The organism is Caballeronia sp. LZ003 (genome assembly GCF_031451465.1).
Classification (GTDB): domain Bacteria; phylum Pseudomonadota; class Gammaproteobacteria; order Burkholderiales; family Burkholderiaceae; genus Caballeronia.
In genome coordinates this window covers 525,260-581,320 of the sequence record NZ_JARUXJ010000004.1, presented here as the reverse complement: position 1 = coordinate 581,320, position 56,061 = coordinate 525,260, and the positions used below count along the sequence as shown (strand labels likewise).

At 61.6% G+C, this 56,061-nt stretch carries 55 protein-coding genes and 3 riboswitches (2 of these 58 only partly in view); of the genes, 24 read left to right on the top strand and 31 right to left on the bottom strand.

Features of this window, described 5'->3' with window-relative positions; genetic code table 11:
• On the bottom strand, positions 1-76 hold the 5' portion of the coding sequence (locus QCE79_RS26770) for an OsmC family protein (protein WP_244829538.1). Its footprint begins 356 nt before the window's first position; only the first 76 of its 432 coding nucleotides appear in the window; its start codon is at positions 74-76; its stop codon lies off the left edge, out of view.
• A 346-nt stretch (positions 77-422) separates the two neighbouring features.
• Here QCE79_RS26770 and QCE79_RS26765 point away from each other — a divergent pair, with 346 nt between their 5' ends.
• Positions 423-1,763 (top strand): FAD-binding oxidoreductase, encoded by a 1,341-nt coding sequence (locus QCE79_RS26765; RefSeq protein WP_309849007.1) that lies wholly within the window; start codon positions 423-425, stop codon positions 1,761-1,763.
• 126 nt (positions 1,764-1,889) lie between these two features.
• A complete protein-coding gene (locus tag QCE79_RS26760; RefSeq protein WP_250467183.1) occupies positions 1,890-2,540 on the top strand; it encodes a DsbA family protein in 651 nt (216 codons plus the stop codon).
• Positions 2,541-2,650: 110 nt separating this feature from the next.
• On the opposite strand, the gene QCE79_RS26755 is transcribed toward QCE79_RS26760, so the two are convergent.
• The 3 genes from QCE79_RS26755 to QCE79_RS26745 all read right to left on the bottom strand — a co-directional run bounded on the left by QCE79_RS26755 (position 2,651) and on the right by QCE79_RS26745 (position 5,738).
• Positions 2,651-3,550, bottom strand: coding sequence for a flagellar brake protein (locus QCE79_RS26755; RefSeq protein WP_309849003.1), 900 nt, complete (start codon positions 3,548-3,550; stop codon positions 2,651-2,653).
• A 156-nt stretch (positions 3,551-3,706) separates the two neighbouring features.
• Positions 3,707-4,717, bottom strand: coding sequence for a lipopolysaccharide heptosyltransferase I (gene waaC / locus QCE79_RS26750; RefSeq protein ID WP_309849001.1), 1,011 nt, complete (start codon positions 4,715-4,717; stop codon positions 3,707-3,709).
• A gap of 136 nt (positions 4,718-4,853) precedes the next feature.
• Entirely contained in the window at positions 4,854-5,738 is an 885-nt protein-coding gene (locus tag QCE79_RS26745; RefSeq protein WP_244829530.1) for a neutral zinc metallopeptidase, read from the bottom strand.
• Positions 5,739-6,141: 403 nt separating this feature from the next.
• On the opposite strand from QCE79_RS26745, the gene QCE79_RS26740 reads away from it, so the two are divergent.
• From QCE79_RS26740 to QCE79_RS26730, 3 genes are read left to right on the top strand one after another with little or no spacing between them, the layout of a single operon-like run.
• On the top strand, positions 6,142-7,548 hold the full coding sequence (locus QCE79_RS26740; RefSeq protein ID WP_309848999.1) for a cytochrome ubiquinol oxidase subunit I: 1,407 nt from the start codon (positions 6,142-6,144) through the stop codon (positions 7,546-7,548).
• A gap of 4 nt (positions 7,549-7,552) precedes the next feature.
• Positions 7,553-8,554, top strand: a complete 1,002-nt coding sequence (gene cydB, locus QCE79_RS26735; protein WP_250510106.1) for a cytochrome d ubiquinol oxidase subunit II — start codon at positions 7,553-7,555, stop codon at positions 8,552-8,554.
• The gene (locus QCE79_RS26730; RefSeq protein ID WP_250467195.1) at positions 8,532-8,693 is read left to right on the top strand and encodes a hypothetical protein; all 162 of its coding nucleotides are present in this window, start codon (positions 8,532-8,534) and stop codon (positions 8,691-8,693) included. Before cydB ends, QCE79_RS26730 begins: the two co-directional genes overlap by 23 nt.
• A 58-nt stretch (positions 8,694-8,751) precedes the next feature.
• Here the strand turns inward: QCE79_RS26730 and QCE79_RS26725 are convergent, their stop codons facing one another.
• Both QCE79_RS26725 and mnmH read right to left on the bottom strand, forming a co-directional pair.
• On the bottom strand, positions 8,752-9,807 hold the full coding sequence (locus QCE79_RS26725) for a permease (protein ID WP_244829520.1): 1,056 nt from the start codon (positions 9,805-9,807) through the stop codon (positions 8,752-8,754).
• Positions 9,808-9,834: 27 nt separating this feature from the next.
• Complete coding sequence (mnmH, locus tag QCE79_RS26720) at positions 9,835-10,902, bottom strand: tRNA 2-selenouridine(34) synthase MnmH (protein WP_250493472.1); 1,068 nt, start codon at positions 10,900-10,902, stop codon at positions 9,835-9,837.
• Positions 10,903-11,082: 180 nt separating this feature from the next.
• On the opposite strand from mnmH, the gene QCE79_RS26715 reads away from it, so the two are divergent.
• Together QCE79_RS26715 and eutC are read left to right on the top strand one after the other, a co-directional pair.
• A complete protein-coding gene (locus tag QCE79_RS26715; RefSeq protein WP_309848994.1) occupies positions 11,083-12,471 on the top strand; it encodes an ethanolamine ammonia-lyase subunit EutB in 1,389 nt (462 codons plus the stop codon).
• Positions 12,471-13,430 carry an ethanolamine ammonia-lyase subunit EutC gene (gene eutC, locus QCE79_RS26710; protein ID WP_309848991.1) on the top strand — a complete coding sequence of 320 codons (960 nt, stop codon included), beginning with the start codon at positions 12,471-12,473 and terminating at the stop codon, positions 13,428-13,430. Before QCE79_RS26715 ends, eutC begins: the two co-directional genes overlap by 1 nt.
• Positions 13,431-13,611: 181 nt before the next feature.
• Here eutC and QCE79_RS26705 read toward each other — a convergent pair whose 3' ends face one another.
• The 3 genes from QCE79_RS26705 to QCE79_RS26695 all read right to left on the bottom strand — a co-directional run bounded on the left by QCE79_RS26705 (position 13,612) and on the right by QCE79_RS26695 (position 17,041).
• Complete coding sequence (locus QCE79_RS26705) at positions 13,612-15,477, bottom strand: sigma-54-dependent Fis family transcriptional regulator (protein WP_309848988.1); 1,866 nt, start codon at positions 15,475-15,477, stop codon at positions 13,612-13,614.
• A gap of 123 nt (positions 15,478-15,600) precedes the next feature.
• A complete protein-coding gene (locus tag QCE79_RS26700) occupies positions 15,601-15,774 on the bottom strand; it encodes a DUF1328 domain-containing protein (RefSeq protein WP_087628737.1) in 174 nt (57 codons plus the stop codon).
• Between the two features lie 133 nt (positions 15,775-15,907).
• Positions 15,908-17,041, bottom strand: a complete 1,134-nt coding sequence (locus tag QCE79_RS26695; RefSeq protein WP_309850607.1) for an OpgC domain-containing protein — start codon at positions 17,039-17,041, stop codon at positions 15,908-15,910.
• Positions 17,042-17,350: 309 nt separating this feature from the next.
• On the opposite strand from QCE79_RS26695, the gene QCE79_RS26690 reads away from it, so the two are divergent.
• Positions 17,351-18,100, top strand: a complete 750-nt coding sequence (locus QCE79_RS26690) for a TerC family protein (protein ID WP_244829510.1) — start codon at positions 17,351-17,353, stop codon at positions 18,098-18,100.
• Between the two features lie 19 nt (positions 18,101-18,119).
• Here the strand turns inward: QCE79_RS26690 and QCE79_RS26685 are convergent, their stop codons facing one another.
• The 6 genes from QCE79_RS26685 to cbiE all read right to left on the bottom strand — a co-directional run bounded on the left by QCE79_RS26685 (position 18,120) and on the right by cbiE (position 22,609).
• Positions 18,120-18,347, bottom strand: a complete 228-nt coding sequence (locus tag QCE79_RS26685) for a hypothetical protein (protein ID WP_244829508.1) — start codon at positions 18,345-18,347, stop codon at positions 18,120-18,122.
• A gap of 91 nt (positions 18,348-18,438) precedes the next feature.
• Positions 18,439-18,837: a DUF4186 domain-containing protein gene (locus tag QCE79_RS26680; RefSeq protein ID WP_309848985.1), complete on the bottom strand. Its 399-nt coding sequence runs from the start codon at positions 18,835-18,837 to the stop codon at positions 18,439-18,441.
• Between the two features lie 6 nt (positions 18,838-18,843).
• Positions 18,844-19,569 (bottom strand): precorrin-4 C(11)-methyltransferase, encoded by a 726-nt coding sequence (gene cobM / locus QCE79_RS26675; protein ID WP_250467207.1) that lies wholly within the window; start codon positions 19,567-19,569, stop codon positions 18,844-18,846.
• Complete coding sequence (locus QCE79_RS26670) at positions 19,566-20,297, bottom strand: cobalt-precorrin-6A reductase (RefSeq protein WP_309848981.1); 732 nt, start codon at positions 20,295-20,297, stop codon at positions 19,566-19,568. The genes cobM and QCE79_RS26670 overlap by 4 nt, the downstream gene beginning before the upstream one ends.
• Positions 20,294-21,382: a cobalt-precorrin-5B (C(1))-methyltransferase gene (locus QCE79_RS26665; protein ID WP_309850604.1), complete on the bottom strand. Its 1,089-nt coding sequence runs from the start codon at positions 21,380-21,382 to the stop codon at positions 20,294-20,296. Before QCE79_RS26665 ends, QCE79_RS26670 begins: the two co-directional genes overlap by 4 nt.
• Before the next feature lie 24 nt (positions 21,383-21,406).
• Positions 21,407-22,609, bottom strand: coding sequence for a precorrin-6y C5,15-methyltransferase (decarboxylating) subunit CbiE (gene cbiE, locus QCE79_RS26660; RefSeq protein WP_309848979.1), 1,203 nt, complete (start codon positions 22,607-22,609; stop codon positions 21,407-21,409).
• Between the two features lie 80 nt (positions 22,610-22,689).
• Positions 22,690-22,890: riboswitch (cobalamin riboswitch) on the top strand.
• A 102-nt stretch (positions 22,891-22,992) separates the two neighbouring features.
• Between cbiE and cobG the strand changes: the two genes are divergently transcribed.
• From cobG to cobJ, 4 genes are read left to right on the top strand one after another with little or no spacing between them, the layout of a single operon-like run.
• Entirely contained in the window at positions 22,993-24,228 is a 1,236-nt protein-coding gene (gene cobG / locus QCE79_RS26655; RefSeq protein ID WP_309848976.1) for a precorrin-3B synthase, read from the top strand.
• Positions 24,221-24,847, top strand: a complete 627-nt coding sequence (locus QCE79_RS26650; protein ID WP_309848974.1) for a precorrin-8X methylmutase — start codon at positions 24,221-24,223, stop codon at positions 24,845-24,847. Before cobG ends, QCE79_RS26650 begins: the two co-directional genes overlap by 8 nt.
• On the top strand, positions 24,847-25,572 hold the full coding sequence (locus QCE79_RS26645; RefSeq protein WP_244829500.1) for a precorrin-2 C(20)-methyltransferase: 726 nt from the start codon (positions 24,847-24,849) through the stop codon (positions 25,570-25,572). Before QCE79_RS26650 ends, QCE79_RS26645 begins: the two co-directional genes overlap by 1 nt.
• Positions 25,560-27,212, top strand: coding sequence for a precorrin-3B C(17)-methyltransferase (gene cobJ, locus QCE79_RS26640; protein ID WP_309848972.1), 1,653 nt, complete (start codon positions 25,560-25,562; stop codon positions 27,210-27,212). Before QCE79_RS26645 ends, cobJ begins: the two co-directional genes overlap by 13 nt.
• Positions 27,213-27,222: 10 nt before the next feature.
• Here cobJ and QCE79_RS26635 read toward each other — a convergent pair whose 3' ends face one another.
• The 4 genes from QCE79_RS26635 to cobW all read right to left on the bottom strand — a co-directional run bounded on the left by QCE79_RS26635 (position 27,223) and on the right by cobW (position 33,766).
• Complete coding sequence (locus tag QCE79_RS26635) at positions 27,223-27,831, bottom strand: VWA domain-containing protein (RefSeq protein WP_309848970.1); 609 nt, start codon at positions 27,829-27,831, stop codon at positions 27,223-27,225.
• A gap of 71 nt (positions 27,832-27,902) precedes the next feature.
• A complete protein-coding gene (locus tag QCE79_RS26630; RefSeq protein WP_309848967.1) occupies positions 27,903-28,913 on the bottom strand; it encodes an ATP-binding protein in 1,011 nt (336 codons plus the stop codon).
• A complete protein-coding gene (cobN, locus tag QCE79_RS26625) occupies positions 28,910-32,683 on the bottom strand; it encodes a cobaltochelatase subunit CobN (RefSeq protein ID WP_309848964.1) in 3,774 nt (1,257 codons plus the stop codon). The genes QCE79_RS26630 and cobN overlap by 4 nt, the downstream gene beginning before the upstream one ends.
• A 3-nt stretch (positions 32,684-32,686) precedes the next feature.
• Positions 32,687-33,766, bottom strand: coding sequence for a cobalamin biosynthesis protein CobW (gene cobW, locus QCE79_RS26620; protein WP_309848958.1), 1,080 nt, complete (start codon positions 33,764-33,766; stop codon positions 32,687-32,689).
• A gap of 144 nt (positions 33,767-33,910) precedes the next feature.
• A riboswitch (cobalamin riboswitch) is annotated at positions 33,911-34,162 on the bottom strand.
• A 116-nt stretch (positions 34,163-34,278) separates the two neighbouring features.
• On the opposite strand from cobW, the gene QCE79_RS26615 reads away from it, so the two are divergent.
• The 4 genes from QCE79_RS26615 to QCE79_RS26600 are packed head-to-tail and all read left to right on the top strand — an operon-like array spanning position 34,279 to position 36,797.
• Complete coding sequence (locus QCE79_RS26615; RefSeq protein WP_250493487.1) at positions 34,279-34,659, top strand: cobalamin biosynthesis protein; 381 nt, start codon at positions 34,279-34,281, stop codon at positions 34,657-34,659.
• On the top strand, positions 34,656-35,258 hold the full coding sequence (cobO, locus tag QCE79_RS26610) for a cob(I)yrinic acid a,c-diamide adenosyltransferase (protein ID WP_244829493.1): 603 nt from the start codon (positions 34,656-34,658) through the stop codon (positions 35,256-35,258). Before QCE79_RS26615 ends, cobO begins: the two co-directional genes overlap by 4 nt.
• A gap of 4 nt (positions 35,259-35,262) precedes the next feature.
• Entirely contained in the window at positions 35,263-36,564 is a 1,302-nt protein-coding gene (locus tag QCE79_RS26605) for a cobyrinate a,c-diamide synthase (protein ID WP_309848952.1), read from the top strand.
• Positions 36,561-36,797 (top strand): DUF1289 domain-containing protein, encoded by a 237-nt coding sequence (locus QCE79_RS26600; RefSeq protein ID WP_309848949.1) that lies wholly within the window; start codon positions 36,561-36,563, stop codon positions 36,795-36,797. The genes QCE79_RS26605 and QCE79_RS26600 overlap by 4 nt, the downstream gene beginning before the upstream one ends.
• Before the next feature lie 61 nt (positions 36,798-36,858).
• On the opposite strand, the gene QCE79_RS26595 is transcribed toward QCE79_RS26600, so the two are convergent.
• Complete coding sequence (locus QCE79_RS26595; protein ID WP_250493490.1) at positions 36,859-37,641, bottom strand: CbtA family protein; 783 nt, start codon at positions 37,639-37,641, stop codon at positions 36,859-36,861.
• A gap of 9 nt (positions 37,642-37,650) precedes the next feature.
• The gene (locus QCE79_RS26590) at positions 37,651-37,881 is read right to left on the bottom strand and encodes a CbtB-domain containing protein (protein WP_250467459.1); all 231 of its coding nucleotides are present in this window, start codon (positions 37,879-37,881) and stop codon (positions 37,651-37,653) included.
• A 35-nt stretch (positions 37,882-37,916) separates the two neighbouring features.
• Positions 37,917-38,041: riboswitch (cobalamin riboswitch) on the bottom strand.
• A gap of 41 nt (positions 38,042-38,082) precedes the next feature.
• Between QCE79_RS26590 and QCE79_RS26585 the strand changes: the two genes are divergently transcribed.
• From QCE79_RS26585 to QCE79_RS26575, 3 genes are all read left to right on the top strand, one after another.
• Positions 38,083-38,631 (top strand): histidine phosphatase family protein, encoded by a 549-nt coding sequence (locus tag QCE79_RS26585; protein ID WP_250467236.1) that lies wholly within the window; start codon positions 38,083-38,085, stop codon positions 38,629-38,631.
• Between the two features lie 61 nt (positions 38,632-38,692).
• Positions 38,693-39,064, top strand: coding sequence for a DUF1428 domain-containing protein (locus QCE79_RS26580; RefSeq protein ID WP_250467237.1), 372 nt, complete (start codon positions 38,693-38,695; stop codon positions 39,062-39,064).
• 39 nt (positions 39,065-39,103) lie between these two features.
• A complete protein-coding gene (locus tag QCE79_RS26575; protein WP_250467245.1) occupies positions 39,104-39,418 on the top strand; it encodes an antibiotic biosynthesis monooxygenase in 315 nt (104 codons plus the stop codon).
• 54 nt (positions 39,419-39,472) lie between these two features.
• Here the strand turns inward: QCE79_RS26575 and QCE79_RS26570 are convergent, their stop codons facing one another.
• Positions 39,473-39,838 (bottom strand): hypothetical protein, encoded by a 366-nt coding sequence (locus QCE79_RS26570; RefSeq protein ID WP_309848943.1) that lies wholly within the window; start codon positions 39,836-39,838, stop codon positions 39,473-39,475.
• Positions 39,839-39,863: 25 nt separating this feature from the next.
• On the bottom strand, positions 39,864-40,808 hold the full coding sequence (gene lhpI, locus QCE79_RS26565) for a bifunctional Delta(1)-pyrroline-2-carboxylate/Delta(1)-piperideine-2-carboxylate reductase (protein WP_309848941.1): 945 nt from the start codon (positions 40,806-40,808) through the stop codon (positions 39,864-39,866).
• Between the two features lie 212 nt (positions 40,809-41,020).
• Between lhpI and ppk2 the strand changes: the two genes are divergently transcribed.
• A complete protein-coding gene (ppk2, locus tag QCE79_RS26560; RefSeq protein ID WP_244829486.1) occupies positions 41,021-41,917 on the top strand; it encodes a polyphosphate kinase 2 in 897 nt (298 codons plus the stop codon).
• Between the two features lie 6 nt (positions 41,918-41,923).
• On the opposite strand, the gene QCE79_RS26555 is transcribed toward ppk2, so the two are convergent.
• From QCE79_RS26555 to QCE79_RS26535, 5 genes are all read right to left on the bottom strand, one after another.
• The gene (locus QCE79_RS26555; RefSeq protein WP_244829485.1) at positions 41,924-42,130 is read right to left on the bottom strand and encodes a hypothetical protein; all 207 of its coding nucleotides are present in this window, start codon (positions 42,128-42,130) and stop codon (positions 41,924-41,926) included.
• A 129-nt stretch (positions 42,131-42,259) separates the two neighbouring features.
• On the bottom strand, positions 42,260-43,786 hold the full coding sequence (locus QCE79_RS26550; protein ID WP_309848939.1) for an efflux transporter outer membrane subunit: 1,527 nt from the start codon (positions 43,784-43,786) through the stop codon (positions 42,260-42,262).
• Between the two features lie 8 nt (positions 43,787-43,794).
• Positions 43,795-46,995 carry an efflux RND transporter permease subunit gene (locus QCE79_RS26545; RefSeq protein WP_250467249.1) on the bottom strand — a complete coding sequence of 1,067 codons (3,201 nt, stop codon included), beginning with the start codon at positions 46,993-46,995 and terminating at the stop codon, positions 43,795-43,797.
• 25 nt (positions 46,996-47,020) lie between these two features.
• Positions 47,021-48,214 carry an efflux RND transporter periplasmic adaptor subunit gene (locus QCE79_RS26540; protein WP_244829482.1) on the bottom strand — a complete coding sequence of 398 codons (1,194 nt, stop codon included), beginning with the start codon at positions 48,212-48,214 and terminating at the stop codon, positions 47,021-47,023.
• Between the two features lie 50 nt (positions 48,215-48,264).
• Positions 48,265-49,083: an alpha/beta hydrolase gene (locus QCE79_RS26535; RefSeq protein ID WP_250510130.1), complete on the bottom strand. Its 819-nt coding sequence runs from the start codon at positions 49,081-49,083 to the stop codon at positions 48,265-48,267.
• Positions 49,084-49,304: 221 nt separating this feature from the next.
• Between QCE79_RS26535 and QCE79_RS26530 the strand changes: the two genes are divergently transcribed.
• From QCE79_RS26530 to QCE79_RS26520, 3 genes are all read left to right on the top strand, one after another.
• Positions 49,305-50,315 (top strand): LysR family transcriptional regulator, encoded by a 1,011-nt coding sequence (locus QCE79_RS26530; protein WP_244829480.1) that lies wholly within the window; start codon positions 49,305-49,307, stop codon positions 50,313-50,315.
• A gap of 309 nt (positions 50,316-50,624) precedes the next feature.
• Positions 50,625-50,969, top strand: a complete 345-nt coding sequence (locus QCE79_RS26525) for a DUF4148 domain-containing protein (protein ID WP_250467255.1) — start codon at positions 50,625-50,627, stop codon at positions 50,967-50,969.
• An 18-nt stretch (positions 50,970-50,987) separates the two neighbouring features.
• Positions 50,988-51,119, top strand: a complete 132-nt coding sequence (locus QCE79_RS26520; RefSeq protein ID WP_309848935.1) for a hypothetical protein — start codon at positions 50,988-50,990, stop codon at positions 51,117-51,119.
• A 46-nt stretch (positions 51,120-51,165) separates the two neighbouring features.
• On the opposite strand, the gene QCE79_RS26515 is transcribed toward QCE79_RS26520, so the two are convergent.
• Entirely contained in the window at positions 51,166-53,712 is a 2,547-nt protein-coding gene (locus QCE79_RS26515; RefSeq protein ID WP_309848933.1) for an adenosylcobalamin-dependent ribonucleoside-diphosphate reductase, read from the bottom strand.
• Positions 53,713-53,882: 170 nt separating this feature from the next.
• On the opposite strand from QCE79_RS26515, the gene mobB reads away from it, so the two are divergent.
• Complete coding sequence (gene mobB, locus QCE79_RS26510; protein ID WP_250467259.1) at positions 53,883-54,392, top strand: molybdopterin-guanine dinucleotide biosynthesis protein B; 510 nt, start codon at positions 53,883-53,885, stop codon at positions 54,390-54,392.
• Here the strand turns inward: mobB and QCE79_RS26505 are convergent.
• The gene (locus QCE79_RS26505; protein WP_404989419.1) at positions 54,389-54,604 is read right to left on the bottom strand and encodes a DUF2783 domain-containing protein; all 216 of its coding nucleotides are present in this window, start codon (positions 54,602-54,604) and stop codon (positions 54,389-54,391) included. The genes mobB and QCE79_RS26505 overlap by 4 nt on opposite strands.
• Positions 54,597-56,061: the 3' portion of an FAD-dependent oxidoreductase gene (locus tag QCE79_RS26500; RefSeq protein WP_309848931.1), read on the bottom strand. 176 nt of this gene lie beyond the right edge of the window; 1,465 of the gene's 1,641 nt are visible here — the last part of the coding sequence; its start codon lies beyond the right edge, outside the window — the gene reads right to left on this strand; the stop codon is at positions 54,597-54,599. Before QCE79_RS26500 ends, QCE79_RS26505 begins: the two co-directional genes overlap by 8 nt.

Genomic DNA, 56,061 nt, shown 5'->3' with positions numbered 1-56,061 from the left:
CGCCGGTTTGCGTCGAGATGAAACCCTTGCCGTCCTTGATGCCGCCGCTCCACTTCGCCGATGCTGTCTTTTGCATGAAAGTTCTCCAGAGATGGGGTGAAATTGCGTTGACTGGCGCCAATGGCGCGTGACGCATGCGGCGCTGAGTTCGCACGCGCCGTGCCTGACGCTCGATGACGGGTGCTGTCGGACGCGGCGCATCCGCTTGTGTTTGTTCCTGAACGCCGCGCCTGACCTATCGTAGCGGATCGCCGGCGCATGCGCAGATGGCGTGCAACATGCGCTGCATGCCCCGATGCAACATCGCGGCAATTTCATTCATATGGTCAAAAAGAGGCGCATCCCTTAGCATGACTGCCTCCCGGCTCAACCTGACCGACACATGAACGTAACGGCACGACTTGACGAGCGCGCGTCCTGACATGGGACCGCTGACAGAACGTATCGACGAAGACAGAACGCTGCCCGAACGTGTCGACGTGGTCGTCGTGGGCGGCGGCGTGATCGGCATCAGCACCGCGCGCTCGCTGGCGGCCAAGGGCTTGTCGGTGGCGGTGTGCGAGAAAGGGCACATCGCGGGCGAGCAGTCGAGCCGCAACTGGGGCTGGTGCCGCGCGACACATCGCGACCTGCGCGAGCTCGAACTTAGTCTCGAGAGTCTGAAGCTGTGGCGTCGTATCGATGAAGAACTCGGCATCGACACCGGCTTTCGCGAATGCGGCATCCTCTATGCCGCCGACGACGCCAAAGCACTCGCCGATCACGAAGCGTGGCTCGCGCGCGCGGTCGCAAAAGTCGGCCGCGACGCGCTCGACTCGCGCATCATCTCCGCCGATGAAACCGCCGCGCTGATGACCGGCGCGTCACGCCGCTTCGCGGGCGGCATCTACACGCCCGGCGATGGCCGCGCCGAACCGCAACGCGCCGTCCCGGCGATGGCCGCCGCGCTGCGCAAGCGAGGCGTCAAGATCCTCACGCCCTGCGCCGTGCGCGGCGTGGAAACGAGCGGCGGCAAGGTCAGCGGCGTGGTGACGGAATACGGACGGATCGCGTGCACGAGCGTGGTGGTCGCGGGCGGCGCGTGGACGCGGCTCTTCGCGGGCAACCTCGATGTCGATGTGCCACAGCTCATGGTGCGTTCGTCGGTCATGCGCACAGCGCCGCTCGAAGGCGGTCCCGACGTGAGCGCGTGCAATCACGCGATGGGTTATCGCAAGCGGCTCGACGGCGGCTATACCATCGCCAACGCATTCCGCAACTACAGCGACATCACGCCCGACAGTTTCCGGCTGTTCTTCAAGTTTTTGCCCGCGCTCAAAAGCCAGCTCGGCGCGCTCAAGCTCGGCTTCAACGCGCGCTTCTTCGAGGAACTGCGCCGTCCGCGCCACTGGCCGCTGAATCGGCCGACGGTATTCGAGTCCGTGCGCACGCTCGACCCCGCGCCTGTCGAGGCCTTCAACCAGCGCGCGCTCGACGAATTTCGCGCGGTTTTTTCGGCGCTTGGCGCGGTGAAGGTCGAGCAGTCGTGGGCCGGCTATATCGATGTAACGCCCGATGCGGTGCCGGTCATCTCGGGCATCGACGGAACGCCCGGGGTGTTCATCGCCACGGGATTTTCGGGGCACGGCTTCGGCATCGGTCCGGGTGCGGGTCGGTTGATGGCGGATATCGTCGCGAACGACACCCCGCTCGTCGACCCGCGCGCCTTCCGTCTGTCGCGCTTCTTCGACGGCAGCAAGATCGAGCTCGACGGCGGGTTCTAAGCCGGCGAATTTTGAACGCGCCGCGCCATGCCTACATCGACTCGCAGCACGCGCTAACATACCGGTTTTGCGGTTTTGTCCTTTCCGGGCGCGCGCATGCATCGCCCTGCATTCGAGGTTTTTTTTATGGCAACCACGCCTGTTTTGTATGTCGATGTCTGGTCGGACTTCACATGTCCTTTCTGCTATCTGGAAACACCGGTGCTCGATCAGTTCGCCAAGGCGTATGGCAACGCAGTCGAGCTTCGCTGGCACGCGTTCGAACTGCGTCCCGAACCCACGCCGCTGCCTGATCCGAATAGCGAACAAGCCCAGGACGCCTGGGAAAACTCGGTGGTTCCGCTTGCCGAGGAGCGCAACGTGTTGATGCGTCCGCCGCCCGTCGCGCCACGCAGCCGCAAGGCGTTCGAGACCGCGCTTTTTGCGCAGGAATCGGGGCGCTTCGATATCGTGCATCGCGCGATCTTCAAGGCTTACTTCGAGGAAGGTATCGATATCGGCGATCCGGACGCGCTCATCGATATTGCCGCGACATGCGGCATCGATCCCGAGTTGCTCGAAGAAGCGCTCGACGAAGGCACCTACACGGACCTCGTGATCGAAGACGAAGAGTTTGCCAAGCAACTGGGCGTGAGCGGCGTGCCGTTTGCCGTGCTGTCGCGCGAAGCCGCGCCGGGCAAGGAACCGCCGCCGCCCATCGCGTTGCGTGGCGCCGCGCCGATTCAGCACTTCGAGAATGCGGTCGAGCGGTTGTTTCCGGATGGCTTTCCGAGTTGATCTTCGAGGTAAGCGGGCGATGCGGGGCTGGCATGCGCTCGGCCACGACGCCGACGACGCGCAGCCTCGCGAATAGTCAGCTCGGCAAAGTGCACCGGCCGACGCCCCGTCTAACCGTGCTCCGCCATGAACGACTTCAGCGCAATACGCTGCGCCGGTTCGAGCGATTCGAATTCAAGCCCATAAGCGGCGCTTTGCGTCGATGCATCGAAGTCGCCGACGTGACGCACGATGGCGATGGTATCGACCTGAACATCGACGCCGTCGGTCGCGAATCGAAACGAGAGTGCGAGACGATCGCCCACGCGCGCGTTCGGCGCCGCGACAGTCAAAGACATGCCGTAGGGACTGATGTCGCTCACGCGACCCGGCTGTTTGAGCGCGCCCTCTTCGCCTTCGATGGCAAAGCATGCCGCCATGCGCGTCGGCATGCGGACGAACTTGCGCGTGCGCAGGCGGCGGATCGTACCTGGCGCCGATAACACCACATAACTGAACGGCTCGCGGCAGAGCGCATCCACCGTACACGCGAAGCGGAACACGCCCTTTCCCGTCAGCGCGACGAGATCGACCAGTTCGCCACGCGTGAGGTCCAGCGGATCGAAGCCCGTCATGAGCGGCTGAGTGACAAAAAGCGAACGCTCGCCATTGCGACGTGCATTCGAAAAACCGATAACGCGACTCGCATACATCGCCGAACCCGAACCGCCTGTGACACGCACGCCAATACGGCCGCCGATCGACAAACCCAAGTCGTCGAGAACGAGCGTTTCCTCACTCGGCTCTTCCGGTTTTCGTCGAGGCGCCGCGTCGCCGGCAGTCCGGTGCGGATCGAACTGCCTGAAAATGAAATCGCGCGTCGCTTTGTCGGGAATGAGGGTGCCTGCCGCGAAAAGCGGCGTCCCATCGGCGGAAACGATCGCCCATTCGAGCGGCGCGCCCGGCACGACGTCGGCAGATTGAAGACGCACGATGGCCTGTCGTGCGTCAACGGCGGAGTCTTCGATCATTTATCGGACGATTCTTAAGTGTTTTCGCAATCGTCTCCGGTCGCCGAATTGCCGTCAAGTGCTACGAAGCAAAATTTACGTTCGCGCACTAATAAATGACTTCCGCGCGCCCTCTTTTGCGAACATTCTGCAAAAAGTTTATGCGCATAAAACTTTTTAACGCGCTATTACGCCAGCATGCGCGTGGCGATTCGCTTCAGTGGGAGCCAAAACGCTTTGGATTGCCCCGAGCACTTGCGGTACGTCAGGCGGCGCTCCGCCATCACCGACAGAGACCGAACGGCCAGGTTCGTGGATACCGAAATGCTCGCGCGATGTCGCCGCGAACAGCATGACGGTGCGCCGCTGCAAAGCATGTGCGAGATGGACGAGCCCAGTATCGGTTCCGACGACCAGTTCCGACGCCTGAATCCAGTGTGCGCATTCCTCGACGCTCAGCTTCGGCAGCACGAGCGCCTGCGGCACGAGTGCGGCAATGGCCTGCGCTTCGCCGCGCTCGCGCTCCGTGCCCCACGGCAACGCAATCTGATAGCCGCGCTCGACGAGCCAGCGCCCGACTTCGGTCCAGTGATCCTTCGGCCACTTCTTCACATCGGCGGAGGTCGCGTGGAACAACATGGCGATGGGCGCGCCGCCGCGTGGAATGCCGAGGTCATGCTTAGGCTCGGGGAGTCGAAGATCGTAGTCGGGCGTTTCCTGAATCTCGTAGCCCAGCGCATCGGCGACGCTCACGCGCATGCCGCGCCAGGCGTCGGTGTGCGGACGCGGACCGAAGCGCGCGTTGTACGCGAACGCCGCGCCACGCTCGCCAAGGTCCTGATTCAGATAGCCGTAGCGCCGCCGCCCACGCGCTATGAACGCGATGATCGCGCTCTTGTACACGCCATGAATATCGACGATGACGTCGTATTTCTCGGCGCGCAACTCGCTGATGGATCCCGTGATTTCCTTGAGATCGTTCCAGTTGCGCGCCTTCTTGAACTTGCGCAAAGGCGCGCTCAGCACGCGGTCGACACCCTGACTCCAACGGATGATGTCAGCGAACGCGGCGTCGGCGGCCCAGTCGACCTTCGCGGATGGAAACGCCCGCCGCAAGTCGGAGACAACCGGCAGCGTTTCGACGATATCGCCGAGAGACGTGACTTTGACGATCAGAATTCGCTTCATCGACAGACCTGGATGCACCGGTGTATGCGGCTCGATGCCGCGCCGGAAAAACAGCGATTCTAAAGAATTTGTCGCGCCACGGCTGTCAGCGTTTGTAAGTCCGCCGTCGCGTCACGTCTTCGGCGCCTAGACGGCGTTACAGGGTCTTGGCCGAAAACGTATCGCATTGACGGATATCGCCGGACGACAAGCCCTTGCGCAACCATCGCTGCCGTTGCTCGCTCGATCCGTGCGTGAACGCTTCCGGCACCACGCGTCCTTGCGATTGCTGCTGCAACCGGTCGTCGCCAATTGCGCCCGCCGCATTCAAGCCCTGCTCGAAATCGCCCGGCTGAATGAGCTTTGCATTGTCCTGCTGCGCCACCGCCGCCCACACGCCCGCAAAACAATCCGCCTGCAACTCGACGCGCACCGAAAGCGCATTCGCCTGCGCGGGCGACATGCGCGCGCGTGCGCTATCGACCTTGTCCATGATGCCGAGCACGTTTTGCACGTGATGCCCGACTTCGTGCGCGATCACGTAGGCCTGTGCGAAGTCGCCGCCCGCGCCGAAGCGATCCTTCAACTCGCGATAGAACGACAAGTCGATATAAACGCGCCGGTCGTTCGGACAATAGAACGGCCCCATCGCCGCTTGTCCCGTGCCGCAGCCTGTTTGCGTGCCGCCCGAGAACAGCACGAGCTTGGGCGCCGGATAGTCCTGATTGAACTGCGTCTTGAAGATGTGTTGCCAGGTTCGCTCGGTATTGCCGAGCACGCGACGCACGAACACGGCGCCGGCGTCTTGCGCGGGCGGTGCATTCGACGGCGCGGCTTGCTGCTGCACGGGCGCGTTGCCATGAAGCATTTGCGCGCCGTTGATGATGGTCATCGGATTGATGCCGAAGAAGTACGATGCCGCGAGCGCGACGACGATCGTCCCTATGCCGATGGATCCGCCGCCGACTCTGAATCCGCCGCCTCCGCCGCTGCCTCGCCGGTCTTCGACATTGCTGCTTTCTGCTTCGTCATCGAGGCGCATTTGGGTCTCCTTGCATAGCCGCGCGTGGCGCGTGCTCAAAAGCCATTATGGTACTCGCGCGTCTCGCAAATGAAGTCTCGCGAGGACGTGAAAGTTCGTCGAACAAGCCTGCGTCAATGTGAATCGGACGAGTCTTGATGCAGTGCGGTCGATTGTCGCGTAAAGCAGCCCGCATTCCTGCTCTCGACGAGTCATCCTCCATACCAAAAACAGCGCGCTTTCAAGCCACTAGCTTCGCTAAACCCTTGAAACCGCGGCATTTGCGCGCAACGCGCATTTCCTGACGCAGCGCAACAGATACGCTTAAATGGCGCTACAGTCCGCTCCAGCATTACCGACGTTTCAACCCGCGCATGCCGCACGTTGCAATCCGGCACGCGTGAATTTCAAAGCAAAAGTCATCATGCATGCGACTCCCGAAGCAATCGACCTGGCGCGTATCCAGTTCGCGTTCACTGTCTCGTTTCATATCATCTTTCCCGCACTTTCCATCGGACTTGCAAGCTTCATCGCCGTGCTAGAAGGCGCGTGGCTCAAGACCGGCAAACCCGTCTACAAGGAACTGTGCCTTTTCTGGTCGAAGGTATTTGCCGTCGCGTTCGGCATGGGCGTGGTGTCGGGCGTCGTGATGGCTTACGAATTCGGCACCAACTGGGGTGGCTTTTCGAGCTTCGCCGGTCCGATCACGGGTCCCTTGCTCACCTACGAGGTGATGACCGCGTTCTTCCTCGAAGCTGGCTTCCTCGGCATCATGCTGTTCGGCTGGAACAAGGTCGGCCCGAAAGCGCACTTCGGCGCCACCTTGATGGTGGCCATCGGCACGCTCATCTCGACTTTCTGGATTCTTGCGTCCAATAGCTGGATGCAGACCCCGCAAGGTTTTCGCATCGAAGGCGATCACGTTGTGCCGGTGGACTGGTTCGCGATCATCTTCAACCCGTCGTTTCCGTACCGGCTCGCGCATATGGCGATTGCGGCGTTCATCGTCGCGGCGCTGGTCGTGGCCGCGACGGGCGCGTGGCATCTGCTGAAGGGCCGACGCGATCCGGCCATCAGGAAGACTTTTTCGATGGCGCTCTGGCTGCTGCTGGTCCTGACGCCGATCCAGGCTTTCGTCGGCGACGCGCACGGTCTCAACACGCGCAAGTATCAGCCGGCGAAGATCGCGGCTATCGAAGGTATCTGGGAAACGGAGAAAGGCGGCACCGCGCTCAATCTCTTCGGCATTCCGGACATGGAAGCGGAAACGACGAAGTACGCCGTGCAGCTTCCGCATCTCGGCAGCGTGATCCTCACGCATAGCTGGGACGGCGAGATTCGCGGCCTCAAGACGTTCCCGAAAGACGAGCGGCCGAATTCGACCATCGTGTTCTGGAGTTTTCGCGTGATGGCGGGACTCGGCGTCTTGATGATCCTCATGTCCATCGCCGGTTGGCTGCTGCATCGCAAGCGCAAATTATTCGATGCGCGCTGGTTCCATCGCTTCGTGCTGATCATGGGTCCGAGCGGTTTCATCACCTTGCTCGCGGGCTGGGTCACGACCGAAGCGGGCCGTCAACCGTGGGTGGTCTACGGCGTGATGCGCACGGCCGACGCCGTCTCGCCCGTCACCGCGCAGCAGGTCGGCGTTTCGCTGCTCGCGTTCGTGATCGTCTACACGATCGTCTTCGGCACCGGCATCTACTACTTGCTGAAGTTGTTGCGTCATGGGCCGGCGTTGCCGGGCGCGCCGTCTCATACGCCCGATTCGTCCGATGGCACCGCGCGCCGTCCGATGAGTCTTCCGCATCAGTCCATCGAAGGAGCTTGAACATATGGACCTCACTGTCGCATGGGCCGCGATCATCGCACTAGGCCTCTTCCTCTACGTCGTGCTCGATGGCTTCGATCTGGGCATCGGCATCCTGTTTCCCTTCTTTCCCGACCGGCACGACCGCGACGTGATGATGAACACCGTCGCGCCCGTGTGGGACGGCAACGAAACGTGGCTCGTGCTGGGCGGCGCGGGCCTCTTTGCCGCGTTCCCGATGGTCTATTCGACCGTGCTTTCCGCGCTCTATCTGCCGCTCGTGCTGATGCTCGTGTGCCTGATCTTTCGCGGCGTGTCGTTCGAGATTCGCGCCAAGGCGTCGCGCACGAAGTCCATGTGGGATCTTGCGTTCATCGGCGGATCGGCGGGCGCGACGTTCTTTCAAGGCGTGGCGCTCGGCGCGTTTCTCGATGGCATCCCCGTCGCCGATGGCCGCTTCGCCGGCGACGCCTTCGGCTGGTTCACGCCGTTTTCGCTGTTCACGGGCGGCGCGCTCGTCGTGACTTACGCCCTGCTCGGCGCATGCTGGCTGATCGCGAAGACCGAAGGCGATTTGCAGCGACGGCTGTATCGCGTCGTATGGCCGTTGACGCTGCTGCAGCTTGCAACGATTGTCGTGGTGAGCGTGTGGACGCCGCTGCAGGACGCGGGCATTGCATCGCGCTGGTTCGACTCGCCGTGGTTTTATCGGATGCTGCCGGTGCCGGCGCTAGTCGTGGCCTGTGCTTGGGCGATGCATCGCTCGATCCGTTCGCGGCACGAAACGCGGCCGTTCGCGGTGGCGCTCGGCTTCATGTTGCTGGGTTACGCGGGATTGGTTGCGAGCATTTCGCCTCAGGAGATTTTTCCGGGCGTGTCGCTTTGGGATGCCGCTTCGCCGCGTTCTTCGCAGCTCTTCACGATTGTCGGCGCGGCGATTATTTTGCCGGTGATCCTGGGTTACACCATGCTGAGTTATTGGGTATTCAGAGGAAAGGTGCGTCATGGCGAACATCACTATCACTGAACGCGGCGGCTCTATTGCGATGATGCGCGCGAAGAAGGTCTTCTGGTTCGTCGCGCTTTGGGTGACAGGTGTGGGCGGCGCGATGCTGCTGGCTTTGCCGTTCAAGTTGTTGATCAAGGCGGGAGCGGCTTTGCATTGATGCCGGTGGGCAAGGCGCTCACGACGGCGATCGTCGTTGAGCACCCGAGCCCGTCTGCTTAAAACCACCAGGCCGCCACCGCCCCACTCACTACCCCGAACACGACCACCGCCGCCGTGACGAACGCGAGCACCTTCGGCGGAAACGAGCGCGCGAGCATGGCGAGCGAGGGCACGCTGACGGGCGGCAAGGTCATCAGCAACGCGCCTGCGGGGCCGGCAGCCATGCCGAGCGAAAGCATCGCCTGAATGATCGGCACTTCGCCCGCCGTCGGAATGACGAACAACGTGCCCGCAATCGCGAATGCGACGATCCACAGCATGCTGTCGTCGATATTCGGTCCGATATGCGGAAACAGCCACGCGCGCGCCGCGCCCAGCAACAACACCAGCACGATGTACTCCGGCACGAGCCGCAACGTCATGCGCCCGAGGATGCGCAACCAGCGCGAAAACGCCGTGCCCGGCTCATCTTCCTTGACGAGGTTTGCAAGCGCCTCGCGCGATTGCGCCGCCTGCGCGGGCGTCACCATGCGATTGACCGCGTAACCCAACCCGAACACCATCAGCACACCGAGCACGAGGCGCAGCCCGGTCCACTGCCAGCCGAGCACGAAGCCCATGAACACCAGCGCCGCCGGATTGAGCACCGTGTTGCCGAGCCAGAACGCGACCGCCGCGCCCGGCGCCGCTTCCCGCGCACGCAAGCCCGCCACGACCGGCGCCGCGCAGCACGTGCACATCATGCCGGGCAAGGACATCAAGCCGCCATTCAACACGCTGCCGAAGTTTCGTTCGCCGAGCGCACGCGCGACCCAGCGCGGCGGAATCAACGCCTGCACCGCCGAACCGAGCAACAGGCCGAGCACCATCGCCTGCCAGATGGCCTTGCCGTAAGCCATGGCATAGTCGAGCGCCGCTTGCCACGACGGTGCCGGCGCACTCGCGGACGCGCCCATCAAAATGGACTTGCCGATGGAATGCTGACTCGCCGCCACGAACGCGCGGTTGTAGTATGGAAACCATTTGACATAGAAGAGACCGACGACCGCGATCAGCAGAAAAACGATCCAGCCGGGCGCGATGCGAGGGGGTCGGGGCGCGTGAGTATTCATGTTTGACTCGAATGATGAAGATTAATCTCAGTTCGCCGCGGGCGATGTCTGCGCCAATTGCGCGAGAAGCGCCTCGGCCTGCGCGACGCTGTCGGCATCGTTGGGCCGGAAGGTCATGTGGGACGCCTTTGCCAGATGCGTATAAAGCGCGCGGCTGCTGCGGCCATACGCGGGATCGTAATGACGGTCGATGAGTTCCGCGAAAAGCTCGGCGCGCGCGTTTTCATCGATCAGCCGATGCCAGCGCTCCACGCGCTCGCGGCTATGCAGCCCGATGAGTCGCGCCAGCTGCGACTTGAAGAACGCGGGATTGTCGAAAAGATGCGCGTAGTCCTGCAACAGAAACGCGATGCGATCTTCGCGGCGCGCCTCCACTTCCACGCACGCCGCGCCATGCAGACCGTCTAGCAATGCATCCGGCACCGAAAGCGCGCCGATGCGCCGCCCTTCCGCTTCGATATACACGGGTTTGGCCGCATCGAAACCACGCAACGCACTCACGAGCGCCGACTCGAACGCCTTCTGCGAAGGCTGCGTCTGTCCCGGCAACGCGCCGAGCAACGAACCGCGATGTGCCGCGAGCCCTTCCAGATCCAGCGTTTGCGCGCCGGCCTGATCGAGCGCGTGCAACAGACGCGTCTTGCCGCTGCCGGTGTGGCCCGTCAGCGCGACGTAACGAAAACGGCACGGCAGCGTGACGAGGGAATCGAGCACTTCGCGCCGATAAGTCTTGTAGCCGCCTTCCAGTTGACGCGCCTGCCAGCCGATCATGTTGAACCAGGTCGTCATCGAGCCGGAGCGCTTGCCGCCGCGCCAGCAATAAATGAGCGGGCGCCAGTTGCGCGGCCGGTCGGAAAAGAGCGTATCCAGATGTCGCGCGATATTGCGCGCGACCATGGCGGCGCCGACGCGCGTGGCTTCGAAAGGCGAAACCTGCTTGTACATGGTCCCGACGATCACGCGCTCCTCGTTCGTCAGCACCGGCGCGTTGAGGGCGCCGGGGATGTGATCGTCGGCGTATTCGAGCGGCGTGCGGACATCGACGATTTCGTCGAAAGCGCCGATACGGTCGAGATTCACGAGGAGATTTTTCACGGGCGATGACGCTGCACGGGCGCAACGCAAGAGGCGGGACAAGCGCGAAATTATCGCACGGGCGCGGATTTCGGCGCGGCGGGTTTTTTTGACGAGACGCGGGCGCTGCGCGAAGCGGTTAAAGTGAGTGGCGGCACGTACGGAAGACGTGGCGGCTTTCCCTTGAACGAAGGAGACGCGATGACATATCAGGAGACGATCGGCGCCCGGCGCTACCGTTTCGACGATCTGAAAACGCTGCTCGCGCGCGCGAGTCCGCGTCGTTCGGGCGACGAACTCGCGGGCCTCGCGGCGGCGACGGAAGAAGAGCGCATCGCCGCAAAACTCGCGCTTGCACAGGTGCCGCTGCGCGCGTTTCTCGACGAACCGCTCATTCCCTACGAGCACGATGAAGTCACGCGCCTGATCGTCAATACCCATGACGCGCATGCCTTCGCGCCCATCGCGCATCTCACCGTCGGCGAGTTCCGCGAATGGCTGCTCGCCGACACCACGGACACCGCCGCGCTCGAAGGCGTCACCGCGGGCCTCACGCCGGAAATGGTCGCAGCCGTTTCCAAGCTCATGCGCAATCAGGATCTGATCCTCGCCGCGCGCAAGCGTCCGGTGATCACGCGGTTTCGCACGACCATCGGCTTGCCGGGGCATCTTTCGGTGCGGCTGCAGCCGAACCATCCGACCGACGATCCGAAAGGCATTGCCGCGTCCATGCTCGACGGCCTTTTCTACGGCTGCGGCGACGCGGTGATCGGCATCAATCCGGCGTCGGATTCGCCTGCCGCCATCACGGCGCTGCTCACGATGATGGACGATTTCCGCCAGCGCTACGACGTGCCGATGCAATCGTGCGTGCTGACTCACGTCACCAACACGCTCGCGGCAATCGAGCAAGGCGCGCCCGTGGATCTCGTGTTCCAGTCGGTCGCGGGCACCGAGCGCGCCAACGCGAGTTTCGGTGTATCGCTCAAGCTGTTGGAGGAAGCGCACGATGCCGCGCTGTCGCTCGGTCGCGGTACGGTCGGCGACAACGTGATGTACTTCGAGACGGGCCAGGGCAGCGCGTTGTCGGCCAATGCGCATCATGGCGTCGATCAGCAGACCTGCGAGGCGCGCGCCTATGCGGTCGCGCGCCGTTTCAAGCCGCTTCTGACGAACACGGTGGTCGGTTTCATCGGTCCGGAATATTTATACGATGGCCGGCAGATCATCCGCGCCGGCCTCGAAGATCACTTTTGCGGGAAGCTGCTCGGCGTGCCGATGGGTTGCGACATCTGCTACACGAACCACGCCGAAGCCGATCAGGACGACATGGACACGCTTCTGACTCTGCTGGGCGTGGCCAACGTGAATTTCATCATGGGCGTGCCGGGCGCGGACGATGTCATGCTGAACTATCAGAGCACGTCGTTCCATGACGCGCTTTATATTCGCCGCGTGCTGAACCTGAAGCGCGCGCCGGAATTCGAAGCGTGGCTGCAGAAAATGCGCGTGACGGATGGACGTGGCGGCTTGCTGTCGGCATCCGGCAGCGCGCAGGGACAGCCGTTGCTCGACTGGATCGATGCGTGATGGATGAGATCGATAAGCGGAGCGTGGATGCATCGGCGCGCGAGGACCGCGTCGATGAGCGCGCGGACGCGTCGGTGCAAAGACGCGACATGGCGGGCTTGCACACTGGCGCGCCGAAGCACGAGGGCGACAGCGTTCGCGCGAGTGCATCTGCCAGTGGTTCGAGCTCCACCAACGGCATCGAAACCAATCCCTGGGATGCGCTCAAGCGCTTCACCAACGCGCGCATTGCTCTGGGACGCACCGGCGACAGTTTGCCAACCGCGCCGCTGCTCGCCTTTGGCCTGGCGCATGCGCAGGCGCGCGACGCCGTGCATCAGCCGCTCGATACCGCCGCGCTCGCCGCGGAACTCCATGCAGCCGGCTTCGACACGCTCGAAGCGGCGAGCGCCGCGCCGGATCGCGATCATTATTTGCGGCGTCCCGACCTGGGCCGCGCACTCGACGATGCCAGCCGCGCCCGCCTTGCCGAACATGCCGCACGAACAGAAGCGGCGCCCGATATTGTTTTCGTCGCCGCCGATGGCCTCTCGGCTTTCGCCGCGCAGCGACACGCCGCCGCGTTTCTCGCCCGCATGCGTCCGAAGCTCGATGGCTGGAAAGTCGCGCCGGTCGTCATCGCGACACAGGCGCGTGTCGCGCTCGGCGACCCGATCGGCGAGTTGCTGGGAGCGCGCATCGTCGTGGTAATGATTGGCGAGCGGCCGGGCCTCAGTTCGCCCGACAGCCTCGGGCTCTACGTGACTTTTGCGCCGAGGCCAGGCCGTCACGACGCCGAGCGCAACTGCATCTCGAACGTGCGGCCCGAGGGATTGAACTACGATGCGGCCGCGTTCAAGCTGCACTGGCTGCTGAACGAAGCGCGCCGCCTGAAGCTGACCGGCGTGGGCCTCAAGGATCATAGCGGCGCGCTGCCGTCTGCCGCGGGCGATGCAAGTTCGCTGGATAATCACGCGTAACGGCACGATCGCCACCGTCGTTTCGCGCGCACTTGCATTGCCTCGCGAGCGTTCGCAATTCGCGTGGCGGCGCGATGACCGTTCCGCTTATCGCACAGTACATGCGCACCGCGGCGACTCTGCAAATGGGCCGAGTCAGCGGCAGGCACTCTTCACCATGTCGTATCAGTGAAAAGAAGCGCTATCGCCGCAACTTCCGATAAACCGTCGTCCGCGACACACCCAGCGCCCGCGCCGTCGCCGACACATTGCCGCCATGCGACTCCAGCGCCGCCGCAACCACGCTTGCGGCGATATCCGCGAGCCGCGCATCGCCAGCGGGAGCAGCGCTCGGTTCGTCGCGAACGGGAGCCTCGAAATCATCGATGAAATCGCGCGGTAAATGCGTCACGCCAATGCGCGTTTCGTCATCATCGAGCATCGCCGATGCCGTGCGCAGCACGTTGCTCAACTGCCGGAAATTACCTGGCCAGCGATGCCGCGCAAACAGCGCCAGCACGTCTTCGTCGACGCTCAACACGCGATCCGCAAGACACTCGTGGCGCAAGATGCGCTCGACGGCCGCTCGCAAATCGGTGCGCTCGCGCAGCGGCGGCAAGGTCACAGCCAGGCCGTTCACGCGATAAAACAGGTCCTCGCGAAACTCGCCCTTCGCAACCTGCTCGCGCAACTTGCGGTTGCTCGCGCAGACCAGCGTGAAGTCGACCGGCACGGCGCGCGCCGCGCCGAGCGGCTCGACCACGCGCTCTTGCAGCACGCGCAAGAGCCGGCTTTGAAGCGCGAGCGGCATGTCGCCGATTTCATCGAGAAAGAGCGTGCCGCCGTTCGCCTGCACGATCTTGCCCGACGCACCGCGCTTGGCCGCGCCGGTGAACGCGCCCTGCGCATAGCCGAATAGCTCGGATTCGATCAGCGTCTCCGGCAACGACGCACAGTTCACCGCGACGAACGGTCCATCGCGCCGTGGCGAATCGCGATGAATGGCGCGCGCCAGCATCTCCTTGCCCGCGCCGGTTTCGCCGCCGATCAGGATAGGAATCTCCTTGCCGACCACTTTCCTGACTTGCTGGATGAGTTCGTACACGCGCGCATCGCCCGTACAGAGATCGGCGAGACGCGACGGCGTCTTGCTTTCAACGGGCGCATTCGTTCTGACTGGCACCGCGACCGGCGCGACCGTGCGCTCGCGATATTCGACGCCCGCGAACACGCCGACGCCGCTATGCAGCTGAAGGCGGCGCGGCGGCTTGCCGGCCCGCTCGATCAGTTCGTCGGGAGTCGCACCGAATAGCGATGCCAGCGTCTGCACGCGCAGATGCCCAAGCTCCATTCCGAGTTGAAACTGCGCGCTGCGATTGGCGCTTAGAAGCCGGCCATCGAGATCGAATACGGCGATGCCTTCCATCAACGTGCCGATGAATTCCGGGCGGCTATGGAAATGAATTCGCAGACCGTCGCCGAACGCGCTTGCGATCAGGCGGTTCTCGATCATCTGGCCGGACATTTTGACGAGCGCCATCGTGTGCTGGTGATAGCCGCGGCGGTCGCCGGTGACATCGAGTACGCCGCTCAGGCCGCCGCGCGGATCGAGAATCGGCACCGACGAACACGTCAGAAAATGGTTGGCGCGCAGATAGTGCTGATCGCCGTGGACGGTGACGGCCTGCCGTTCGGCGATGGTCGTGCCGATGGCATTCGTGCCCTGATGCGCCTCGCTCCACACCGCGCCCGCCTGCAGCGCGACCTTTTGCGCGCGGGCGAGGAAGTCGTCGTCGCCTAGGGAATGCAGAATCAGCCCGCTCGAATCCGTGAGTGCGATCATGCTGTGCGTGTTGGCGATCTGCGCGTAGAGCGTTTCCATCACCGGCAACGCGTGAGCGAAGAGCGCGCGGCTCTCGTCGCGCTTCAAGGCGAGTTGCGCGCCGGACAAGACTTCGTATTCGGGACGCATGGTCGCGGAGAGACCAAAAGTGGCCGAGCGCTCATGCGATTGATGAATTACGTCGTGATGCGCGGGCCGAAGCGCCGCGCCGATGGCATGCTGCATCGCCTCCTCCTTTCGAATTCAGCGCGGCGGGGTCGTCGGGCGCCCGTGCCGTCGCGTGAATGTCTCTTGACGCAGAGTAACACCGACCCGGCGACCGGGTCGATGCGAGGAAGCGCGCAGTCGTTACAAGACGAGCGAGCCCGCCGAAATGGCGACGATCAGGAAGATGACGAACAGAATCAGGAAGATGAAGAAGCAAATCTTCGCGATGCCGGCCGCACCGGACGACACGCGTCCGAAACCGAAGAAGCCGGCGATGACCGAGATGACCGCGAAAAGAATGGCAAGTTTTAACATGACGTCGATGGTTTATCGTTAAGGTTTCGCCTTGTCTGCAAGGGTTGTGCCCAATCTCTTTCAAGCTGCCGCTGAATTCGACCGTTAGTTGCTCGTACGCGCGTTAAAAAGGCGGCCTATTAGCCGCCCTTTCTTACTGCGCCCCGCCCTTCTCGGCCGCAGGAACCACGGCCGGAATCGTCCTTGGCCGCCCGCCCAGCCATCGCAAGACCGCTTGATGCACTTGAGGCACGGCAAGCAGCGTGGTTACGGCAATCGCATCCGCGGCCAGACCGGCGGGCACGTTGATGAGGCCATCGGTCAACGTGAAGAGAATGGAATCGACGACGAGCGATATCACGGTGCCGACGACAAAGCACACCATGCCGTCGCGCCCCACTGCCCCGACCCACGGCAGGCGCGATGCGATTTCCTTGATCAGACCGTAGCGCGCAAAATTGGTGGCGATCCACGCAATGGCGAGAAAGTTGACGACGCGCGCGCCGGCGAGGTCACGCTTGAACGCGCTATCCAAGACCGGCGGCAGTACGAGCAGCTTGTAATACGCCATGCCGATGATCAGCGCGAGCGCCCCCAGACTGACGACCCATCCCATGCGATGCGAAGTCACGCGCTGATAAACCGGCGTGCAGCGCGCCAGCACGCCGAGCACGAACATCAGTTGCCAGGCGGCGGGATTGAAGTCCCAAAGCGTATCGTTGGCGGATGGCAAGTATTCACCGAGTTGCGGCGCAAACGCCCACAGGCCGAGGCTCAGACCGAGCAGCAACCACGGCTTGCTGCGCGCGAGCGGCAGCGTAAGCGGCACGGACAGCGCGAAGAGCGCGTACATCGGCAGGACGGCGGCAAGATACGGCTGGCGCTCGAAGGTGAGAATCTGCGTCAGTGACGACACCGGCGCGGCTGTGAGACTGTCGAGGTCATGCAGCGCCAGATTCGGCGCGCTGCCGAAAAACGGCCGCAGCAGGAAGGTCGCGACGAGCATCAGCGCGGCAGTGACGAGAAACGCGCGGTAGATTTCGACCGAGCGCTTGAGAAAACGCACGCAGGCGGCGCTTTCCGAGCGCCGGCTGGCCATCGCGGTATAGGCCGTCGCCGTGGCGAAGCCGCCGAGGAACACGAAGACTTCGGCGGCGTCGTTGAGCGCAAAGGCGTGCAGCGTGAAGCGCGACAACATGCTGCCGCCGATGTGATCGACGACGATGACGAGCAGCACGAGTCCGCGAAAGAAGTCCAGCTCGACGAGGCGTTGAGATTTTCCTGACATGCTGCTCAAGGAGTTTTCCTGCGGCGCGCAGGAGGTTGGCAGGCGCCGCAAACGGCGGCAAACGAGACCGAGAGTTTACCCTTAATCGTCTGCGGTGAGCATCTTCGCATAAGGAAAAAACCGTTTCAAATCCGGCGCTTGTTGTGTTTTGAGCGCAAACGCTGACACTTCGCAACGCATCTCTGTGTCTCCTCCGCTTGGTGTCTCGAAAAGTTTTCAAGTTCCTTTCATTAATCCAAGTCTGCGTTAATATCACGCGCCCAATCCACTCGATGCGGCTTTCGCACAGCTCAAAGGCTTCCGACGCGCATGGACTACCTCGCCACACTGCTGACCGATCCCGCCGCCTGGGCCGCTCTCGCGACGCTCGTCGTCATGGAAGTGGTGCTTGGCATCGACAACCTGATCTTCATCTCGATCCTGACCAACAAGCTGCCCGAGGCGCATCGGGAGCGCACGCAACGCATCGGCATCGGGCTCGCGCTCGTGATGCGGCTCGGTTTGCTCGGCACGGTCGCACTGATCGTGCGCCTTACCGCGCCGATCTTCGAGGCGTTCGGGCACGGCTTCTCGTGGCGCGACCTGATCCTGATCGCGGGCGGCGTTTTTCTCGTGTGGAAGGCGACCACGGAAATCCGCCATCACGTCACGCACGACGCCGACGATCACGCTGGCGCGAATGCGGGCGCGCGCCTCACACCGTTGTCGGCGATCGGCCAGATTCTGCTGCTTGATCTGGTGTTTTCCATCGACAGTATCGTGACGGCGGTCGGCATGACGGAACACATTCCGATCATGTTCGTTGCCGTGATCGCGGCGGTCGCGGTCATGCTGTTCGCGGCGGGGCCGCTGTCGCGGTTCATCGAACGCAATCCGACTATCGTGATGCTGGCGCTCGGCTTCTTGCTCGTGATCGGGATGACGCTGATCGCGGAAGGATTCGGCTCGCACGTGCCGAAAGGCTATATCTATGCGGCGATGGCGTTCTCCGCGCTCGTCGAAGCGCTCAACATGCTGGCGCGGCGGGCGAAGCGGAAGTCCGATCCAGCTCGGAATTGACGCGTCGAGAACTGATGCATCAGCTCGTGTAGCCGTCGCGGATCAGGCGGCATAGAACCGGCGCCATCGCGGGCTCCTCGGGTTCGCCTCGGTCGACCCATGCGGCGAATGCCTTCACGTCGTCGGTGAATGGCGGTTCGCCGCGCGCCTTGCGGATGACGTTGTGCGCGCTCAGCAAAGCTTTCGCGGGCGCCACGATCGATGCGATGAGCGGCCCCTTCGCCGGGCCGAAGTCGAAATTGTCCATGCCGTGCTTATCGGCATTGGCGATGAAGACTTGAGGCTCAGCAGGTCCGGTGGCGTCGCGCTTGCACGGCGGGGGTGTTATAAGCCGCACCTCAAAACGGCAACTCGCCCTGCCGCTTTTCAACAACCGCGATCTCCGGCAACGGCTGCGCGCGCAGCCAGCGATCGATCGCGTCGACGACATGCCGACGTTCGGTTTCATCGAGTACCTTGCCCGCCGCGATGTCGTGCCATTTCGCCAGACAACCGCGGCAGCACGTCGCCGTCGCGTGCTGCGCGATGAACACCGGATGCCCGCGAAACGGCGTCTGCTTGCCATCGTTGAGCGGCGCTTGCGGCGCAAGGCGCTTCGCGATCAGCTCGTGCGCCTGCGCGACGACCGCTTCCACCCCGCGTTCGCGCAGATAGCGCCCTTCCCGCACACCCAACGCAAAACGCCTGCGAAACGCGGATTTCGCGAGCGAGGCGAAGACGGCGTCGAGATCGCGCATCGACCTTCATTCCTTGCCGTAGAGCGTGGAATCGGCGAAACCCTGGGCGTCGAGCACACGGCCCACGAGAATCAGCGCCGTGCGTTGCAAACGCACTGCCCGCACCTTCACCGCGATATCCGCAAGCGTGCCTTCCACGCGCGTTTCATCCGGCCAACTCGCGCGAAACACCACGGCGACAGGACAATCCGCGCCGTAATGCGGCAGCAGATCGTCGACGATACGCTCGATATGCCGCACGCCAAGATGAATGGCGAGCGTCGCACGATGACGCGCCAGATCCGCGAGCGATTCGCCTTCGGGCATCGACGTTTTCGCGGCATAGCGCGTGAGAATCACGGTCTGCGAGATGCCCGGCAAGGTGAGTTCGCGTTTGAGCGCCGCCGCCGATGCCGCCGTCGCCGTCACGCCCGGCACGATCTCATAAGGAATCGCGAGCGTATCGAGACGGCGCATCTGCTCGCCTGTTGCGCCGTAGAGCGAAGGGTCGCCGGAATGCACGCGCGCCACGTCTTCTCCCCGCGCGTGCGCGTTTTCGAGCAACGCGACGATCGCATCGAGATCGAGTTCCGCCGTGTTCACGACACGCGTCGCCCGATGCCCGCTCAACACTTCGTCGGGCACGAGCGAGCCCGCATAAAGAATCACCGGACACGAGCGGATGAGCCGCTGGCCCTTCACGGTGATGAGTTCCGGGTCGCCCGGTCCGGCGCCGATGAAATAGACGGTCATGGAAGAGGAAGTTCGGTTGTGAGTGCATCGAGCGCGCTTGCCGGATCGTCGAACGCGCGATCGGCTTCGGGAAGCGCGGGCCGCGCAAGCATCACGACGGGCAAGCCGCGTTCGCGCGCCACCGCGAGCTTCGCTTCGGTCGCGCGGCCGCCGCTGTTTTTGCTGACGACGACATCGATACGCGCCGCATCGAACAACGCGCGCTCGCCTTCGATACTGAACGGCCCGCGCGCATCGACGATCCGCGCACGCGCGTTGCCTTCGTGCGGGTCGAGACAACGGACAGTCCAGAATTGCGACGCGGGTATCTCGTCAAGATGCGCAAGCGGCTCGCGTCCGAGCGTGAATAACGGCTTTTCATAGGCCGCGATTGCATCGACGACGCCTGGCCAATCGCGCGCCTCGCGCCAGATGTCGCCTGCTCGCGGCTGCCATGCCGGACGACGCACGGCCCACAAGGGCACGCCAACGAGCGTACATGCTTCGCGTGCATGACGGCTCATCTGCGCGGCGTAGGGATGCGTGGCATCGAGCACGAGCGCGATGCCTTCTTCACGCAGATACGTTGCCAGACCCGCCACGCCGCCAAAACCGCCGACGCGAACCTCAAATGCGAGATCCGTCGGCACACGCCCAAGCCCCGCGAGACTGTAGACATGCGACGTGCCGAGCCTGCGCGCAATGACGAGCGCGTCGCCGGTGCCGCCGAGCAATAGCACGCGCTTCATTGCGCGCTCCCGACGATTTGCCCTTGCCTGTCGATGGCGAAAGTCTCCACGACGATGCCTTGCGGCACGACGTCGAGCGCCACTTCGCGGGCCCGCGCGCAGACGATATCGCCGAGCGCGATGCCTTCGCCGCGCGCCAGCTTAAGCGCCTCCTGACTCGTGTTGGCCGCGCGAATCGCGTGCTGCAACGCGATGCTCGCGCCAGCATCGGCGGCCCAGGTGGCGAGAAGCGGCAAGTCGATACTCGACGTGCGGCTGTGCAGATCCATATGTCCCGCCGCGAGCTTGCTGAGTTTGCCGAAGCCGCCGCAAACACTGAGTCTTTCGACCGGCGCGCGGCGCAAGTGCTTCAAAACCGCACCCGCGAAATCGCCCATTTCGATGAGCGCCATATCCGGCAAGCCGTAACGCGCGCGCATGGCGTCCTCGCTCTGATTGCCGGTGCACGCCGCGATATGTTGCACGCCATTGGCGCGCGCGACATCGATCCCCTGATGGATCGACGCGATATAAGCCGCACACGAAAACGGCCGGACGATGCCGGTGGTCCCGAGTATCGACAGTCCGCCGATAATGCCGAGCCGCGGATTCATCGTCTTGAGCGCAAGCGCCTCGCCATTCTCCACGCCGATGCTCACGTCGAAACCGCCCGCATAACCCGCTCGCGTGGCGAGTGCTTCGAGATGCTCGCTCATCATTTTGCGAGGAACGGGGTTGATGGCCGGCTCGCCGATCGGCAACGCAAGGCCCGCGCGCGTCACGGTGCCAACGCCCGGCCCCGCATGAAAGCGTACGCCATGCCGCGCCGCAAGCCGCACGCGAGCTATGACGAGCGCGCCATGCGTGACATCGGGATCGTCGCCGGCATCCTTGATGACGCCCGCTTCCGCTGCATCGCCGGCAAGACGGCAGAACGCGAGCGGCATGGTCACGGACTGGCCCTTCGGCAGCACGATCTCCGCGCGCTCGCTCGGCTCGCCGAGCAACAAAAGGCGCGCGGCCGCGAGACTCGTCACGGTCGCGCAGCTTCCCGTCGTGTAGCCGCTTCTGAGCGGCGCGGACTGTTCGGGCGTTTCGTCACGCATCGGGATGGTCATCCGCCGGCGAGCTCATGGCTTCTTCGCGTGCAGAAGCGTGATCGGCAGCGCTTGCCGCCACGTATCGAAACTGCCGAGCGGCTCGGCCTGTGCGATGCCGATCCGCGTCAGCTCGCCGCCATGCTCCGCGCGCCATGCAACGAGCGCCGCTTCGCTCTGCAAGGTCACGGCGTTGACGATCAGCCGACCGCCCTGCCGCACGCGCGCCCAGCACGCATCGAGGAGACCCGGCACGGTCACGCCGCCGCCGATGAACACGGCATCCGGCGCGCTCAAACCGTCGAGCGCGCCGGGCGCCTCGCCCTTGACGAGTTGCAGCGCAGGCACGCCGAGCGCATCGCGGTTATGTTCGATGAGACGCTGCCGCCCCTCGTTCGCTTCGATTGCAATCGCGCGGCAAGCGGGATGCGCGCGCATCCACTCGATACCGATGGACCCGCAACCCGCGCCGACATCCCACAGCAATTCGCCCGGTTGCGGCGCGAGACGTGCGAGCGTCACGGCGCGTACATCGCGCTTGGTGAGTTGGCCGTCGTGCCGATACGCGTCGTCGGCAAGACCCGGCGTGAGCGATGGCCCCGCGTGGCCCGCATGCGTGCGGCATTCGATCGCCATGAGATTGAGCGCCGCCACGCGCGGCTCGCGCCAGTCGTCCGCACGTTCGTCGAACCGGCGTTCGTTCGTGCCGCCCAGATGCTCGAACACCGTCACGCGGCTCGCGCCGAAACCATGCAGCGTGAGAAGCTGCGTGACGGCGGCGGGCGTCGCGCCATCGGCGCTCAGGACGAGCAGACGTCCGCCGCGAAACACATGCGCAAGCAGGGACGCCACCGGCCGCCCGACGAGCGACACGCATTGCGCGTCCTGCAACGGCCAGCCCAAGCGCGCCGCCGCCAGCGACAGCGACGAAGGCGCGGGCATGACGCGCATTTCTTCCGTGGATAATTCGCGCGCAAGCGTGGCGCCGACGCCGAAGAACATGGGGTCGCCGCTCGCAAGCACGCATGTTTGGACGCCGCGCTCGGCGAGCACGGCATCGACGGAAAACGGGCTTGGCCATGGCACGCGGCGCGCCGCGATACGCGCCGGCAGAAACGCGAGGTGACGTTCGCCGCCGTGGATCGACCGTGCTTCGAAGAGCGCGCGCCGCGCCTCGCGGCCAAGCCCATGCCAGCCGTCCTCGCCGATACCCACGACGGTCAGCCAGTTCGACATGTGCGGCCTCCTACGGGCGAATCCCGCGTTTGAAGCACCCGCGCAAGGCGGGAAGCGGTCTGATGGTCGATAAAAGCGGGCATAATAGCGCGTTCGTCGGTGCCTGAAGGGTTCGATCGGTATCGAGCCTCATGGCCTAACAGGGAACACAGCAAAACTGTGGCTGCCCCCGCAATTGTACGCAGCGAGTCCGCGCTCCACTGCCACTGGTTTTTACCGGGAAGGCTAGCGCGAATGTCGACCTGCCAGCCAAGAGACCTGCCGACGTAAGCATTCACTGCTATTCAACGCTATTCAACGCAATTGCGCGAAGCCTGCCGGGCGGGGTGTACCGGTTCGCAACTCAAGCGCTTGAGCATACGGTCGAGCTTTTGGAATCGTTCTTGCCGCCTCGGTCTTCGGCCTGTCCCGGCCTCATGCGTATCGTGCCCGCACGCGATGGCGCCCTTGCGCGCGTGCGTCTTGCCGGTGGCGAGTTGCGTCGCGAAGCCGCGCATGCCGTGGCGCACGCCGCCGAGCGCTGCGGTTCCGGCACGATCGAAGTGACCAATCGCGCCAATCTGCAACTGCGCGGCATTCGCGACGACGCCCACGCGGAACTCATCGACATCGTGCTCGCGGCGGGCCTCGGTCCGACCACGGCCGGCGCCGACGATATCCGAAACGTCATGCTGAGCCCGCTTGCGAGCACGGGAACGCGTGCGCTTGCAGCGGATATCGTCGAAAGCATGCAGGCCGATGCCGCGTTGCACGCGTTGTCGCCGAAGTTCGCGTTGCAGATCGACGATGGCGAAACGCTTGCGATGCTCGATCATCCGCACGATCTTTGGCTTTCGGCGCTGGACAATGGCGCGCGCTTCGCATTCGGTTTTGCAGGATCGATGCCGCATCGTGAGGAACATGCGCCTGCCTCGGGCGCGATCGCCCGTGACGACGCGAAGCGCTTCATCCTGGCCGTGTTGCAGGCGTTTCTGGCGCTGGCATCGGTGGAAGAACACCGCATGCGCGATGTGCTCGCACGCGTTGGAATAGCGGGCTTTCTCCATGCCCTCGACTTCGAAACACAGCACGACGCCGCACTTCAGTCATGGCGTCGCGCGCCTTCCGATGCAACGTTACGACTCGGCGCGCATGCGGACTATGTCGGCGCGCAAGCGCCGCTCGGCCGCCTCGATGCTAATACGCTTCACGCAATCGCCGATCTCGCCGAAGAACGCGTCGTGATGACGCCCTGGCAAAGCGTGTTGCTGCCGGACGTGCACGCGAATCGCATGACGCATGTCGTCGACGCCCTTCGCGCGCTTGGCCTCGCCACCGATCCACGCGATCCGTTCGCGCGTCTGATCGCATGCGCGGGTTCTTCGGGCTGCGCGAAAAGCCGTGCCGATACGAAAGCGGACGCGCATCGTTTAGCCGCCTTGCTGCCCGCGCATGCGCATGCGCACGCGCATCTGAGCGGCTGCGAGCGCTTTTGTGCGGCGGCGCATCCCGTCAAAAACACGCTCGTTGCCGTTGCGCCCGGCCGCTACGACGTGCTTCGAGGCACACACGTGATCGCCCATAACCTCCTCATCGAAGAGGCGGCCGCATGGCTCGCCCGGAGTCATGCCGATGTCTGACTATATCCGCGACGGTGCGGAGATTTACCGGCAATCGTTCGCGACGATTCGCGCCGAAGCCGACCTCGCCGCCATTCCCGCCAACCTCGAAAAGCTCGCCGTGCGGCTGATTCATGCGTGCGGCATGATCGATATCGTCGATGACCTGCGCTTCTCGTGCGATGCCGGTATCGCGGGCCGTGAAGCGCTCGTGAGCGGCGCGCCCATTCTCTGCGATGCGCGCATGGTCGCCGAAGGCATCACGCGCGCGCGCCTTCCCGCGAATAATCGCGTGATCTGCACGCTCGGCGATGCCTCCGTGCCGGAACGCGCCCGTGCGATGCACAACACGCGCTCCGCTGCCGCACTCGAACTCTGGCGGCCCGATCTTGCGGGTGCGATCGTCGCAATCGGCAATGCGCCCACCGCGCTCTTTCATCTACTCGACATGATCGACGACGGCGCACCGAAGCCCGCGCTCATCCTCGGCTTTCCAGTGGGCTTTATCGGCGCGGCGGAATCGAAAGCCATGCTTGCCGCCGACAGCCGTGGCATTCCTTTCGTCGCGTTGCTCGGACGACGCGGCGGCAGCGCGATGGCGGCGGCCGCCGTGAATGCGCTCGCATCGGAGGCCGAGTGATGAGCGGAAGACTCCATGGCCTGGGCGTCGGTCCGGGCGATCCCGATCTCATCACGGTGAAGGCGTTGAAGCTGCTCAAGGCGGCGCCCGTGGTCGCGTATTTCGTCGCGAAGGGGAAGAAGGGCAACGCGTTCGGCATCATCGAATCTCATCTCGAAGACACGCAGACGCGCTTGCCGCTCGTCTATCCCGTGACGACCGAAGCGCTCGAACCGCCGCTTTGCTACGAGACGATCATCAGCGCGTTCTACGATGAATGCGCGCTCGCCATTGCGGATCATCTCGAAGCCGGCCGCGACGTGGCGGTGATCTGCGAAGGCGATCCGTTCTTCTACGGCTCGTACATGTATCTGCATGATCGCCTTGCCGCGCGCTTCGAGGCAGAAGTCGTGCCCGGCGTCTGTTCGATGCTGGGCGGCGTCGCAGTGCTTGGCGTGCCACTGGTTTATCGTAATCAGAGCCTTGCGGTGCTTTCGGGCGTTCTTTCGGAAGCCGAACTAAAACGAAAGCTGGCGACGAGCGATGCCGCCGTCATCATGAAGCTCGGCCGCAACTTCGACAAAGTGCGTCGTGTGCTGGCGGAACTCGGGCTCGACAAACGCGCGTTGTATGTGGAACGCGCGACGATGGCGAATCAACGCATCGTGCCGCTGAACGAAGTCGATCCAATGGCATCGCCCTACTTCTCGCTGCTGGTCGTGCCGGGGACGAAATGGAGCGCATAGACTTAGCGAAGCCGCTTGCCATCGTCGTGCTCGGCAACGGTGCGCTGACTATCGCGCGCAAGATTCAGGCGTGTCGTCCGGGATCGCTCGTTCATGGACTCGCTAGTCGCGTGAACGTGGACGTCTCCTTCGACGACTTCGGCGCGCACGTGCGGGCACTCTATGCGGCAGGCTCGCCAATCGTCGCGCTGTGTTCAGCAGGCATCGTAATTCGCGCGCTGGCAGCGTCGCTTGCGGATAAGGGCGCGGAGCCGCCGGTGCTCGCTGTCGCGCAGGACGGCAGCGCGGTCGTGCCGCTGCTCGGCGGCATGAGCGGCGTGAACATGCTTGCGCGTGATATCGGCCAGATGCTCGGTATCGTACCGGCCATCACGACGAGCGGCGAATTACGCTTCGGTCAATGTCTGCTCGCGCCGCCCGAAGGCTACGTACTGGCGGATATCGAACGCGGCAAGCGCTTCGTGTCCGACTTGCTTGGCGGAGCAACGACGCGCGTGGAAGGCCACGCACCGTGGCTCGATCAGGCAGCCCTTCCTCGCGCCGACGATGCGTTGCGCGCCATCCGCATCACGCCCGAAAGCGCCCACGATGAACACAGTCTCGTGATTCATCCACGTTGTGTGATTGCATGGATCGAAGATGACGCGACGATCGGCGATGTAGCCGAATGCGTACGCAAGACACTTCAAGCACGAAGCCTCGCGCCGCTCGCACTCGCTGTGCTGGTCGCGCCCACGCACGCAATGACATCGCAACGTCTTGCCGATGCCGCGCACGCGCTCGACGTGCCACTGCGTTTCAGCAACGCCCCGCCTTTCGATGTTTCGCACAACGGCGACGTTGCATTGCACGTCGCCAACGCGCCCGTCGATGCGCAGGCGATAGGCCGTGCACGCGGCACGTTGACCGTGATCGGTCTCGGTCCCGGCAGCTCCGAGATGATGACGCCCGCCGCAAAAGCCGCGCTCCATGTCGCAGAAGACGTGCTCGGTTACGAAACCTACGTGCGCATGGCAGGCCCGTTTCGCGCCGATCAACGCGCGCATATGACGGACAATCGCGAAGAGTTGCAGCGCGCGCGACATGCGTTCGAACTGGCAAGCGCGGGACGCAGGGTCGTGGTCGTATCGTCGGGCGATCCGGGCGTGTTCGCCATGGCGGCAGCCGTGCTCGAAGCACTCGACAAGGAAGCGAACGCGTCATGGCATGCCGTGAAACTCGAGATCGTGCCGGGCGTATCGGCGTCGCTTGCCACGGCGGCGCGTGCGGGCGCACCGCTCGGCCATGACTTCTGCGTTTTGTCGCTATCGGATAATCTGAAGCCGTGGGGCGTCATCGAGAAACGCATAGCGCATGCGGGTCAGGCCGATTTCGTCATGGCGTTCTACAACCCGCTATCGAAGGCACGGCCCTGGCAATTCGATCGCGCGATCGAAATCGTGAAGCAGCATCGCGATGCCAAAACGCCGGTCGTGCTCGGGCGCGATGTGGGACGCGCGGGCGAGACGCTTCGCATCATGACGCTTGGCGAGTTGGACAGCACGATGGTGGACATGCGAACGATGGTGATCGTCGGATCATCGACCACGCGCATGATCGGCGATGGCGCATGGGTTTATACGCCGCGATGGTATGAATGACACGGGCAGGCTATCGCAAGTCCGCGCTCAGTTCGCTCGCATGAAAGTACTCCGCCGCCCAGCGTAGCGCCAACCTGCTCGCTTGCCCGACTCCGAATTGCCCTTCATCGAAGTCCACTAGCACGACGCGGTCCGCGCACTGCGGCGGCGCGGGCGTCTCGTTCGTGCGGCCATCGGTCAGCACCCATAGCCAGCGACGCTGCGCGGGTCTTCGACGCGCGGCTCGTGCAAGCACGGTCTGCGCACTCGAAAGACCCAACGCCAGCGGCGTGCCACCACCGCCACCGATAGGACTCACCCAGCGCTCGTTCCACCAATGCGCGGCGCCCGGCTGACGACGCACTTCCGCACGCCCGCCACCGAAACATACGAGCGCAATTTCCGAACGCTCGCGATAAGCCCGATCGAACAACGCAATCAACAAGCCCTTGGCACGCGCGAGCCGTTCACCCGTGAGCATCGATCCCGAGCAATCGAGAAGAAAGCAATGCAACGACGCCGCTTCGCCCTGCACACGTCGATAGCGAAGATGCCGTGCATCGAGACGCTCGGCAAGTTTCGCGCGTAGCGTCGATATCCAGTCGAGCGTGGTGCTTTCATCGCCTTCGCGACCGGTCATGCGACCGCGTGCCCGCGCTTCACGCCATCGAAGACGATGCTCTTGAGCATCCGCTTCGTGTCTCCGATGGCTCAGGCTTTTTTTGCGGCAAGCGGTCTGACTTGCTTGACCTTCGCCGTGCCTGCTGGCTCGGGCGGCATGTAGCCCCAATCGCTTTCATTCGTGCTGCCGGTATCGCGCGGGGCGGGCTGCTGCGGCGCTTCGCCTTGCGATGCATCGGCCTCGCGTCGTCGATGCTTCAGCACGGCGTCGGCCACGCGATCGACATGAAGCGTCTGCACGTTGCTCGCGCCTTCGAATGCCGCGAGCGCTCTCGCCGCACGCAGCATCACGAGATCGGCGCGCAAGCCATCCACGTGAGCGGCGATGCAAAGCGCGCTCACGCGCGCATGCACCGCGTCGTCCGGATCGAGCGCGAATAGCACGGCACGTGCTGCATGAATGCGTTCTGCTAGCGCGGACTGTGCATCGGCATGGCGTGCGCAGAATGCTTCAGCATCCATATCGAACGCGAGGCGTGCCTTGACGATCCGTTGCCGCACGCTCGCATCGAAGCAATTGTTCAATTCGACCGCGAGCCCGAAGCGATCGAGCAATTGCGGACGCAATTCGCCTTCTTCGGGATTCATCGTGCCGATCAATACGAAACGCGCTTCATGCCGATGCGAAATACCATCGCGCTCGATGACGTTCACGCCGCTTGCCGCGACATCCAGCAACTGATCGACGAGCGGGTTGGGCAGCAGATTCACTTCATCGACATAGAGCACGCCGAGATGCGCTTTTGCAAGCAAGCCCGGCGAAAAGGTCACGCCGCCGTCGCGCAAGGCGCTTTGAATATCGAGCGTGCCGATCAACTGCTCTTCGCTTGCGCCGAGCGGCAGCGTGACGAGCCGGCCTTCGGGCAATAGCTCGGCAAGGGCGCGTGCGGCAGTGGACTTCGCCGTTCCGCGTGGGCCGCTGACGAGCACGCCGCCAAGCGCCGGATCGATAGCCGCGAGCACGAGCGCCTGCTGCAAGGCCTCCTGCCCGACGAGCGCGGTAAAGGGAAACACCGGAAAATCAGCGTCGTTCGGGTTCAAGTCTGTCGGCCTTCGAGTTGCTGTTCGACATCGAGCAAATGGCGCGTCACGTCAGCGCGATAGCCGCCCGGCTCTTGCCATAAACCGCGCTCCATGGCTTCGAGCAGACGCTCGCATATCGATTGGAGCGCGTGAGGATTGTGCTGCGTGATGAACTCGCGCGTGTCTGCGTCGTTCACGTAAGCGTCGGTAACGAGCGCGTATTGATGATCCGATACGACACGCGCCGTGGCGTCGTATCCATAGAGATAATCCACCGTTGCAGCGAGTTCGGATGCGCCTTTGTAGCCGTGACGCTTGACGCCGTCGATCCATTTTGGATTGACCACGCGCGAGCGCACCACGCGTGCAATCTCTTCGTTCAAGGTCCGCACGCGCGGCGCGGCGGGATTGCTATGATCCGCGTTATACGCCTGCGGTTGCAGGCCCGAAAGATAACGCACGGCCGCGACCATGCCGCCCTGAAACTGATGGTAGTCGTTCGAGTCCAGCAGATCGTGCTCGCGGTTATCTTGATTCTGAAGCACGACATCGAGCGCGGAAAGCCGCGTGCCGAAGCTCGCTCGCGCATCCACGCCGTCTTGCGCCTGCGAATACGCATAGCCTCCCGTGCTTTGATACGCGGCCGAGAGATCGGCGTCGCTCTGCCATTGCTTCGCATCGATCAGCTCCTGCAAGCCCGCGCCATATGCGCCCGGCTTCGTGCTGAACACGCGCCAGCCTGCACGTTGCCGCGCTTCTTTCGCATTCATACCGCGACCGATCAGTTCATCGCGCTCACGCATGACGCGCGCGCGAATCGGATTGATATCCTCGGACTCGTCTTCGAGCTCGGCGACGGCTTGCACCGCCGCATCGAAAAGATGCATGAGATTGGCGAAGGCGTCGCGAAAGAACCCCGATACGCGCAAGGTAACGTCGATACGCGGCCGGTTGAAGATGGAGATTGGCAGTATCTCGAAGTCCGTCACGCGATTGCTTCCCGCCGCCCACTTCGGCCGTACGCCGATCAGTGCGAACGCCTGGGCCATATCGTCGCCGCCAGTGCGCATGGTCGCCGTGCCCCACACGGAAAGGCCGATGGCGCGCGGGAAATCGCCGTGGTCCTGCACGTGTCTTTCCACCAGCAGATTGGCCGACTTGAGGCCGATGGACCACGCGGCTTGCGTCGGCAACGCGCGTGTGTCGACCGAATAAAAATTGCGTCCGGTAGGCAACACGTCCGGTCTGCCGCGCGATGGAGAACCGCTCGGACCAGGCGGCACGAAGCGGCCCTCGAGCCCGCGCTTCAGTTGCTCGAGCTCTTGCGGACCACACGCGTCAAGACGCGCGAGCACATCGCCTTGCAAGCGTTCGAGCACCAGCGTCGTTTGCGGCCCCGGCGATTCGGCATCGCCTTGAAATAGTTGCAACGCTAACGATTCGAGGCGTTCGCGTGTATCGCCATGATGCCGCCAAGGCGCGTCGACCGCGTTTTGAAGCGCGTCGGGGCGAGGTCCATTCCATGGCGCCGCCCAGTCGGCATCGAGCGGATCGAACGCTTCACCGAGCGCGAGATCGCGCGCCATGGCCGTGATGAGACTTGCATTCGCGCCGCGTCCGTCGCCGGTCGGAAAACGGCCCAATGCGAGCAGCGTATCGCGCCTTTGCACGCCTTCGGGCGATACGCCGAACACATGCAAGCCATCGCGTATCTGCGCTTCCTTGAGTTCGCACAGATAGGCATCGGCACGCGTAAGCAGTGTGTCTTCACCCTGCAAGTCGCCCGGTGCGTCGAGCCCGAGTTCCTCATGCAATCTGTTCTCGACGATGTTCGCGAGGATGGACTTGCGCAGCAGCTTCGCGCGGCGCGTATCGACCATGAGCGCTTCGTAGTATTCGTCCACTTGTCGTTCGAGATCCTGCAGCGGCCCATAGTTTTCGGCACGCGTGAGCGGCGGCATCAGATGGTCGATGATGACCGCCTGCGCGCGACGCTTGGCCTGACTGCCCTCGCCCGGATCGTTCACGATGAACGGATAGAGATGCGGCATGGGACCGAGAATGAGATCGGGCCAGCACGATGCTGACAACGCAACGCTCTTGCCCGGCAGCCATTCGAGGTTGCCATGCTTGCCGACATGCACGAGCGCATCGGCCTGGAAACGCAAGCGCAACCAAAAATAAAACGCGAGATACGCATGCGGCGGCACGAGCTCGGCATCGTGATAGCTCGCATAATCGTTGCGCTCGCGCGAGCGCGAAGGCTGAATGCCGATGAACACTTCACCGCAACGCAAGCCTGCAATCATGAAGCGGCCGCGCCGTATCGTCGGATCGTCTTCAGGCGCGCCCCATGTTTTTTCCAGTGCTTGCCGTGCATCCAGCGGCAACGCGCGATAGGCATCGAGATAATCTTCGAGCGCAAGACTTTGCAGGGCCGGGCGAAGATCGCGCACGACAGGGTCGTTCGTCACGCCTCGTGTAAGCGCTTTGATGAGCGCATCGCCATGTTCGGGAATCTGGTCTAAGCGATAGCCTTGACGTTCGAGCAACTGCAAAATGTTGATGGCCGATGCCGGCGTGTCCAGTCCCACGCCGTTGCCAATGCGCCCTTCGCTCGCCGGATAATTCGCCAAGACGAGCGCGATGCGCTTGCGCTCGTTCGGCGTATGTCTGAGCTTGCACCAGCGCGCGCTGAGTTCGGCGACGAAGCGCATGCGCTCGGTATCGGCTTGATAACGCACCACGTCGACCTGCGTATGCGGGCATCGATAAGCAAGCCCCTTGAAGCTCACCGCTCGCGTGATGATACGGCCATCCACCTCGGGGAGCGCCACGTGCATGGCGACATCGCGCGAATTCAGGCCTTGATTGTCCTTCTGCCAGTCATCGCGATTGCCCCCGCTCAAGATCACTTGCATCACGGGCGCATCGCCGGCCACTTCGAATGCTTCGCTTTCTCCGATCACGCCCGCAGCGAACGCCGTGGTATTGAGCACGAGCGATGCACCATGCTGCGCGCACAAACGCTCCACTACTTCGCGGCTCAGACTTTCCTTGAGCGATGCAATCGCAATGGGCAGCGGATTCATGCCCTCGCGTTCGAGCGCTTCGATGAATGCATCGAACACAGCGGTGTTGCCTGATTGAAGGTGCGCGCGATAGAAAAGAATGGCAACCACCGGCGCGCCTTCGGTCCAGCGTTCGCGCCAATCGTCGCTAGAAGCGCTTTCGCGCTCGGGGTGATAGATCGCGACCGCGGGCAACGCGCTCGGCGCGTGCGCTTCGCGTCCCCAACCGAACGCGCGATGCGCAATGGCGCGTAGAAACTCTTCGGCATTGCGCGCGCCGCCTTCACGTAAATAGCGCGACAGGTCGCGGCAGAACGCGGCATCGGCCGTACTCTTGCCGATGAGATTCGGGTCTTCCGCAAGATCGCCCGAAAACATGGCGAGCATTTGCTTTTCGCGCTTTGCCAAAGCGACGAGACGCTCGATACCGTAGGGCCAATACGATTCGCCGCCGAGATGATCGACGATGACGACCTTTGCATGACGCAGAATGTCGTCGACATAAAAGTCGACCGAAGCGTTCTGGCGCAGGAACGATTGATTTGCGAGCCGCACTTCCGGAAAGCCGGGGCCGAGACGCGGAAAGACGCTTGCGAGCAGCGCGAGCGTGGTATCGGCCGAACTGAGCACGACAATGGGCGCGCGCGTCTGCTCGATCCGCATCACGCCTGCTGCGTCGTCGACGAAGCCTCCCGGAGTCGTGCGCAGCAGATGCATCGCTCAGGCCTGCACGGGTAAGGTCTGCAACGCGGAAACGAAAGCACGTTGCAGCGTTTCGCGGTCGAGGTCCTCGCCGATAAGCACGAAGCGACTCGATGCCTCGCCCTCGTTCCAGCGCCTGTCGAAGTAACTGTCGAAGCGTCGCCCCACGCCTTGCACGACGAGCCGCATGGCGGCACCCGGCAACGCCGCGAAGCCCTTCACACGGTAAATCGTGTGCCTTTCCACCAGCACGTGCAGTGCCGCAAGCAGCTGTTCGCGCGACTCGACATCCGCTGCGACCACCACGGAATCGAACTCGTCGTGATGATGATCCGCATGACCGTCTTCGTCGGGCGAGCCATGATGGTCGTGCCGCAGATGAATGGTCTCTTCCGATGCGGATTGCAAGCCGAGCAGCGCATGCACGTCGAGTTTGCCCATCTGCGCGGGAACGATCTTCACTTCGGGCGGAATCTCGGGGCGCACGAGCGCATCGACCTTGCTCAACGCGGCGGCATCCATGAGATCGGTCTTGTTGACGATGACGAGATCCGCCGACGACAGTTGGTCTTCAAACAACTCATGCAACGGCGATTCGTGATCGAGATTCGGATCGGCCTTGCGCTGCGCATCGACGGCGATGGGATTTGCCGCGAACTGACCGCTTGCCGCAGCCGGACCGTCGACCACGGTAACGACCGCGTCCACGGTGAAGGCGTTCTTGATGGACGGCCAGTTGAAGGCCTGCACGAGCGGCTTGGGCAAGGCAAGCCCGGACGTTTCGATCAACACGTGATCGATCCTGTCGCGCCGTTCAAGCAGTTGCTCCATCACCGGATAAAACTCTTCCTGCACGGTGCAACACAAGCAACCGTTCGCGAGTTCATAGAGATTGCGTTCGGCGGAGCCTGCTTCGTCGTCGCAACCGATGCCGCAGCCCTTGAGAATTTCTCCATCGATACCGAGCTCGCCGAATTCGTTGACGATGACCGCGATGCGCTTGCCCTGCGCGTTCGAAAGAATGTGCCGCATCAGCGTGGTTTTGCCGCTGCCGAGGAAGCCGGTCACGACCGTGACGGGGATCTTGCGCGTTTGCATCGTTGCTCCGTGCTTGATTGATGCGTGCGCCCTATGCGTGATGGTGTGCGCGATGCGGTCTATTCGACCTTTGCAGCGGCATGGACATGGAAAAGCGCACGACTCGGTGGATCTGGGGATACGCCGCAACCCCGCGGCTAAGGAAATCCCTTCGGTAATTCTGGCCGGTATCCGGGCTGACGAAAATAGCCGCTTCGCCTTCCCGCGCCGGACGCTTTGAACGCCTAGCACAGTGGCTTTGAAACCGGCTTGCCGCGCATGTCATGCGTGGCTTTCGCTTACCGTTGCGGGGGCAGCACAGGTTGGCTTGCGTTCGCCTGAACGCGCGCTTCCTGTTTCCCGTTCAACTGCGCGCTAAAGACTTGGCGCGCGAGCACCTGAACTATTGAAAGTCTAGGGCTAGCGGGGTTAGGCGTCAAGAAAGCATGGTGCCTGCCTAAGCGTCCGGTATGGTATCTTTCCTCCGCCTTAAGGCTTTTCAAGTCGACCTCCATGAATTGGCTTCGTTTAGCATGAGCGCCGCGCTCGTCATCGGCATCGGCTGCCGCCGCGGCGTAAGCGCCGAAGCAATAGAACGCGCTGTGCGTGGTGCGCTTGGCACGCTCGCATTTGCCGATATCGCCAGCGTGGCAAGCATCGACGCTAAGAAAGACGAAGCAGGATTGCTCGCATTTTGCGAGCGTCATCAATTGCGCGTGGATTTCTTTAGCGCCGATCAAATCGAGCGCGCGCCTGGGGAATTCTTATCGCAGGCAAGGCGGCATTTGAATGTCGACGGCGTATGCGAGCCTTGCGCGCTCATTGCCAGCGGCGGCCGGCTCGTCGTGCATAAGACTATCGCGGGCGGCGTGACGGTCGCTATTGCAGAGACACCATCGAAGAAACAAGCATGAAAACCGATACCGAATCGCATTTGCGCATGACCCAGCGGCGCAAGGAAGGCCATGAGAAAAAGCAGGCCGCCGCCGACCATGAAAAGGGCCTGTTGATCGTCAATACCGGCAACGGCAAAGGCAAGACCACCGCTGCATTCGGCATGGCCATGCGCGTGCTCGGGCACGGCATGAAACTCGGCGTGGTGCAATTCATCAAAGGCGCGCTGCATACGTCGGAACGCGATTTCCTTGGCGCAATCGCGCATTGCGATTTCGTGACGATGGGCGATGGCTATACGTGGAACACGCAAAATCGCGAGGCGGATATCGCCACGGCGCGCAAGGGATGGGACGAAGCACGACGCATGATCCAAAGCGGCGAGTATCAGATGGTCGTACTCGACGAGCTCAATGCCGTGCTCAAGTACGAATATTTGCCGCTTGAGGAAGTACTCGGCGTGCTCAAAGCACGGCCGGCCATGCTGCATGTCGTCGTGACGGGACGACACGCGGCCGATGAGCTCATAGAAATAGCCGATCTCGTCACCGAAATGCGCCTCGTAAAGCACCCTTATCGCGAGCAGGGCGTCAAGGCGCAACGCGGCGTCGAGTTCTGACGCAATGGCAGACTGTCCCGCACTCTTCATCGGCGCGAGCGCGTCGCATCAAGGCAAGACCACGGTGACGGCCGCGCTTGCACGTCATCACACGCGGCAAGGCAGGCGCGTGCGCGTCTTCAAGACCGGGCCGGATTTTCTCGATCCGATGATTCTCGAGCGGGCATGCGGGTCGCCCGTTTATTCGCTGCATCTTTGGATGGTCGGACTGGAAGCGTGCCGCGCGATGCTTTCCGCGGCCGCCAAGGAAGCCGACCTTATTTTGATCGAAGGCGTAATGGGCCTCTTCGATGGCACGCCGAGCAGCGCCGATCTCGCCGCTGCGTTCAATGTGCCAGTGCTTGCGGTAATCGGCGCGCATGGCATGGCGCAAACCTTCGGCGCGCTTGCGTTCGGACTTGCGCGTTATCGGCCCGATGTGCCGTTTCATGGCGTGCTTGCAAATCGCGTGGCGTCTGCGCGCCATGCACAGATGCTGGCCGAAGCCATCCCCGAAGGGCTGCGCTATTGCGGTCATTTTTCGAACGCGGACGATATCGCGCTACCCGAACGTCACCTCGGCCTTACTCAAGCGCGGGAAGTGGCGGACCTGGATGCGCGTCTCGACCGCGCCGCCGATGCCATTGCCGCGACCACGCTTGCCGATTTGCCGCCGCACGTTCGCTTCGACGACGACATCACGCTAAGTGCACTGCCGCGTCTTCTCGACGGATTGCACATTGCGATCGCGCGGGACGCCGCGTTTTCATTTATTTATCCCGCGAATGTCGATTTGCTAAAGGCATCGGGCGCAAGCGTCAGCTATTTTTCCCCGCTAGCGGATGAGCCCGTACCCGCTCATGTCGATGCGCTCTACTTGCCCGGCGGCTACCCCGAGCTTCACGCCGCGACGCTTGCTTCCAATGCGTGCACGCGCGCTTCGATAAGAGAACATATCGCGCGCAATTGCGCGGTAGTCGCGGAATGCGGCGGTATGCTCTACCTGCTCGACGCACTGACGGATGTCGAAGGCAATCGTCATTCAATGCTAAGCGCCCTTCCCGGCGACGCCACCATGCAACGCCGTCTTTCGCGGCTGGCGATGCAACGAGTCGACACCGCCCACGGTCCGCTCACCGGCCACACCTTTCACTATTCGACGCTCAAGACATCGATGCAGCCTTTCACGACAGCCACGCACGCAACGACCGGTGCGCAGGGCGAAGCGCTTTATCGTCATGGCGCGATAACGGCCACTTACATGCACGCTTACTGGCCCTCGAATCCTGCGGCAATGGCTGCGCTCTTTCGCGGCGAAGCGCTATGACGACACCGACCGAAATCGGGCCACGCGATCTCGCCGAGATGATCGGACGCGCCAGCGCGCAGGAACCAATCGGCTCGCCGTGCACCGGCGTGTGCAAGCTCGATGCATCGAGCGGCCTGTGCGCGGGATGCTTTAGAAGCCGCGAGGAAATTAAATTCTTTAGAACGATGGACGATCACGCGAAGCTCGCGTTGTTCGACCAGTTGCTTGAGCGGCGCGCGGCCTCGCAATGAACGAAGGCCCGCGCTCGTGCTCAAGCGACGCGGGCCTTTTGACATCCATCGAGCATTCGATTCAGGCAGCGGCCATGCGACGCGCGGCCGGACGCTCGAGTTCACGTGACGCAAGCGCGCCGAAGAGCAGTCCAAGCGTTGCCCAGATCAATGCCTGGATACCGACGGCAGTCAGCCTGAAATTCCACAACAACGACGCGGAAAAGTCGGCGGGTACTTCGTCGACAGAAGGCAGTGCCACTTGCGCGATAACCATCAGGACGACATAACCAGCCGCCGCAATAAGCGCCGCGTTCCAGTTGCCGCGACGCGCCTGCAAGCGTCGCTGCGCATAGACCGCGAACACCGCGCCGACGATTGATATCGCCACCATGCCGAAGAAAAGCGCCGTACGCGGACCGATGGTTTCGGCATTGCCCACGGCGGGCGGGTTTGGGGGATATTTGATGAACGGCACGAGCGCAACGCTAACGAAACCAATGAGCGCAAGCAAAACCGACGTTCCGCGCGCATGCAACGAGCCGAGCCGCCCATAAGCCAAGGCAAAGATCAGCGAGAAAATACCGCCTAAAGCCGTGCCGAACACCACCACGCCCGTTAGTAAGCCCAAACCCGCTTGCGTGTCCCGGCTAACGAGTTCTTCATCATCACCATGACTATGCGATTGCGCTGCCGCCGCTTCATCGTGATGATCGTGTGCGGGCGCTTGTGCATGCTCGTGCTGTTCTTCGAACGCGATAGCCCGAGCAACTGAAGGTTCGCCGAAGCCGCGCGCAAAGCCAAAGCCGATCAGGCCCGCGACGAGTCCCGCGACCATGCCGCGTATAAGCAAGTTGCGAATCATGCTCCGTCCTCAATGGCACGGAAAGCCGAGCAAGTGTCGGCCATCGTGAACGAATTCGTGGACGTACATGCCCGAGATAATGGACGTTGCACCTTGCTCGGCGCCGACGAAATAAATCGCGATCAGCAGAACGAGGCCGATAAAAACGGTCCAAGGAAGGACCTCACGCACCGGAATGGGGACCGGTGCATCGTTAGCGGGCGTTGCAATACCAGCGGAAAAAGCCGGCGCGTTGGACATATTCATTGAAATTTCTCCAGGGAAAAGCGCGTCCCGATAGACGAAGAGCATGCAGCGGGGTCTGACTCGCGGCATCGCGCTCTTAGCGCGAACCGCATACAGTGGCGCGACCGTGCCGGGCTTCCACCGGCTTCCTCGCACTGCAAGCTTGCCATTCTATGATGATTGCCGGCAAAGTAAAACGACCATGAGCTAAAGCCTATGCAATCGACATTGATTTTGCTGTGCCACGCCGCCACGCATGCCATGAAAAGCGGGCGTTTTCCGCAAGGCGACGAGCCTGTCGAACAGGCTAAATGCACGCTCGATGTCCCGGGCGAGCCAAGCCGCGTCACATCCAGCCCGGCCCGCGCTGCTTGCGAAACAGCGGCTTGGATCACGACAGCTTTTTCGATCGATGTCGCATTCGACGATATCGACTATGGAGAATGGCGCGGTCGTTCCATTCGCGAGATTAGTGAGCGCGAGCCTCAAGACGTTGCGGCATGGCTTTCCGATCCCCATGCAAGGCCGCATGGCGGCGAGAGCGTGGCAATGCTGTCAAAGCGCGTTGAGAAAGCGCTCGAGGGGCTTGCTTCGAATACGGAGCACGAATGCTGCATAGTCGTAACGCACGCCATCGTCATGAAGGCGGCGCTCTGTATCGTGCGCGACGAACCGTTGTCGTCGATACTCAAGATGGATCTCGCGCCGCTATCGTCCGTCTTGCTCAAGTTCGCGGAAGGCAAATGGACAAACGTGCCCTCCTGAACTTAGATGGCCGCTCGGTGCTCAAAGCAAGCAGCGACTGGTTCGCTCAAAGGAGACAGCAATGGCGCACTATGTGGATGGTTTCGTCGTACCAGTGCCGATCGACAAGGTCGACGCGTATCGCAGCATGGCCGATGCAGCGGGCAAAATATGGCTGGAATATGGCGCGCTGCAGTTTGTCGAATGTATTGCCGACGATGTTAAGCCAGGCGAGCTCACCTCGTTCCCTCGAAGCGTACAGCTCAAGGAAGGCGAAACGGTGGTCTTCTCGTGGATCGTCTATGAATCGCGCGAACAACGTGACGCCGTCAACGCCAAAGTAATGGAAGACTCGCGCCTTAAGAGCATGATGGAAAACGGCGAACCGCCGTTCGATCCCAAACGCATGTTCTTCGGCGGCTTCAGGACGCTGGTCGAACTGTCAAAGGCCTGATTATTTTTCGAATGCCTAAAACCAAGGAGCCATATCGACATGTACATTGCCATGAACCGCTTCAAGATCGTTCCAGGCGCGGAAGCCGATTTCGAACATCTCTGGACAAGCCGTGACACGCACCTCAAGGAAGTGCCGGGCTTCGTGGAGTTCCATCTGCTAAAGGGACCGACGCGGGATGACCATGTCCTCTATTCGAGTCACACGATCTGGACAAACCATGCTGCGTTCGAACAGTGGACTCAGTCGGATGCATTTCGCGCCGCGCATCGCAATGCGGGCGGAGAAACCAGGCAGCTTTACTTAGGCCACCCGGAATTCGAAGGCTTCGAAGTGATTCAGACGGTTAAATAAGAGCCGCCTGTCTTACAAGACCGTGAACGAATTGCGTCGCTCGCTAAGGCCTTCCTAAGCCTTAGCGCCACGCGCCATTCGCTGCAATGTCGATGAATCGATGGCTCCGGCACAAATGCGCACGGCCTCCTTAAGCGTACGTGGACGTCCCTCGCCAAACTGCGATTCAAGCATGGCGACGGCGCGTAAGCGTTCGTCATTGCCCAGCTTCTCGCCAGTCGCAAGCTCCAGCACGGAGATAAAGTAAGCAGCCGGCGGCGCCGCGTTAGGCTGTGCGGACGCACCGCCTGATCCATCATTCCCGTCGTTGCGCGCGGGAAAACCGGGCGTCCATCTGGTGTCGTATCGGCTATTCATGGGTCTGTTCATTTGGGTGCCAAGGCGCTTGCGCCAGCTTTCGATTGAACAGACATTCAGCAAGGACCGTTCCAAGCCAGCTCGCGCCTTAATTAGCGCTGTTATTTTTGTCTAACAATAAAGCTCTAGCAACTCGACATGCAGCGAGATCCCATGCCGCGCATCCGACGGACTTAAATACGATCGGGCGTTCGTTTTGCACGCTCGCCGTGATTGCTTGTGCAAGTGGATTGACGTTTTCCCATTTCACACCAGCAAGGATGAAATCCCCCGCTTCATGGCGCGCCCCCGCCGGGTCATCGACATACAAAGCGCTTGAATCGATAGTGCCCGGCGCTATTTCTGCCGCATCAGGCGTAAAGGCGCCAACACCGATGACCAACCGATCTGCTCGCGCCGGCAGCGTATAGACAGGCTGCTTGCTGGTGGTCGCGGTGATGACGACATCGACAGCTTCAGGAATGTTTGAGCTTTCAAGCGCCGCTAGCTTTGGCGAAGCCGCTGCGTGGGCCTTGCAAAAGGCATTCGCACGCTCGGTTCGCGACCCCTGGACGATGATCGATGCATCGGGATAAACGCTCGCGATCGCCTCCGCATGGTAGGCCGCCTGCTTGCCCGTACCTATCACCAGCACCTGTTTCGGCGGCTGCGCGCTTAGAGCGCGGATAGCGAGCATCGATACCGCCGCCGTTCTGCGCCCCGTTACAGTAGGGCCGTCGAGCATGAATTGCGGCACGCCGGTGACGGCATCGAATGCGGTGACCTGTCCGTGAATCGTGGGCAAACCAAGCGCACCGTTACCCGCGCACACGTTGACGAGCTTGTGCATGGCCAAGTCCGCCGCGCTTGCAGGCATCGACAACATGATCCCACCTCGCGCAAGCGGCACCACCATGCGCTCCGGACTGACGATGCGGCCCGCCGCGTAATCGAGCATGGTGGCGGCGAGCGTGTCGACCAGGCGGTCATAAGGAACGAGCTGCGCGGTGCGTTCGGCGTCGAAAATTGGAATCGCGCTTGAGGTTTGATTCATCGTGTCTTGGCCTCGGAAGGGAAAGTTGCCATCGCAATGCCACTGAAATATCGCAACATTCTAACGGCGTAAGCGACCTCGACAATTTGCCCTTGATGCACTAAACGCGCAAAGCGTTGCATACGCCGTCATATGATTGCCTTCTAATACAGTCATAATCAAGCAATCTGCGCCGCAAAAATTGCAGCGGCAAGCCGCCCACGGAGCCCCCAATGAACGAGATGGACAAGCAGCGCCGCTTCCATGCCGACCTGATCGACAGCTACGACGAAGAGTTCGAAATGGAGATCGACGACCGCTTCCTGGATGGCGAGGCAGCGTTCTCCGACGAGGAACGGCAGCTTCGTAAGACCTATTTCCGCGAGCTATTTCGCTTGCAGGGCGAACTGGTGAAGTTGCAGGATTGGGTCGTGCATACGGGCCATAGACTCGTGGTGATTTTTGAAGGCCGCGATGCGGCCGGTAAAGGCGGTGCGATCAAGCGCATCACGCAGCGGCTGAACCCGCGCGTGTGCCGCGTCGCTGCTCTGCCTGCGCCGAATAATCGTGAACGCACGCAATGGTATTTCCAGCGCTACGTATCGCATCTTCCGGCAGGCGGCGAAATCGTTCTGTTCGATCGAAGCTGGTATAACCGCGCGGGAGTAGAACGCGTGATGAACTTCTGTACTGACGCCGAATACGAAGAGTTCTTCCGTTCCGTGCCCGAGTTCGAAAAGATGCTCGTGCGTAGCGGCGTTCAGATCATCAAGTACTGGTTTTCTATTACCGATGACGAACAGGAAGTGCGCTTCGAGGCGCGTATTGAAGATCCGCTAAAGCAGTGGAAGCTGAGTCCGATGGACCTCGAAAGCCGACGCCGCTGGGAAGCCTATACAGCCGCTAAGGAAGTCATGCTGCAGCGTTCACACATTCCCGAAGCGCCGTGGTGGGTGGTTCAGGCCGTCGACAAGAAGCGTGCGCGGCTGAACTGCATGCATCATCTGTTGAGTCAGGTGCCGTATCACGAGATCGAGCACTCTGCGATTACGCTGCCCGAGCGCGTATTCAATCCGGATTATTTGCGGCAGCCCGTGCCGGAAACCATGTACGTCCCGGAGATTTACTAAAGCGCTTTAGCAGCAGTGACTGCACCCGATGTGTTCCTGACGGTGCAGCGTGCGGCGAATGGCAAACTGATACGCTTGCTGCGAACCCTTGAACACCATCACGAACATGACTTGCGCGAGGTTGAAGTCAAGGGTGACCATCAGGCGCATGAGTAGCAGCAGTGGCAGCACCACGGCTGGTTGATACAGTTGTCGGGCAATTAATGCTTTCATCTTTAGCTCCCATTTCCATATAAGAATTTTAGGGATTTGCAGGCCCGGGATAAATGGCCCGCGGATGAAGACATATGTTCCCCGATACGAACAATAAGGCCCTGCATGCTGCAGGGCCTTGAAGACACATTACTTCTGCGCGAGACTCGGCTCAGGCACCGGCGCGGGCATCGCATCGCCCCAGCCGCCGCCTAATGCACGTATCAAGTTGACTGTGGATACCGCCTGCGTTCCCGCAAGCTGCACCGAAGTACGCTGCGATTGCAGCACAGTGCGCTCCGCATCGATCACATCGAGATAATTGACCGCACCTTCCGTGTACTGCGTTCGCGAGAGTTGTGCCGCGCGCACTGAAGCCTTGACCGCATCCGATTGCGTAGCCGTCTGATCTTCGAGAATGCGCAAGTCGGACAAATTGTCTTCTACCTCACGAAATGCAACGAGCACTTGTTGCCGATAATTCGCAGCGTCCTCTTCATAGATTGCACGTGCATTCGCAAGATTGCCCTTGCGACGGCCGCCATCGAAGATTGGAATATTCAGCGCCGTTCCCGCGAAAGGGCCCAGCAGGAATGTTCTGCTCGACCATTTGAAGAGATCGCCAAGCGTTGCCGACTCGAAGCCGCCTGCGCCCGTCAACGTGAGCGAAGGGAAGAATGCAGCCTTTGCTACGCCTATGCGTGCATTTGCTGCGGCCATCGAACGTTCAGCAGCAGCAATGTCAGGACGACGCTCAAGCAAGGTTGAAGGCAAGCCCGGTGGCACGCGAACCGTCACTGGCTTGAGCGGATTCGCCGCCACGCTGAATTCAGCCGGCGTCTTGCCGAGCAGCACCGCAAGACTATGCTCGGACGATGCGCGCAGACGTTGCACGGTCATCGCATCCGAGCGCGCGGTCGCGAGCTCGGACTTGGCGCGCGCCACATCGAGCTCACTGATGTCGCCTTCATCGAAACGGCGCTGCACGAGTTTCAACGCTTGCTCGCGCAACGTAACCGTGCGCGTGAAGACATCGTTCTCCGCATCGAGCTCGCGCAGATTGAAGTAGTTCTGTGCGACGTCCGCTTGCAAGGCCAACTGCACCGAGCGGAAAAGCGCTTCGCCTTGTTGCGTGTCGGCGTTGGCGGCCTTGACGGAATCCGAAACGCGGCCGAACAAATCGACTTCATACAATGCGCTCGCCTGGGCACGCCACAACGTTTGTGCAGGCACATTGGCATCGGCCGGCAGGAACTGCGATGCCGGCGAGAACTTCTCACGCGTCGGACCGAAGCCTGCATCGAGCGTCGGGAACAGACCCGCACGCGCAGTCTGGTTGATTGCGCGCGCTTCCTTCACGCGTGCCGCTGCTGCCTTGAGGTTCTGGTTCGCTTCCTGCGCCTGACGTTCGAGATCGTTGAGCGCGGGATCATCGAACAAGGTCCACCACTCGCCGCGCATCATTTCTTCGGAGGGTTGAGCCGTTTTCCAGGTGCCCGTTTCCGAAGGAGCAAGCGCGCTCGTATCGCTGGTTCGTTGCGGCGTTTCCTTGTAAGCGGAAGGCGCATGCACATCCGGCTTTTCGTAAGTGGGCGCGAGCGAGCAGCCCGCGACCACCAGCAGCGCCGCCATCAAACCCGGAAGGCCCAGCCATCGTTTCATATGCAACTTGTTCATGTTTGACCTCATTGCGCCTCGTAAGAGCCGCCGATACCCCGCATCTGCGGATGCGAGCCGTGCTTGTCCGTCACATGCTCCGTGCGCGAGAGCTTGCGCAGGATCACGTAGAAGACCGGCGTCAGCATCAGACCGAAGAGCGTGACACCCAGCATGCCGAAGAACACCGCAACGCCCATTGCATGACGCATCTCCGAACCCGCACCCGAAGACAGTACGAGCGGCACCACGCCCATGATGAAGGCGATAGATGTCATGAGAATCGGGCGCAAGCGCAAGCGGCTTGCTTCGATCGCGGCCTGCACGATCGAGCGTCCCTGCATCTCCAGTTCGCGGGCGAACTCCACGATGAGAATCGCGTTCTTCGCCGACAAGCCCACCAGCACCATTAGACCAATCTGCGTGAAGATGTTGTTGTCGCCATCCGTAAGCCAAACACCGAGCAGCGCCGACAGAATGCTCATCGGTACGATCAGGATCACCGCGAGCGGCAGGGTCAGGCTTTCATACAACGCTGCAAGCACGAGGAACACGAGCAGCACGCTGATCGGGAACACCCACAAAGCCGCATTGCCCGCGAGAATCTGCTGATACGTGAGATCGGTCCATTCGAACTTGATCCCGCGCGGCAACACTTCCGCGGCGATTCGCTCCGCCGCTGCCTGCGCCTGACCCGATGAATAGCCAGGAGCCGGACCGCCGTTGATGTCAGCTGCCGTGTAGCCGTTGTAGCGCACCACCATTTCCGGACCATAGGTCGGCGTCACCCTGACGAGCGACGAGAGCGGCACCATGTCGCCATTCGCGTTGCGGGTCTTCAGCAAGCCGATATCTTCAGGGTTCGCGCGGAACGGGGCATCGGCCTGCACGCGCACTTGATACACGCGTCCGAAGCGGTTGAAGTCGTTCACGTAGAGCGAGCCGAGATACACCTGCATCGTGTCGAAAACATCTGTCACGGATACGCCAAGCTGCTTGGCCTTGACGCGATCCAGATCGACGTTCAGCTGCGGCACGTTGATCTGATAGCTCGAGAACGTCGGTCCGAGTTCAGGCGTCTGCGAGGCACGCTTGATGAACGCCTGCGTCGCATCCGCAAGCGCTGCGTAACCGAGCGCACCACGGTCCTCCAGTTGCATCTTGAAACCACCGAGTGTACCCAGCCCGAGAACCGGCGGAGGCGGGAACACGGCGATGAACGACCCCTTGATACCCGCATACTTCTGATTCAGCGCACCCGCAATCGCATTGGCGGAAAGTGCCTTGTCATGCACGCGGTTCTTGAAGGGCTTCAACGTCACGAACACGATCCCCGCGCTCGATGAGTTCGTAAAGCCGTTCACCGACAAGCCCGGAAATTCCACCGCGCTTTCCACGCCCGGTTGCTTGAGCGCGATGTCGCTCATCTGCCGGATCACGCCTTCGGTACGGTCGAGCGATGCGCCATTGGGCAATTGCGCGAAGCTGATCAGATATTCCTTGTCCTGCGCGGGCACGAAACCGCCCGGCACAATCTTGCCCATCAGAACCGCACCTGCAAGCAGCACGGCATACAGCACCATCATCACGGCCTTGCGGTTGATGACGCTCTTCACGCCCTTGCCGTAGGCATCCGAACCGCGATGAAAGACCTTGTTGAACTGACGGAAGAAGCCGCCGAACACGCGGTCCATGCCACGCGTGAGCCAGTCCTTCGGTTCATCGTGACCCTTGAGCAACATCGCAGCCAGCGCGGGCGACAAGGTCAACGAGTTGAATGCGGAGATCACCGTTGAGATAGCGATGGTCATCGCGAACTGCTTGTAGAACTGACCCGTGAGGCCCGACATGAACGCGAGCGGCACGAACACGGCCACGAGCGTCAAGGCAATTGCGATGATCGGCCCGCTCACTTCGCGCATGGCCTGATACGTCGCCTCTCGGGCAGATAACCCCGCTTCGATATTACGTTCGACGTTCTCCACGACGACGATTGCATCGTCCACCACGATGCCAATCGCGAGGACCATCCCGAACAATGACAACGCGTTGATCGAGAAGCCGAACGCAAGCAGCAGCGAGAACGTGCCGACAATCGACACCGGCACCGCCAGCAACGGAATGATCGAAGCACGCCAGGTTTGCAGGAACACGATCACCACGAGCACGACCAAAGCGATGGCTTCAGCGAGCGTATGAATTACCGCTTCGATACTGGAGCGCACGAACTGCGTCGGGTCATAGACGATCTGATACTCGAGACCCGCAGGCATATCCGCCTGCAGTTCCTTCATCGTCTTGCGCACTTCATCGGAGATTTGCAGCGAATTTGCACCCGGCTGCTGATTGATTGCGATTGCAACCGCCGACTTGTTGTCGAGCAAGGAACGCAAGCCATACTCCGATGCTGCGAGTTCGACGCGCGCCACATCGCTCAGATGCGTGACCGCACCATCGGGCGATGTCTTCAGCACGATGTCGCGGAACTCGGACTCGTTCTGCAAGCGGCCGCGTGCATTCACGTTCAGTTGCAAGGGCGTATTCGGCAGCGTGGGCGAACCACCGATCACGCCTGCCGCCACCTGCACGTTCTGTTCACGAATGGCGTTGACCACGTCGGTCGCCGTCATGCCGCGTTGCGCGACCTTTTGCGGATCGAGCCATACGCGCATCGAATAATCGCCCGAACCCCACAGTTGCACTTCACCCACACCCGAGATGCGTTCGAGCCGATCCTTCACGTTGATCAGCGCATAGTTGCGCAGATACGTCATGTCGTAACGGTTGTTAGGCGAGTTCAGGTGAACCACCATCGTCAGCGTCGGCGAGGACTTGATGGTGGTCACGCCAAGCCGCTGCACGTCTTGCGGCAAGCGCGGCAAAGCCTGATTTACACGGTTTTGAACGAGCTGCGTGTTTTTGTCCGGATCGGTGCCGAGCTTGAACGTGACCGTGGTCGTGAGGTTGCCGTCGCTATTCGCCTGCGACTGCATGTAGAGCATGTCCTCGACGCCGTTGATCTGCTCTTCGATTGGCGAGGCCACGGTCTCCGCGATCACCTTCGGATTCGCGCCCGGATACTGCGCGTGCACCACGACCGAAGGCGGTACGACTTCCGGGTACTCGGAGATCGGCAGCTTGAACATGGCGATGACGCCAGCCAGCAACACGATCACCGACAGCACGCCCGCAAAGATCGGACGGTCGATGAAAAATTTGGATATGTTCATGACGAGTTCTGTCTGTTCGAGATGCTTACGAAGCCGATGCCGTTTTCACGGGCGTCGCATTGGCGTTGCTGTCCATTGCGACGTTATTGGCCTTGATCACATCGTTGGGACGCACGCGCTGCAAGCCATTGACGACGATGCGTTCGCCCGGCTGCAATCCCTTCGTAATCACGCGCAGGCCTTCATGCGTGGCGCCTAACGTGACTTCGCGGTACTGCACGCGGTTGTCCTTGTCCACCACCATGACGTACTTCTTGTCCTGATCGGTGCCGACAGCCGCGTCATCCACGAGCACAGCCGGATGCGGCGTGCCACCGCCGACCTTGATGCGTGCATAGAGTCCCGGCAAGAGCGAGCCATCCGGATTGTTGAAGCGCGCACGCACGCGGATCGTGCCCGAGGTCGTATCGAGGCGGTTATCGACGGAATCGACCACGCCTTCGCGCGAGTAACCGTCTTCGTTTGCAAGACCCAGCGAAACAGGCACGCTGCTGCCCGTATCGCGGCCGAGATAGCGCAAGTACGTCTGTTCGTCGACATCGAACGAGGCATAGATCGGCGAGACCGAGACCAGCGTGGTCAGAAGCGGCGCATTCGCACCCGTCGAGACGATGTTGCCCACCGTGAGCTCTGCACGCGATACGCGCCCCGATACGGGCGCCACGATATGCGTGTAGGCGAGGTTGATCTTCGCCGTTTCGAGCGCAGCCTGCGCGGCCTTCAGGTTGGCGACGGCCTCGCGCGCGGCGTTCTGTTTCTCGTCGTAATCGCGCTTGGCGATGGCGTTATCGGTAAGCAAGCGCTCTGCACGCGCAGCGTCGGTAGACGTATAGCCGTTACGCGCTTGCGCCGATGCAACTTGCGCCGCGGCGCGTGCGACTTCCGCTTCATATGGACGCGGGTCGATGGTAAAGAGCGCGTCACCCTTCTTCACGAGCGCGCCGTCCTTGAAGTGCACCGCGACGATCGTGCCGGGCACGAGCGGGCGAATGTCGACATGGTCCACCGCTTCGAGACGGCCCGAATAGCTCTGCCAGTCCGTGATGGTCTTCGAGACCACCGCGGCCACGTCCACTTCGGTGGCGGTCGGGCTATGCGCGGCGGCTTGCGCCTGGTTGATGGCGTCGCCGTGACCGCGCCAGGCGGTATAGCCGCCCGCGCCAGCAATGACGATCACCGCGCCTAGCGCAGCGTAAATACGTTTGCGAGTGAAGAACATGGTGAAGCTCCGGTTGCGTTGAGATTGTTTTTTTATGGTGCGTGGCGCGCTTATTTGGGGCGCGCGAGGCGTTTCTTGAAGAACGCGACGACATCGGCAAGCGCGTCAGGATGCGCGGCCAGCGCTTGATGCGAGGCCTTGCAATGACGCGTCATTTCGGTCGGCACGCCTGCGTTGATCAATTCCGCCGCGTATTTTTCCGCCTCGATATGCAGGAGGTCATGCTCCGCGCTCGCGATCAGCGCCGGCGGCAAGCCATTGAGTCGCCGCGATTCGAGCGGCGCCGCATAAGGATGCAAACGTTGCGAAGGCACGGGCAGATACGCGCGATAGCAACGCGCGCAATCGCTCATTTCCAGATCGGGGCACAGCACTTTGCGTTCATCGGCGAGGCGCGTCATGCTCGGATCGAGCAATGGCGCAAGCAGCACTTGAGCGGACAGGCGCAAATCGCCGCGATCGCGCGCTATGGCTGCAACGCACGTCGCGAGGTTGCCGCCTGCGTCATGCCCCGCCACGCCGATGCGCAAAGGGTCTGCACGTTGCGCACGAGCATGCGCAACCGCCCACTGTGCCGCGCGATATCCGTCTTCAGGCGCGGCGGGAAATGGAAATTCAGGCGCAAGCGAATAGCCGACCGAGATGACCCAAGCGGGCGTATCTCGTGCGATGACGCTTGCAGCCACATCGGCTTCGTCCAGACTTCCACGCACGAAACCGCCGCCGTGGAAATAAAGAACGATAGGCAACACGTTGCCATCCGACGCGGGGCGGTAACTGCGCAGCGTGATCGGCTGTACGTGTCCGGCGATACGCACATCTTCGATGCACAATCTCGGACGCGCCTCCAGATCCAACAATGTTGCCATGGTTATTTTTCGTGCGCGGCCTGAAAAATAAGGCCGTCACGCATAAGTTGCGATGCTGCGAATTCTGGATGCCACGCCTTTTTTAATAAATGCCTATAATCCGGCAACACAATTCGGACGCACCGAACAATCATCGTTAATACGCACATGACTGTTCTTAGCCAGGCGCTTAATTCCGTGCGCCGCTATGCTGGTGCCCTAAGCATCGAAGGTGAGGAAACATGGATCGGCTACAAGCAATGCAGGTCTTCACACGGGTTGTCGACACCAACAGTTTTTCGCGCGCAGCGGATACGCTCAATTTGCCGCGCGCGTCGGTCACGACGATCATTCAAAACCTGGAAGCGTTTCTCAACGTGCGACTGCTTCAGCGCACGACACGCAGGCTCAATCTGACGCCCGATGGCGCGGCCTACTACGAGCGCTGCGTGCGCATCCTTGCCGACATCGAGGAAGCCGAGGGCACATTCTCGAACAACGGCAAGGGTCCGCACGGCAAATTGCGGGTAGACATGCCGGGGGCCATCGGCAGGCTCATCGTGATGCCGCAGCTTTGCGACTTTCACACACGCTATCCGGAAATCGAACTCATGCTCGGCTTCGGTGACAAGCCAGTCGACCTCATCCAGGAAGGCGTCGACTGCGTGATTCGCGTCGGAACGCTGCAGGATTCGAGTCTGGTCGCGCGACGCATTGGCGTGTTTCAGGGCGTGACGGTCGCAAGTCCCCAATATCTCGAACGTCATGGCAAGCCGCAAACGCTTGAAGACCTTCAGGACCATGTGGCCGTGAATTATTTTTCGAGCCGCACGGGGCGTGTGATGGATATGGACTTCGTCGTCAACGACGAATCCATCGAAGTGAAGATGCGCGGCATGATCGCGGTGAACGACGCCGAGGCCTATCTCAGTTGCGGTCTCAAGGGCGTGGGTCTGATTCAAGCGCCGCGCTTCATGGCGTTGCCGTACTTGCGTTCAGGCGAGCTCGTCGAAGTGCTGCCGCAATGGAGCCCTTTGCCGATGCCTATTTCCGCCGTCTATCCGCACAATCGCCATCTTTCGCCAAAGGTGCGCGTGTTCGTGGACTGGGTCGCGGAGCTGTTCGAGCGTTGCCCGTTGCTGCAAGGTCAGAAGGACGCGGAAGAGCGTTGCCTGCCCACCAGCACTGCCGCGCCCACGGTCGTGCGTCACGGTACACCGGAAGTTTCGGGTACTGAGGATGTCGTTGTTTAGCTAACTATTGGCTAGCTATTTCGCTGGCAAAGCAAAGGCGTGTCTCAGGCGACACGCCTTTTTTTCGTCCCTATCGATGCGATAGGGAAAAATGCCGGCACATGCAAGCGTCGCCAATTGTCCGGTGGCTAAGGCTCTTAGCGATTATTCGCCGAAATCGACAAATCTATTCGCGCATCCGGCATTTATCTGCCCCTAGCGTGGCGACTACATTTCGACCTGTCGCGAAGCGCATGCAATCCTCTTCTTAGCCGATTGCATCCGCGTCGCATCCGAAGCACAGGAAACGGATCGAAAGGAGTTGCACGCATGAAAAGCTATCTCATCACGGGTTTCTCACTCGCGGCTATCTCAGCCGTGGTTTCGAGCACGGCATTTGCCGACGGCGGTGAAGGCATTGGTCGCGCGGGAACGTATCAGACGCAAACGACTACGAGTGAAACGCCCAAGACGCGTGCGCAAGTGCGGGCTGAACTTGCCGCTGCCTATTCGAACGGTTCGTTGCCCGCGTTGAATCGCAATACGTATCCTGATCGCAGCATGTGGGGCGATGCGGTCGCTGCTCAAAGCGAAGCGCATGCTCGCGATGCCGCTCAAGCGGAAGCGCGCAATCGCCGTATCGTGGAATATGCGAACGGTTCGGTCACGCGCTAAAGAATTGCAGAGGTCATCATGTTCGAAAATACATCGCTTGAACAATATTCGGTTCTTGAAGAACTAGCCTCGGTGACGCCGGTGTGGCGCCCGTTTGTCGAATCTCGCTCGCAAGAGACCGAGCAGGACACGAGCGAGCACGGCGAGTAGCAAATCAATCAAACGCGTGTGCCTGCCGGGCACACGCGTTTGAGCTTCAGCCGCAAGCGCCTATTTCACCGCAAGCAGTGCAGAAGTCGCAACCGTCTTTCCGGATCACCGCATTCGCGCCACATGTCGGGCATTTGCGCCCATGCATCTGCGTGAGTGTATGCGGGTCGTTCGACAAGGCATCGTCGGACGAAAAATCTGTCACGTCCGCGTGTGCCACGGTCTCGTCTTCAGTCACTAGAGCGCGTGTATGGGTCACGTCGATATGCTTGCGGGCAAGTACGCGTGACGGCACCTGACTGCCTTCGGCATCGAGAAAACCGCGTCGATGAAGAATTTGCTGAATCGCAAAGGCAAGCGCGGCGACTTCCGAGTCATGCCAGCGTGGACTGCGGTGTCCATCTAAACGCTCGACATCGCCGAGACGCACCTGACCGCGATCCCACGATACCTTGCGCATGTCCTGCAGCGTACGTGCGGCAAAGCCTCCACGCGCCGCAAGCGACAATGAACGCATGGTCGCCGTGATCCATTGCTGCGATTCGTCGCTCTGCCCCGTCGGGATAAAGAATTCGATGGGTCGCTCGATGGTCACGTCATCGCCTGCAATACGCCCTGTCACTTCGATGAAGGACACCGCAAGATAGAGCGACTTCTTTCCCGCCTGCGTCAGATACTCGACCTTCTCGATAATCGCGGGCAGCTCTCCACGCGGACGGTGATCGATCGCAATACGCAAAGGATCGAGATCCAGTTCGGGATCGGGTGAGTCGCTCGGTGTCTTCTCTTCCTGTGGCGTGACCGACAACACCGCGCCCAAGGTGTCGTTAGGCCGATAGGTCGCGAGTCCCTTCAAGCCGCGTCGCCATGCCTCGAAGTAAAGGTCCTGAAACGCGTCGAACGGATAATCCGCAGGTACGTTGACGGTCTTCGATATCGATGTGTCGACGAAAGGCTGCACGGCCGTCATCATTTCCAGATGATCTTGCGCGGACATATCGAGCGCACTCACAAAGTAATCGGGTAGCGCCTTGACGTCTCCGCCCATCTCGCGATAAAGCCTGTACGCGTGGTCTTCGACAGCGAAGGTCTGGCTGGAGCCATCGGCCATGCGCTTGGTGCGCTGATAGGTCCACGAGAACGCGGGCTCGATACCATTCGATGCATTGTCCGCAAACGCGAGACTCACGGTGCCCGTGGGCGCGATGGAAAGCAGATGGCTATTGCGGATGCCATGCGCGCGAATCTCGCTCTTGAGATCATCAGGCAAGCGCGATGCGAAAGTGCCCTCTTCCAGATAACGTGCTGCATCGAAGAGCGGAAATGCGCCGCGTTCGCGTGCAAGTTCGACCGACGCGCGATACGCTTCATTGCGCATGGTGCGTGCGACGCGCATGGCAAATTCGCGCCCTTCGTTCGAGTTATAACGAAGACCAAGCATTACGAGCGTGTCGCCTAACCCCGTAAAGCCGACACCGATACGTCGCTTGGCAGCCGCTTCACGTGCTTGTTCTTCGAGCGGCCACAACGTGACATCGAGAACGTCATCGAGAAAGCGCACTTGCGTGCGCGTGGTACGCATGAGACCGTCCCAATCGAAACCAGGGACGCCGCCGCGCGCTTGCGCAAAAGGGTCGCGCACGAAGCGAGTCAGATTGAGCGGGCCCAGGTTGCAGCAACCGTATGCGGGCAAGGGTTGTTCACCGCAAGGGTTCGTCGCGCGAATCGTTTCGACGGCGCGCAGATTGTTATCGTCATTCATGCGCGACATGAAAACGACGCCTGGCTCGGCGACATCGTAGGTCGATCGCATGATCGTGTTCCATACGTCACGCGCACGCACTTCCCGATACACCCACAAGCCGTCGTCACGCTTCCGGATGTCCGCCGATGCCCGCTGTGCAGGCGAAGGCTCGGCCTTATGCACGAGTTGCCAGACGGCGTCGTCGGCAACGGCCTGCATGAATTCGTCCGTTACCGCGACGGACACGTTGAAGTTGTTCCAGCGTCCCTTCGTGTGTTTAGCCGCGATGAATTCGAGCAAATCGGGGTGCGTGCAGTCGAGTATGCCCATCTGTGCGCCACGGCGTGATCCTGCGCTCTCCACCGTGCGGCATGATGCATCGAACACATCCATATAACTGCATGGTCCGGATGCAGCTGAACCCGTGGAATGCACGCGCGCACCGCGAGGACGAATGGCGGAAAAGTTATAGCCCACGCCTCCGCCGCGCCGCATCGTCTCGGCCGCTTGCAGCAGCGCAACGTAAATGCCGGGCAAACCGTTATCGTCGACGCCTTGAATGGCATCGCCCACAGGCTGAACGAAGCAGTTGATGAGCGTGGCATCGATACCTGCGCCCGCCGCGCTCATGATGCGCCCGGCGCCCAATGCGCCGCGCCGGAAGTTATCGACGAACTCCGCTTCGATCTTCGCGCGTAACGCTTTGGGCTCGGACATTGCGACACCACGCGCCACGCGCAGATAAATATCTTCGACGCGCGTCTCGTCGCCCTTGGCATATTTTTCGAGCATTACGTCGATGGAAAATTGCTGCGGAGCGACGCCTGTGCTGGGATTGTCTTCTGCCATGTTTGATCCTGTTGAATGCTTTGTCCGCTAATGCTTGACGGGGCCATGACGCGAACCGTGGGGCGCCGCCAAACGCAATGCACGACGATAGCGCGAATTCTCCCTGGCTGCTAATGAACCGTTAAACTCCTTCGATCGATCCAGCACTTTTCCTTGAGACGATCTATCGCATGAATGCGCCGCTCTTCGGTATCTCGGGCCGCTCGGGTCAGGGCAAGACCACGCTGATCGAGGCGTTGTTGCCCTGGTTTCGGGAACGCGGTCTTGTAGTCAACGTCATCAAGCACAGTCATCATTCAATCGAACTCGAACCGCCGGGCAAAGACAGCGCGCGCTTCAGGCGTGCAGGCGCGGGCGAAGTGGTGATTGCATCGCCTTACCGCTATGCAATCGTGCGCGAGTTGCGCGAGGGGAACGAGCCTTCGCTTACGGAACTCGCTGCGCGGCTGACACATGCGGACCTCACGATTGTCGAAGGATTTGCACGCGAAGCCATTCCGCGACTGGAGGTGGTTCGGCCATCGGTTGGCCGGGAGCCGCTTTATAAGACCGACGTCGCAATTCTTGCCATTGCAACCGACGATGCCTCGGCAGTCGACAGCGCGCTGCCTCTGCTGCGGCTAGACGATATCGACCGCATTGGCGCCTTTATCTGCGAGACACTGCGCATTGCCGTTTAATCTGCTTTGACGCCGTTGCGTGCGACGGCCAATGCTTCTCCGATTACATCGTCATCGCCAATATGATTCGCGAGAAGCAGCACGAGCTGGGCGTTGAGCATGCGGCTTTCTTCGTCGCTTAGTCCGTCGTGTGTGCCGATGAGCCGTTCATAGAACGCATCCGGATCGGCAAGATTGGCTTCGAGCTTGAGCTTCATGCTGGCTTTATCCATTGCAGGTAGCGCGTTGTACGGCGTTAAATATCGCATCGGCGTTGAACCCACGCCAGCGCGCGCATACGTGCTGGTCGGGGCGCAACAAGTAGAACGTGCCGGGGCGAGCATCGAATCGATGCGCCACGATGCCATCGACGTCTTCGATATCTTCGGACGACGCGGCCATGCCCTTCGGCGCAACCAGCAATAGACGAAACGACGTTAGCCTCTGTAAAAGAGCCCTGCGCACTTCCTCCCCGTCATCGCTGCCGCAGAAGTAGATTCCAATGAAGCCTTTGCCATGCGTTTGTTGCAAGAGCCATGCAGCGCGGCCATTTACGCGTATGGGCGCATCCACGCATGCCGTCCCTGGCGTCATCGAACATGCGAAGCTGTCATCGGGCTGATCGGGCGTATTGAGCGGCGAGTCTTGCAGCACGGTCGGCACCGAGAGTCGCCCGCTATTGACGAGGCGTCGCGCAAAAGCACAGTCCTTCGATAGCTCCAACACCGCGTCCCGAAATAGACGCGAGGCCGCACTCTTCGGCGTGATGAAATCGGTCGATCGCGTGGAATGACGAATGTTTTCATCCGCGGCGTATTCCCGTTCGGATGCATACGTGTCGAGTAAAGCAGGCGGAGCGTCGCCATGAACGACGAGACTGAGCTTCCATGCGAGATTGTCTGCATCTTGCACACCGCTATTCGCGCCGCGCGCGCCGAAAGGTGAGACGCCGTGCGCCGCATCGCCTGCGAACAGAATTCGACCGTGCCTGAAATGCTCCATGCGCTGACATGCAGACGTATAGATGCTCACCCATTCGAGTTCGAATTCCGCGTCTTCGCCAAGCAATGCCTTGACGCGCGGAATGACACGTTCGGGTGCTTTTTCCGTGACAGGGTCAGCTTCCCAGCCGAGCTGAAAGTCGATGCGCCATACGTTGTCCGGCTGGCGATGCAGCAGCACAGACTGGTTGCGATGAAACGGTGGATCGAACCAGAACCAGCGTTCCGCCGGAAACGGCGCTTTCATCTTGACGTCCGCAATGAGAAAGCGGTCCTTGAATATCCGGCCGTGACTATCGAGATCGAGAGCCTGACGAATGAAGCTGCGTGAGCCGTCGGCCGCTACGACATAGCGTGTACGTAAGGCGTATCGTCCATCGGGCGTATCCACTTGCAGTTCGACATGATCCCGATGCTGCGTTACACCGACTACACGGCTCTTCCAGCGCATATGCAAGTTATCGACTTGTGCCGCGCGTTCGACGAGATAGCGCTCGACGTAATATTGCTGGAGATTGATGAACGCGGGATGCGCATGGCCTGCTTCGGGCAGCAAGTCGAATGCATAAATCAGATCGTCATGCAGGAACACCTTCCCGACATTCCAGCGCACACCTTTTTCGATCATCTCGTCGACGCAGCCGAGACGTTCGAAGATTTCAAGTGTGCGCTTCGCAAAACAGATGGCG

Bases quoted from the DNA above. Each gene is read 5' to 3' on its own strand.
- QCE79_RS26595 (WP_250493490.1), bottom strand. From the start codon at position 37,641: ATGATTCGCAACTTGCTTATACGCGGCATGGTCGCGGGACTCGTCGCG.
- QCE79_RS26505 (WP_404989419.1), bottom strand. From the start codon at position 54,604: ATGGATAAAGCCAGCATGAAGCTCAAGCTCGAAGCCAATCTTGCCGAT.
- QCE79_RS26650 (WP_309848974.1), top strand. From the start codon at position 24,221: ATGTCTGACTATATCCGCGACGGTGCGGAGATTTACCGGCAATCGTTC.
- lhpI (WP_309848941.1), bottom strand. From the start codon at position 40,808: ATGAATCAAACCTCAAGCGCGATTCCAATTTTCGACGCCGAACGCACC.
- QCE79_RS26520 (WP_309848935.1), top strand. From the start codon at position 50,988: ATGTTCGAAAATACATCGCTTGAACAATATTCGGTTCTTGAAGAACTA.
- QCE79_RS26540 (WP_244829482.1), bottom strand. From the start codon at position 48,214: ATGTTCTTCACTCGCAAACGTATTTACGCTGCGCTAGGCGCGGTGATC.
- QCE79_RS26730 (WP_250467195.1), top strand. From the start codon at position 8,532: ATGGCGAACATCACTATCACTGAACGCGGCGGCTCTATTGCGATGATG.
- mobB (WP_250467259.1), top strand. From the start codon at position 53,883: ATGAATGCGCCGCTCTTCGGTATCTCGGGCCGCTCGGGTCAGGGCAAG.
- QCE79_RS26705 (WP_309848988.1), bottom strand. From the start codon at position 15,477: ATGCAGCATGCCATCGGCGCGGCGCTTCGGCCCGCGCATCACGACGTA.
- QCE79_RS26700 (WP_087628737.1), bottom strand. From the start codon at position 15,774: ATGTTAAAACTTGCCATTCTTTTCGCGGTCATCTCGGTCATCGCCGGC.
- cobN (WP_309848964.1), bottom strand. From the start codon at position 32,683: ATGCATCTGCTGCGCACGACTCCGGGAGGCTTCGTCGACGACGCAGCA.
- QCE79_RS26530 (WP_244829480.1), top strand. From the start codon at position 49,305: ATGGATCGGCTACAAGCAATGCAGGTCTTCACACGGGTTGTCGACACC.
- QCE79_RS26695 (WP_309850607.1), bottom strand. From the start codon at position 17,041: ATGTCAGGAAAATCTCAACGCCTCGTCGAGCTGGACTTCTTTCGCGGA.
- cobO (WP_244829493.1), top strand. From the start codon at position 34,656: ATGAAAACCGATACCGAATCGCATTTGCGCATGACCCAGCGGCGCAAG.
- QCE79_RS26635 (WP_309848970.1), bottom strand. From the start codon at position 27,831: ATGACCGGTCGCGAAGGCGATGAAAGCACCACGCTCGACTGGATATCG.
- QCE79_RS26665 (WP_309850604.1), bottom strand. From the start codon at position 21,382: ATGCGTGACGAAACGCCCGAACAGTCCGCGCCGCTCAGAAGCGGCTAC.
- cobJ (WP_309848972.1), top strand. From the start codon at position 25,560: ATGGAGCGCATAGACTTAGCGAAGCCGCTTGCCATCGTCGTGCTCGGC.
- QCE79_RS26760 (WP_250467183.1), top strand. From the start codon at position 1,890: ATGGCAACCACGCCTGTTTTGTATGTCGATGTCTGGTCGGACTTCACA.
- cbiE (WP_309848979.1), bottom strand. From the start codon at position 22,609: ATGTCGAACTGGCTGACCGTCGTGGGTATCGGCGAGGACGGCTGGCAT.
- QCE79_RS26515 (WP_309848933.1), bottom strand. From the start codon at position 53,712: ATGGCAGAAGACAATCCCAGCACAGGCGTCGCTCCGCAGCAATTTTCC.
- waaC (WP_309849001.1), bottom strand. From the start codon at position 4,717: ATGAAGCGAATTCTGATCGTCAAAGTCACGTCTCTCGGCGATATCGTC.
- QCE79_RS26590 (WP_250467459.1), bottom strand. From the start codon at position 37,881: ATGTCCAACGCGCCGGCTTTTTCCGCTGGTATTGCAACGCCCGCTAAC.
- QCE79_RS26545 (WP_250467249.1), bottom strand. From the start codon at position 46,995: ATGAACATATCCAAATTTTTCATCGACCGTCCGATCTTTGCGGGCGTG.
- QCE79_RS26550 (WP_309848939.1), bottom strand. From the start codon at position 43,786: ATGAACAAGTTGCATATGAAACGATGGCTGGGCCTTCCGGGTTTGATG.
- ppk2 (WP_244829486.1), top strand. From the start codon at position 41,021: ATGAACGAGATGGACAAGCAGCGCCGCTTCCATGCCGACCTGATCGAC.
- QCE79_RS26715 (WP_309848994.1), top strand. From the start codon at position 11,083: ATGACATATCAGGAGACGATCGGCGCCCGGCGCTACCGTTTCGACGAT.
- QCE79_RS26680 (WP_309848985.1), bottom strand. From the start codon at position 18,837: ATGCGCGATCTCGACGCCGTCTTCGCCTCGCTCGCGAAATCCGCGTTT.
- cobW (WP_309848958.1), bottom strand. From the start codon at position 33,766: ATGCAAACGCGCAAGATCCCCGTCACGGTCGTGACCGGCTTCCTCGGC.
- QCE79_RS26575 (WP_250467245.1), top strand. From the start codon at position 39,104: ATGTACATTGCCATGAACCGCTTCAAGATCGTTCCAGGCGCGGAAGCC.
- cydB (WP_250510106.1), top strand. From the start codon at position 7,553: ATGGACCTCACTGTCGCATGGGCCGCGATCATCGCACTAGGCCTCTTC.
- QCE79_RS26580 (WP_250467237.1), top strand. From the start codon at position 38,693: ATGGCGCACTATGTGGATGGTTTCGTCGTACCAGTGCCGATCGACAAG.
- QCE79_RS26585 (WP_250467236.1), top strand. From the start codon at position 38,083: ATGCAATCGACATTGATTTTGCTGTGCCACGCCGCCACGCATGCCATG.
- QCE79_RS26535 (WP_250510130.1), bottom strand. From the start codon at position 49,083: ATGGCAACATTGTTGGATCTGGAGGCGCGTCCGAGATTGTGCATCGAA.
- cobM (WP_250467207.1), bottom strand. From the start codon at position 19,569: ATGACCGTCTATTTCATCGGCGCCGGACCGGGCGACCCGGAACTCATC.
- QCE79_RS26555 (WP_244829485.1), bottom strand. From the start codon at position 42,130: ATGAAAGCATTAATTGCCCGACAACTGTATCAACCAGCCGTGGTGCTG.
- QCE79_RS26605 (WP_309848952.1), top strand. From the start codon at position 35,263: ATGGCAGACTGTCCCGCACTCTTCATCGGCGCGAGCGCGTCGCATCAA.
- QCE79_RS26600 (WP_309848949.1), top strand. From the start codon at position 36,561: ATGACGACACCGACCGAAATCGGGCCACGCGATCTCGCCGAGATGATC.
- QCE79_RS26645 (WP_244829500.1), top strand. From the start codon at position 24,847: ATGAGCGGAAGACTCCATGGCCTGGGCGTCGGTCCGGGCGATCCCGAT.
- QCE79_RS26755 (WP_309849003.1), bottom strand. From the start codon at position 3,550: ATGATCGAAGACTCCGCCGTTGACGCACGACAGGCCATCGTGCGTCTT.
- QCE79_RS26745 (WP_244829530.1), bottom strand. From the start codon at position 5,738: ATGCGCCTCGATGACGAAGCAGAAAGCAGCAATGTCGAAGACCGGCGA.
- QCE79_RS26690 (WP_244829510.1), top strand. From the start codon at position 17,351: ATGGACTACCTCGCCACACTGCTGACCGATCCCGCCGCCTGGGCCGCT.
- QCE79_RS26615 (WP_250493487.1), top strand. From the start codon at position 34,279: ATGAGCGCCGCGCTCGTCATCGGCATCGGCTGCCGCCGCGGCGTAAGC.
- QCE79_RS26525 (WP_250467255.1), top strand. From the start codon at position 50,625: ATGAAAAGCTATCTCATCACGGGTTTCTCACTCGCGGCTATCTCAGCC.
- QCE79_RS26685 (WP_244829508.1), bottom strand. From the start codon at position 18,347: ATGGACAATTTCGACTTCGGCCCGGCGAAGGGGCCGCTCATCGCATCG.
- QCE79_RS26740 (WP_309848999.1), top strand. From the start codon at position 6,142: ATGCATGCGACTCCCGAAGCAATCGACCTGGCGCGTATCCAGTTCGCG.
- eutC (WP_309848991.1), top strand. From the start codon at position 12,471: ATGGATGAGATCGATAAGCGGAGCGTGGATGCATCGGCGCGCGAGGAC.
- QCE79_RS26725 (WP_244829520.1), bottom strand. From the start codon at position 9,807: ATGAATACTCACGCGCCCCGACCCCCTCGCATCGCGCCCGGCTGGATC.
- QCE79_RS26765 (WP_309849007.1), top strand. From the start codon at position 423: ATGGGACCGCTGACAGAACGTATCGACGAAGACAGAACGCTGCCCGAA.
- QCE79_RS26670 (WP_309848981.1), bottom strand. From the start codon at position 20,297: ATGAAGCGCGTGCTATTGCTCGGCGGCACCGGCGACGCGCTCGTCATT.